This window comes from Paraburkholderia sp. J7 (assembly GCF_905220155.1).
Classification (GTDB): Bacteria; Pseudomonadota; Gammaproteobacteria; order Burkholderiales; family Burkholderiaceae; genus Paraburkholderia.
Genome location: NZ_CAJMYZ010000012.1, coordinates 170,540 through 225,731, shown reverse-complemented (window position 1 = coordinate 225,731; position 55,192 = coordinate 170,540). Strand labels below are relative to the sequence as shown.

55 protein-coding genes and 1 pseudogene (2 of these 56 cut by a window edge) are annotated in these 55,192 nt (G+C 63.4%); 24 read left to right on the top strand and 32 right to left on the bottom strand.

Annotation, left to right across the window (positions count from 1 at the left end; translation table 11 throughout):
* The 6 genes from glyA to U5A58_RS21005 form a co-directional block, all read right to left on the bottom strand.
* Positions 1 to 73 carry the start of a serine hydroxymethyltransferase gene (glyA, locus tag U5A58_RS21030; RefSeq protein WP_321962880.1) on the bottom strand. 1,223 nt of this gene lie to the left of the window's left edge, so only the first 73 of its 1,296 coding nucleotides appear in the window; it begins with the start codon at positions 71 to 73; the stop codon falls past the left edge of the window.
* A 100-nt stretch (positions 74 to 173) separates the two neighbouring features.
* Positions 174 to 1,055: a glycine betaine ABC transporter substrate-binding protein gene (locus U5A58_RS21025; protein ID WP_321913494.1), complete on the bottom strand. Its 882-nt coding sequence runs from the start codon at positions 1,053 to 1,055 to the stop codon at positions 174 to 176.
* A gap of 81 nt (positions 1,056 to 1,136) precedes the next feature.
* Positions 1,137 to 2,018 carry a proline/glycine betaine ABC transporter permease gene (locus tag U5A58_RS21020; protein WP_321937923.1) on the bottom strand — a complete coding sequence of 294 codons (882 nt, stop codon included), beginning with the start codon at positions 2,016 to 2,018 and terminating at the stop codon, positions 1,137 to 1,139.
* Entirely contained in the window at positions 2,015 to 3,304 is a 1,290-nt protein-coding gene (locus U5A58_RS21015; protein ID WP_321913496.1) for a glycine betaine/L-proline ABC transporter ATP-binding protein, read from the bottom strand. The genes U5A58_RS21020 and U5A58_RS21015 overlap by 4 nt, the downstream gene beginning before the upstream one ends.
* A 550-nt stretch (positions 3,305 to 3,854) precedes the next feature.
* The gene (locus U5A58_RS21010) at positions 3,855 to 4,934 is read right to left on the bottom strand and encodes a hybrid-cluster NAD(P)-dependent oxidoreductase (RefSeq protein WP_321962879.1); all 1,080 of its coding nucleotides are present in this window, start codon (positions 4,932 to 4,934) and stop codon (positions 3,855 to 3,857) included.
* A gap of 52 nt (positions 4,935 to 4,986) precedes the next feature.
* The gene (locus tag U5A58_RS21005; RefSeq protein WP_321962878.1) at positions 4,987 to 6,246 is read right to left on the bottom strand and encodes an aromatic ring-hydroxylating dioxygenase subunit alpha; all 1,260 of its coding nucleotides are present in this window, start codon (positions 6,244 to 6,246) and stop codon (positions 4,987 to 4,989) included.
* Positions 6,247 to 6,466: 220 nt separating this feature from the next.
* On the opposite strand from U5A58_RS21005, the gene U5A58_RS21000 reads away from it, so the two are divergent.
* A complete protein-coding gene (locus U5A58_RS21000; protein WP_321913499.1) occupies positions 6,467 to 7,393 on the top strand; it encodes a LysR substrate-binding domain-containing protein in 927 nt (308 codons plus the stop codon).
* 36 nt (positions 7,394 to 7,429) lie between these two features.
* Positions 7,430 to 8,020 carry a dimethylsulfonioproprionate lyase family protein gene (locus tag U5A58_RS20995; RefSeq protein WP_321962877.1) on the top strand — a complete coding sequence of 197 codons (591 nt, stop codon included), beginning with the start codon at positions 7,430 to 7,432 and terminating at the stop codon, positions 8,018 to 8,020.
* A gap of 35 nt (positions 8,021 to 8,055) precedes the next feature.
* Here U5A58_RS20995 and arcD read toward each other — a convergent pair whose 3' ends face one another.
* The gene (gene arcD / locus U5A58_RS20990) at positions 8,056 to 9,519 is read right to left on the bottom strand and encodes an arginine-ornithine antiporter (RefSeq protein ID WP_321962876.1); all 1,464 of its coding nucleotides are present in this window, start codon (positions 9,517 to 9,519) and stop codon (positions 8,056 to 8,058) included.
* A gap of 186 nt (positions 9,520 to 9,705) precedes the next feature.
* Between arcD and U5A58_RS20985 the strand changes: the two genes are divergently transcribed.
* From U5A58_RS20985 to U5A58_RS20955, 7 genes are all read left to right on the top strand, one after another.
* Complete coding sequence (locus U5A58_RS20985) at positions 9,706 to 10,173, top strand: YaiI/YqxD family protein (RefSeq protein ID WP_321937930.1); 468 nt, start codon at positions 9,706 to 9,708, stop codon at positions 10,171 to 10,173.
* Between the two features lie 498 nt (positions 10,174 to 10,671).
* A complete protein-coding gene (locus U5A58_RS20980) occupies positions 10,672 to 12,027 on the top strand; it encodes a lysine N(6)-hydroxylase/L-ornithine N(5)-oxygenase family protein (protein ID WP_321962875.1) in 1,356 nt (451 codons plus the stop codon).
* Positions 12,024 to 13,247 (top strand): MFS transporter, encoded by a 1,224-nt coding sequence (locus tag U5A58_RS20975; RefSeq protein WP_321962874.1) that lies wholly within the window; start codon positions 12,024 to 12,026, stop codon positions 13,245 to 13,247. Before U5A58_RS20980 ends, U5A58_RS20975 begins: the two co-directional genes overlap by 4 nt.
* Positions 13,237 to 13,836 (top strand): GNAT family N-acetyltransferase, encoded by a 600-nt coding sequence (locus U5A58_RS20970; RefSeq protein ID WP_321962873.1) that lies wholly within the window; start codon positions 13,237 to 13,239, stop codon positions 13,834 to 13,836. Before U5A58_RS20975 ends, U5A58_RS20970 begins: the two co-directional genes overlap by 11 nt.
* A 21-nt stretch (positions 13,837 to 13,857) precedes the next feature.
* Positions 13,858 to 15,750 carry an IucA/IucC family protein gene (locus U5A58_RS20965; protein WP_415774265.1) on the top strand — a complete coding sequence of 631 codons (1,893 nt, stop codon included), beginning with the start codon at positions 13,858 to 13,860 and terminating at the stop codon, positions 15,748 to 15,750.
* 2 nt (positions 15,751 to 15,752) lie between these two features.
* Positions 15,753 to 16,526 (top strand): siderophore ferric iron reductase, encoded by a 774-nt coding sequence (locus tag U5A58_RS20960; protein ID WP_321962872.1) that lies wholly within the window; start codon positions 15,753 to 15,755, stop codon positions 16,524 to 16,526.
* Positions 16,527 to 16,535: 9 nt separating this feature from the next.
* Positions 16,536 to 17,699 carry an aromatic ring-hydroxylating dioxygenase subunit alpha gene (locus U5A58_RS20955; RefSeq protein WP_321962871.1) on the top strand — a complete coding sequence of 388 codons (1,164 nt, stop codon included), beginning with the start codon at positions 16,536 to 16,538 and terminating at the stop codon, positions 17,697 to 17,699.
* Positions 17,700 to 17,778: 79 nt separating this feature from the next.
* On the opposite strand, the gene U5A58_RS20950 is transcribed toward U5A58_RS20955, so the two are convergent.
* Complete coding sequence (locus U5A58_RS20950) at positions 17,779 to 18,852, bottom strand: alkene reductase (RefSeq protein ID WP_321962870.1); 1,074 nt, start codon at positions 18,850 to 18,852, stop codon at positions 17,779 to 17,781.
* A gap of 104 nt (positions 18,853 to 18,956) precedes the next feature.
* On the opposite strand from U5A58_RS20950, the gene U5A58_RS20945 reads away from it, so the two are divergent.
* Positions 18,957 to 19,829 (top strand): LysR family transcriptional regulator, encoded by an 873-nt coding sequence (locus U5A58_RS20945; RefSeq protein WP_321913612.1) that lies wholly within the window; start codon positions 18,957 to 18,959, stop codon positions 19,827 to 19,829.
* A gap of 85 nt (positions 19,830 to 19,914) precedes the next feature.
* Here the strand turns inward: U5A58_RS20945 and U5A58_RS20940 are convergent, their stop codons facing one another.
* Genes U5A58_RS20940 through U5A58_RS20930 form a run of 3 tightly spaced genes read right to left on the bottom strand, consistent with a single transcriptional unit; the run spans position 19,915 to position 22,198 of the window.
* On the bottom strand, positions 19,915 to 21,171 hold the full coding sequence (locus U5A58_RS20940; protein ID WP_321962869.1) for a DUF3443 family protein: 1,257 nt from the start codon (positions 21,169 to 21,171) through the stop codon (positions 19,915 to 19,917).
* Between the two features lie 26 nt (positions 21,172 to 21,197).
* Positions 21,198 to 21,812, bottom strand: a complete 615-nt coding sequence (locus U5A58_RS20935; RefSeq protein WP_321962868.1) for a DUF2844 domain-containing protein — start codon at positions 21,810 to 21,812, stop codon at positions 21,198 to 21,200.
* Positions 21,809 to 22,198: a hypothetical protein gene (locus U5A58_RS20930; RefSeq protein WP_321962867.1), complete on the bottom strand. Its 390-nt coding sequence runs from the start codon at positions 22,196 to 22,198 to the stop codon at positions 21,809 to 21,811. Before U5A58_RS20930 ends, U5A58_RS20935 begins: the two co-directional genes overlap by 4 nt.
* 593 nt (positions 22,199 to 22,791) lie before the next feature.
* On the opposite strand from U5A58_RS20930, the gene U5A58_RS20925 reads away from it, so the two are divergent.
* Positions 22,792 to 23,628 (top strand): hypothetical protein, encoded by an 837-nt coding sequence (locus U5A58_RS20925; RefSeq protein ID WP_321962866.1) that lies wholly within the window; start codon positions 22,792 to 22,794, stop codon positions 23,626 to 23,628.
* Positions 23,629 to 23,635: 7 nt separating this feature from the next.
* On the opposite strand, the gene U5A58_RS20920 is transcribed toward U5A58_RS20925, so the two are convergent.
* Complete coding sequence (locus tag U5A58_RS20920) at positions 23,636 to 24,535, bottom strand: DMT family transporter (RefSeq protein WP_321962865.1); 900 nt, start codon at positions 24,533 to 24,535, stop codon at positions 23,636 to 23,638.
* 194 nt (positions 24,536 to 24,729) lie between these two features.
* Here U5A58_RS20920 and U5A58_RS20915 point away from each other — a divergent pair, with 194 nt between their 5' ends.
* The 4 genes from U5A58_RS20915 (at position 24,730) to U5A58_RS20900 (ending at position 29,211) form a co-directional block, all read left to right on the top strand.
* Positions 24,730 to 25,647 carry an AraC family transcriptional regulator gene (locus U5A58_RS20915; protein ID WP_321962918.1) on the top strand — a complete coding sequence of 306 codons (918 nt, stop codon included), beginning with the start codon at positions 24,730 to 24,732 and terminating at the stop codon, positions 25,645 to 25,647.
* 79 nt (positions 25,648 to 25,726) lie between these two features.
* A complete protein-coding gene (locus U5A58_RS20910; RefSeq protein WP_321913616.1) occupies positions 25,727 to 26,203 on the top strand; it encodes a VOC family protein in 477 nt (158 codons plus the stop codon).
* A 225-nt stretch (positions 26,204 to 26,428) separates the two neighbouring features.
* A complete protein-coding gene (locus U5A58_RS20905; RefSeq protein WP_321962864.1) occupies positions 26,429 to 27,544 on the top strand; it encodes an OpgC domain-containing protein in 1,116 nt (371 codons plus the stop codon).
* Positions 27,541 to 29,211, top strand: a complete 1,671-nt coding sequence (locus U5A58_RS20900) for a tannase/feruloyl esterase family alpha/beta hydrolase (RefSeq protein ID WP_321962863.1) — start codon at positions 27,541 to 27,543, stop codon at positions 29,209 to 29,211. Before U5A58_RS20905 ends, U5A58_RS20900 begins: the two co-directional genes overlap by 4 nt.
* A gap of 16 nt (positions 29,212 to 29,227) precedes the next feature.
* Here U5A58_RS20900 and U5A58_RS20895 read toward each other — a convergent pair whose 3' ends face one another.
* Positions 29,228 to 30,016: a hypothetical protein gene (locus U5A58_RS20895; protein ID WP_321962862.1), complete on the bottom strand. Its 789-nt coding sequence runs from the start codon at positions 30,014 to 30,016 to the stop codon at positions 29,228 to 29,230.
* Between the two features lie 274 nt (positions 30,017 to 30,290).
* Here U5A58_RS20895 and U5A58_RS20890 point away from each other — a divergent pair, with 274 nt between their 5' ends.
* On the top strand, positions 30,291 to 30,554 hold the full coding sequence (locus U5A58_RS20890; protein ID WP_321962861.1) for a hypothetical protein: 264 nt from the start codon (positions 30,291 to 30,293) through the stop codon (positions 30,552 to 30,554).
* 50 nt (positions 30,555 to 30,604) lie between these two features.
* Here the strand turns inward: U5A58_RS20890 and U5A58_RS20885 are convergent, their stop codons facing one another.
* On the bottom strand, positions 30,605 to 30,865 hold the full coding sequence (locus U5A58_RS20885; RefSeq protein WP_321962860.1) for a DUF2934 domain-containing protein: 261 nt from the start codon (positions 30,863 to 30,865) through the stop codon (positions 30,605 to 30,607).
* Positions 30,866 to 30,967: 102 nt separating this feature from the next.
* Between U5A58_RS20885 and U5A58_RS20880 the strand changes: the two genes are divergently transcribed.
* Entirely contained in the window at positions 30,968 to 31,159 is a 192-nt protein-coding gene (locus tag U5A58_RS20880; RefSeq protein WP_321962859.1) for a hypothetical protein, read from the top strand.
* Between the two features lie 43 nt (positions 31,160 to 31,202).
* Here the strand turns inward: U5A58_RS20880 and U5A58_RS20875 are convergent, their stop codons facing one another.
* Positions 31,203 to 32,573, bottom strand: a complete 1,371-nt coding sequence (locus U5A58_RS20875; protein ID WP_321962858.1) for a phospholipase A — start codon at positions 32,571 to 32,573, stop codon at positions 31,203 to 31,205.
* 195 nt (positions 32,574 to 32,768) lie between these two features.
* On the opposite strand from U5A58_RS20875, the gene U5A58_RS20870 reads away from it, so the two are divergent.
* Entirely contained in the window at positions 32,769 to 33,218 is a 450-nt protein-coding gene (locus U5A58_RS20870; RefSeq protein ID WP_321962857.1) for a Spy/CpxP family protein refolding chaperone, read from the top strand.
* A 103-nt stretch (positions 33,219 to 33,321) separates the two neighbouring features.
* Complete coding sequence (locus U5A58_RS20865; RefSeq protein ID WP_321962856.1) at positions 33,322 to 33,555, top strand: hypothetical protein; 234 nt, start codon at positions 33,322 to 33,324, stop codon at positions 33,553 to 33,555.
* 82 nt (positions 33,556 to 33,637) lie between these two features.
* Here the strand turns inward: U5A58_RS20865 and U5A58_RS20860 are convergent, their stop codons facing one another.
* The 3 genes from U5A58_RS20860 to U5A58_RS20850 all read right to left on the bottom strand — a co-directional run bounded on the left by U5A58_RS20860 (position 33,638) and on the right by U5A58_RS20850 (position 36,877).
* The gene (locus U5A58_RS20860) at positions 33,638 to 35,767 is read right to left on the bottom strand and encodes a phosphocholine-specific phospholipase C (protein WP_321962855.1); all 2,130 of its coding nucleotides are present in this window, start codon (positions 35,765 to 35,767) and stop codon (positions 33,638 to 33,640) included.
* Positions 35,768 to 35,856: 89 nt separating this feature from the next.
* Positions 35,857 to 36,300 carry a hypothetical protein gene (locus U5A58_RS20855; protein ID WP_321962854.1) on the bottom strand — a complete coding sequence of 148 codons (444 nt, stop codon included), beginning with the start codon at positions 36,298 to 36,300 and terminating at the stop codon, positions 35,857 to 35,859.
* A 175-nt stretch (positions 36,301 to 36,475) separates the two neighbouring features.
* A complete protein-coding gene (locus U5A58_RS20850) occupies positions 36,476 to 36,877 on the bottom strand; it encodes a PPC domain-containing DNA-binding protein (RefSeq protein WP_321962853.1) in 402 nt (133 codons plus the stop codon).
* Positions 36,878 to 37,211: 334 nt separating this feature from the next.
* Here U5A58_RS20850 and U5A58_RS20845 point away from each other — a divergent pair, with 334 nt between their 5' ends.
* Positions 37,212 to 37,928, top strand: coding sequence for a M35 family metallo-endopeptidase (locus tag U5A58_RS20845; RefSeq protein WP_321962852.1), 717 nt, complete (start codon positions 37,212 to 37,214; stop codon positions 37,926 to 37,928).
* Positions 37,929 to 37,940: 12 nt separating this feature from the next.
* On the top strand, positions 37,941 to 38,390 hold the full coding sequence (locus U5A58_RS20840) for a hypothetical protein (protein WP_321962851.1): 450 nt from the start codon (positions 37,941 to 37,943) through the stop codon (positions 38,388 to 38,390).
* A 211-nt stretch (positions 38,391 to 38,601) separates the two neighbouring features.
* On the opposite strand, the gene U5A58_RS20835 is transcribed toward U5A58_RS20840, so the two are convergent.
* The 3 genes from U5A58_RS20835 to U5A58_RS20825 form a co-directional block, all read right to left on the bottom strand.
* Positions 38,602 to 38,922 (bottom strand): DUF4148 domain-containing protein, encoded by a 321-nt coding sequence (locus U5A58_RS20835; RefSeq protein ID WP_321949004.1) that lies wholly within the window; start codon positions 38,920 to 38,922, stop codon positions 38,602 to 38,604.
* A 220-nt stretch (positions 38,923 to 39,142) separates the two neighbouring features.
* Entirely contained in the window at positions 39,143 to 40,645 is a 1,503-nt protein-coding gene (locus U5A58_RS20830) for a M81 family metallopeptidase (protein ID WP_321962850.1), read from the bottom strand.
* 52 nt (positions 40,646 to 40,697) lie between these two features.
* Complete coding sequence (locus U5A58_RS20825; protein WP_321962849.1) at positions 40,698 to 41,987, bottom strand: MFS transporter; 1,290 nt, start codon at positions 41,985 to 41,987, stop codon at positions 40,698 to 40,700.
* A gap of 139 nt (positions 41,988 to 42,126) precedes the next feature.
* Here U5A58_RS20825 and U5A58_RS20820 point away from each other — a divergent pair, with 139 nt between their 5' ends.
* A complete protein-coding gene (locus tag U5A58_RS20820) occupies positions 42,127 to 43,044 on the top strand; it encodes a LysR family transcriptional regulator (RefSeq protein ID WP_321913631.1) in 918 nt (305 codons plus the stop codon).
* 43 nt (positions 43,045 to 43,087) lie between these two features.
* Here the strand turns inward: U5A58_RS20820 and U5A58_RS20815 are convergent, their stop codons facing one another.
* The 3 genes from U5A58_RS20815 to U5A58_RS20805 all read right to left on the bottom strand — a co-directional run bounded on the left by U5A58_RS20815 (position 43,088) and on the right by U5A58_RS20805 (position 45,448).
* The gene (locus U5A58_RS20815; RefSeq protein WP_321962848.1) at positions 43,088 to 44,206 is read right to left on the bottom strand and encodes an exo-alpha-sialidase; all 1,119 of its coding nucleotides are present in this window, start codon (positions 44,204 to 44,206) and stop codon (positions 43,088 to 43,090) included.
* Between the two features lie 16 nt (positions 44,207 to 44,222).
* Entirely contained in the window at positions 44,223 to 44,492 is a 270-nt protein-coding gene (locus U5A58_RS20810) for a MoaD/ThiS family protein (RefSeq protein WP_321962847.1), read from the bottom strand.
* Between the two features lie 152 nt (positions 44,493 to 44,644).
* A complete protein-coding gene (locus tag U5A58_RS20805; RefSeq protein WP_321962846.1) occupies positions 44,645 to 45,448 on the bottom strand; it encodes a hypothetical protein in 804 nt (267 codons plus the stop codon).
* Positions 45,449 to 45,626: 178 nt separating this feature from the next.
* Here U5A58_RS20805 and gcvA point away from each other — a divergent pair, with 178 nt between their 5' ends.
* Positions 45,627 to 46,535 (top strand): transcriptional regulator GcvA, encoded by a 909-nt coding sequence (gene gcvA / locus U5A58_RS20800; RefSeq protein WP_321962845.1) that lies wholly within the window; start codon positions 45,627 to 45,629, stop codon positions 46,533 to 46,535.
* 18 nt (positions 46,536 to 46,553) lie between these two features.
* Here gcvA and U5A58_RS20795 read toward each other — a convergent pair whose 3' ends face one another.
* The 3 genes and pseudogenes from U5A58_RS20795 to U5A58_RS20785 form a co-directional block, all read right to left on the bottom strand.
* Entirely contained in the window at positions 46,554 to 47,360 is an 807-nt protein-coding gene (locus tag U5A58_RS20795; protein WP_321948988.1) for a sulfite exporter TauE/SafE family protein, read from the bottom strand.
* 40 nt (positions 47,361 to 47,400) lie between these two features.
* Positions 47,401 to 48,573: pseudogene (locus U5A58_RS20790) on the bottom strand (cysteine desulfurase family protein); the annotation flags it as partial.
* 176 nt (positions 48,574 to 48,749) lie between these two features.
* Positions 48,750 to 49,013: a DUF6723 family protein gene (locus tag U5A58_RS20785; protein WP_201698866.1), complete on the bottom strand. Its 264-nt coding sequence runs from the start codon at positions 49,011 to 49,013 to the stop codon at positions 48,750 to 48,752.
* A gap of 252 nt (positions 49,014 to 49,265) precedes the next feature.
* Here U5A58_RS20785 and U5A58_RS20780 point away from each other — a divergent pair, with 252 nt between their 5' ends.
* The gene (locus U5A58_RS20780; protein ID WP_321913638.1) at positions 49,266 to 50,534 is read left to right on the top strand and encodes a multidrug effflux MFS transporter; all 1,269 of its coding nucleotides are present in this window, start codon (positions 49,266 to 49,268) and stop codon (positions 50,532 to 50,534) included.
* A gap of 16 nt (positions 50,535 to 50,550) precedes the next feature.
* Here the strand turns inward: U5A58_RS20780 and U5A58_RS20775 are convergent, their stop codons facing one another.
* The 5 genes in view from U5A58_RS20775 to U5A58_RS20755 are tightly spaced (at most 60 nt apart) and all read right to left on the bottom strand, a layout consistent with a single transcriptional unit that may run on beyond the window.
* Positions 50,551 to 52,179, bottom strand: coding sequence for an FGGY-family carbohydrate kinase (locus U5A58_RS20775; protein ID WP_321962844.1), 1,629 nt, complete (start codon positions 52,177 to 52,179; stop codon positions 50,551 to 50,553).
* An 18-nt stretch (positions 52,180 to 52,197) separates the two neighbouring features.
* Positions 52,198 to 52,926: an SDR family oxidoreductase gene (locus U5A58_RS20770; protein ID WP_321962843.1), complete on the bottom strand. Its 729-nt coding sequence runs from the start codon at positions 52,924 to 52,926 to the stop codon at positions 52,198 to 52,200.
* Positions 52,927 to 52,972: 46 nt separating this feature from the next.
* Entirely contained in the window at positions 52,973 to 54,256 is a 1,284-nt protein-coding gene (locus tag U5A58_RS20765) for an ABC transporter permease subunit (protein WP_321962842.1), read from the bottom strand.
* 11 nt (positions 54,257 to 54,267) lie between these two features.
* Positions 54,268 to 55,098 carry an ATP-binding cassette domain-containing protein gene (locus tag U5A58_RS20760; RefSeq protein WP_321913642.1) on the bottom strand — a complete coding sequence of 277 codons (831 nt, stop codon included), beginning with the start codon at positions 55,096 to 55,098 and terminating at the stop codon, positions 54,268 to 54,270.
* A gap of 60 nt (positions 55,099 to 55,158) precedes the next feature.
* A protein-coding gene (locus U5A58_RS20755) for a sugar ABC transporter substrate-binding protein (protein WP_321962841.1) crosses the window boundary here: on the bottom strand, positions 55,159 to 55,192 show its 3' portion. Its footprint extends 1,025 nt past the window's final position; 34 of the gene's 1,059 nt are visible here — the last part of the coding sequence; its start codon lies beyond the right edge, outside the window — the gene reads right to left on this strand; its stop codon occupies positions 55,159 to 55,161.

Here is a 55,192-nt window from a genome sequence, read left to right as displayed (position 1 = left end):
GCGCGATCTCGGATGCTATGACCGGGTCACGGCTTTGGAGCGTTTCAGAAAAGAAGCACGAGTTTTCGCTCACGGGTCACTCCAGGAAGTAATCGTGTCTTGCAGGCCCTGCTGGAACTTGAAAATCGCTGGGGCAGCGGGCCCTTCCTGCCCCTTGAATACGGATCGCCGGCTTACTGCTGCAGCCAGGCTTTCAGCTTGTCCGGGTGGGCGTCGACGAACTTCTTCGCCGCGCTCGCGTAGTCGTTCGTGCTGTTGCCTTCGAGCTCGATCGCTTCGACATCAGCCAGCGTCAGCTTGAAATGCTTGAAGAACACATCGGCGCGGGGAAACTTCGTGGCGAACTGTTTGGACGCGAACGCGTGAATCTGCTCTTCACCGCCCAGCGTGCCCTTGGGGTCCTTCAAATAGCGCATCTGCCATTTCTGCCAAAGCCAGTGCGGGCTCCAGACCGTGGCCACGACCCATTGCTTCGTTTGATACGCACGCGACACGGCAGCGAGCATGCCGGCTTCGCTCGATGACTGCAGGTTGTAGCCGTTCAGGTTGTATGCCTCAACCGACTTCTGCGAGGCTTGCATCAGGCCCGCACCCGGACCAATGCCCTGAATCGTGCCGTCGAGCTTGCTCTTGACTTCCGGTTTGTTCAGATCGGAAATCGACGAAACCTGGGACTCCGGCACGTATGCAGGCACGGCCCAGCCGTTTCTACCGCCCGTGTAGATCACGCCGACATCGTCCAGATCGTTCTTGTACTTCGCGTAGTACACGGCGTGCGTCACCGGCAGCCAGCCGCCCACCATAATGTCCAGATCGCCGCGCGCCACGCCCTGAAACTGAATGCCGATATCGGCATTGACGAACTTGACCGGCTGGTTCAGTTTGGTCTCGAGCACGTATTTGGCGACATTGGCCGTGGCGAGTACATCCGCCCAGTCGGTGACCGCCATCTTGATCGGCTCCGCGGCCACGGCAGACCCGACGCCGACACTCATGGCAAGAACCGTCGATAGCGCAACCTTCGTCACGAGTGATTTGAAAACATCGCTAATCATGTTAGTACTCCGTATTGATGTGGAAACTACCCGTTCCTTCACGGTTACCTGCCTATGACTTGCAGGCAGGTAACCGGCTGGTCAGCTATGCGCGGCTTCGGTGGTGCTGCCCTTGCTCACTTTCGCGACAGATCTTCTCTTCTTCGCCTTCGCACCAAACGTCTCCGTCAGGCGGTCCAGCACGATGGCGAGCAGCACGACACCGAGCCCGCCTTCGAAGCCGATGCCGATGTCGAGGCGCTGAATGCCGCTCAACACATATTCACCCAGGCCGCCCGCGCCGATCATCGAGGCGATCACGACCATCGAAAGCGACATCATGATGGTCTGGTTCACGCCGGCCATGATGGACGGCAATGCATTCGGCAGCTGGATTTTCCAGAGCAGTTGCGCGTCCGTGCTGCCGAACGAGCGGCCCGCTTCCAGCAGTTCCTCGCGCACCTGGCGGATGCCGAGCGTCGTGAGTCGCACGACAGGCGGCATGGCGAACACGACCGTTGCGATCACGGCAGGCACGCGGCCCAACCCGAACAGGATCACGGCAGGGATCAGATAAACGAACGCCGGCATGGTCTGCATGAAATCGAGCAGTGAGCGCAGGATCATTTCCACGCGCTTGTTTCGCGCGCCCCAGATGCCGAGCGGCACGCCGACAATCAGACTGAACACCGTCGCGGCCACGACGAGCGCGAGCGTCGCAACGGTCTGCGGCCACAGTCCCATGTAGTGAATGAGCATCAGCGCGATGCCGACGAACACCGCGAACGCGATGCCACGGCGCCACAACGCAAACGCCACGAGAAACACCAGCATCGCGAGGAATGGGATAGCGCCCAGACCGTCCTCGAGCAGTTTGACGACAGCGCCGAGCGCCGCGGAAAACGCGTTGAACCCGCCCTGGAAGTGATTGAAGAGAAAATTGACGGCGTTCTCTGCGAACTTGCCGATGCCTGACGAATTCATGCTGCCCTCCGCTCCATAACCTGTTTGAGTATCGTTCGGCACGACACGACGCCCGCGAGCTTGCCCGCCGCGTCCGTGACCGGCACGTCGTGTTGCTGGCTCAATGCGATCGCGCTGAGTTCGTGCAGGTCGGTGTCCAGCGAGACCGTGCTCAGGTCCTTGAGCAGCGCTTCGCGCAGCGGTTGGGCGCCCGCCTTGTGCAGCGAAGCGGGCGTGACGCAGCCCTGGTAGCGGCCGGCTTGGTCGCACACATAGCCACACTCGGCGCCGCTGTCGATCAGTTGATTGAGGTAACGCTCGGCGGGCGCACCGACGTCGCCGGCAATGAGTCCGCGCTCGACACGGGTCATCAGGCGGTCGGCCTTGAGGAAGCGCGAAACGTCGACGTGACGGAAAAAGTCCCGCACGTAGTCGTCTGCCGGCGACTGAATGAGTTCAGCCGGCGTGCCGACCTGGATCAGGCAACCGTCTTTCATGATGCCGATACGGCCGCCGATCTTGATGGCCTCTTCGATATCGTGCGAAATGAAGACGATGGTTCGCTGCTCCTCCTTCTGAAGCCGCAGCAATTCGCTCTGCATTTCGAAGCGGATGAGCGGATCGAGTGCCGAGAAAGCTTCATCCATCAGCAGCACGGCAGGATTGACCGCGAGGGCGCGCGCAAGACCGACCCGTTGCTGCATGCCGCCCGAGAGTTCGCCAGGCAAAAGCTTTTCATACGAGCCAAGACCCACGCGCGTGAGCGCGGCGCGAGCGATTGCATAGCGCTCGGACTTCTTCATGCCCGCGACTTCGAGGCCATACGCAATGTTGTCGAGTACCGTGCGGTTCGGCAGCAGCGCAAACGACTGGAACACCATCGCCATCTTCTTGCGGCGCACTTCACGCAGCTCAGGCGTGGACATGGGCGCGATATCGCGGCCTTCGAGCACGACCTGGCCGGACGTCGGTTCAATGAGCCGGTTGAGCAGGCGCACGAGCGTCGATTTACCGGAACCCGAAAGACCCATGATGACGAAGATCTCGCCGGCCTTCACGTTGAGGCTGACGTTGTTGACCGCCACCATGTTGCCGGTGCGCTTGAAGACTTCATCTCGGCCCAGCCCCTGCTTGACCAGTTGCGCGGCAATCTCGGGCTTCGGACCGAAGATCTTCGACAGGTTCTTGACCGTGAGAATGTCCGTGCCTGATAGGGCAATGGGCCGGGCCACCGAAGGCGTACCCGCTGTGTTGATTGCGCCTGGCGGCATTGCGTCGCCCGGTGCGAACGTCAGATGAGGGGCCATTTGTCATCCCAACTGGCTGGTTCAGAAAATTGATGCTGGCGAACTCCGTTACGACCAGAAGTTCTAGCGCGGCGATTCAGCTCGCATTAACGTCTGCCTGGCGTCGAATCCAATCCTTTGTTGATTCCGGTTCCGGCGCAGTCGCTGATGCAGTGATTGCAGCGTAGCAATCCAAATTGCGCGCTCCAGCTACATTTTTTCGACCCTTTCCCATACCTTTGGTAATGCGTGCGAGGCACGCAGAAGGCGATGAAATGTTTAGCGAATACGCACGTAGCGCGCATTCGCCATATAGGCCGGGGCTTTGCAGGAAATTGAGTGCCGGAAACGGCGCCGTCCGGCCAGTCCTCGCCAGACGGGGCCCACCGTGTCGAACAAGGGAAAGCCCTGGCGGGATTCAGTCAGGGAAACTACCAGGAAAATGCGCGAAAACCGCGAGGAAGGGGCGAAAGTTCAGACGACAAAAAAGGAATTGCCCCATTACGGGGCACAGGATCATTTCAGGTCAGGCTAAGCAGCCGTCGAAACAGCTCAGACCGCGCTCCTTCTGCTACAAATCGAGAACCAGGTTTGAAGTCGGGCGGCTGCAGCACATTAACCGCATACCCTTCTCGATTTCGCGCGGGCGAATGCCGCCATTGTGTTTCATGTCTACGGCACCTTCGAGCACTTTCGTCTTGCAGGTCCCGCATATGCCCTGACTGCATGACGACGGCAAGGGCACACCGGCCTTGCGCGCCGCGGCGAGCACGGTTTGCGAGGCGTCCATGGTGAACGAGCGGCCCGAGCGCGCCAGTTGCACCGTAAAGCCGGATTGAGCGGCCGGCTCTTGAGTGCACTCCACCGTCTGCGCGAAGTTGAAGCTTTCCTGGTGGTAGCGCGAGGGGTCGTGGCCACCCTCCGCGAGCATCTTTCTGGAAGCTTCCATATAGCCGCCGGGGCCGCAGACAAACACCTCGCGGTCACGGTAGTCCGGCACATGGTCCATCAGCAGATCGAGACTGAGACGCCCCACAGGACCCGACCAGGCCGGCTCGCCCCCGTGCGCCTCGCACACGTGGACGACCCGCAGCTTGTCCGAGAGCGCGCACAAATGCGCAAGCTCGTGGCGGAAGATAATGTCCTCCGGCGTTCGCGCGCTATGAATGAACACGATGTCGCGGTTCAGTCCCAGGTCGAGCGCTGCTCGCGTCATCGACATCAACGGCGTGACGCCCGATCCCGCAGAAAGATAAAGACTCCTGGCAGCCGGCCCCGAAGCAGGCGTGAATACGCCCGACGGCCCGAACGCCTTCAATTCGACGCCTTCTCTCATGTTCTCGTGCAGCCAGTTCGACATAACGCCGCCCGGTACCCGCTTGACCGTGATGGAAACCGTATAGGGCCGTGTAGGCGGCGAAGCGATCGTGTAGCAACGGCTGACCTCCTTGCCGTCGATCTCAGCGGACACAGTGATGAATTGCCCCGGCTCGAAGCTAAAAAGCTGGCCATCCCGCGTGCTGAACACGAATGTCCGCACGTCGTGAGTCTCGGCGGACACACGCGTGCACGTGAGCGTACGTTGCTCGTGGCTCGGCCACTGCGAGTCTGCGCGCTCCCACGTGCTCGCACTACAAAAGCGATCGGGCATTTCCCCACCCCGCGCGATGAAACATGTATCTGCGGCTAGGTTCATGGCGACCTCAAATTCCGTGAGCCTTCAGCTTCGCGTCGTACCAGCGCGAAAACTGGTCCAGCGCTGCCTCGGTAAAGTTCGAGAAAGGTCCCGGAATATAGGCAGGATCCTGCGTTCCCGCATGGGTGTTCCCAACGAGCTCCGCGTCCTGGGTCGTCGTCGCGACCCACACTTCCGTGAGTCTCTTCAGGTCGTAATCCACGCCTTCAACCGCGTCGGCGTGGACTAACCAGACCGTGCGCACGAGCGTCTTGTCGGGCGCAAGCGGCAAGCCATAGGCAATCACGGCATGGTCGCTCATCACGTGCGTCCACGAATGATGACCCCACATGTGCACGTCGCCGAGATCGCGCCGTTGCACGTCACCAAGCAGCTTCGTGCAGGCCACTTTCGTGTCGAGCGTCTGCGATTCGTTTGCGCCCGAGATTACGAGGCGCTGAGTCCGGAAATTGGTATCCACGCTTTCGTCGAGCGCTTCGACCGTGCCGCACACATAGCCGGCCTTTTCCCAGTTCTCCTGGCATGCCGAATTGCGCTTCAGGTAAGCGTCATAGGCCTGCAGCGATTCGTCGCTCTGGCCATCCGGGCAAAAGCCGAAGTCTTCCGCAAGAAACGAGTTCGTCAACTCCGGATGCGTGCCCGCGCAGTGGTAGCACTCGCGGTTGTTTTCCATGACGAGCTTCCAGTTGCCGATTTCCACGATCTCCATTTCATGGGCGATCTTCGTGCGCGTGAGGTCGTACGGCGCGAAGCGCGGCGTCATGACGGTTTCGAGCTTTTCGAAGTCGGCGGGTGGCGCGTCGGCGAGGCAAACGAAAACATGCGCGCCGACCGTCTTCACATGGACCGGAATCAGGCTGTGACAACCTGTGTCGAAGCCCTTGCCCATGTGCGTCGAATGCTTGAGGCTCCCATCGAGATCGTACGTCCACTGATGGTACGGGCATACGAGCATCCCCACGCTCGCCTTGCCGGCCTTCTTCATGATGCGCGAGCCGCGATGGCGGCACACGTTGCGATAAGCACGCACGTTCTCGTCGTCGTCGCGCACGATGATGATCGACGCCCGGCCGATATCCACCGTGTGAACATCGCCCGGCTCCGGCACGTCAGCCGTCACGCCAACCAGAATCCACAGCTTGTGAAAGAACACCTCGACGTCCGTTTCGAAGACGTCCTGGCGCCCGAACAATTCACCGGGCATGCCGTGCCCTTTCTCGCGGCTATTGAGTAGTTCACGGTGCGTTTGAATTTGAACCTCTGACATGGTGAGCCTCATGATGAACGCGCTTCCTAGCGCGTGGGACGCTGGTATGGCGTGAAGTATTGGACCGCCGAATTCCACCGTCAACGCGCTTTATAAGCTGCTTCACATTCATTTAAATCATGCGAAAATGCGCCCGGAACGAGGTGCCCGCAATGCGCCTCGCGGGCCGTTTGGCACGAATTGTCAGACCAGGATTACCCGTCGACAGATGTGAGCGCGGATGAAAACCACCAAAGCAACGAAAGGCTATCGTCGCATCGTTCCCTCGCTGACCGCCCTTGTCGAATTCGAAGCCGTAGCGCGGCTCGGGAGCTTCACCTATGCGGCAAGCGAACTGGGCGTCACGCAGTCCGCCGTGAGCAGACAGGTCAAGTTCCTCGAAGCAACACTGGGCGTGCCGCTCTTTCACCGGCTGCACCGTTCGATCGATCTGACGAGCGAAGGCGAAGCGCTCTACCGGGTCGTCGCGGAGTCCATGCAAAAGATCGCAGGCGTGTTCGATCGGCTGGTGAGCGGAACCGAGCAAAGAGAACTGGTGCTGGCATCGACCGCCGCATTTTCGCAATTGCGGCTCTTGCCTCGGCTCGCAAAGCTGAAGAAGCTCGATCCCCCGTTGCAACTGCGGTTATCGACCGAGATGTTTACGGCCGACCTTCGGCATGTCGAGGTCGACGTCGCCGTGCGCTATGGCGACGGCAACTGGCCGGACGGGACCTCGACCTTGCTGTTCGATGCAGAAGTCTTTCCGGTTTGCTCGCCGCAGTTTCTTCAGGAGTACGGCATGCCCCGCTCGCTCGACGAGCTGGCGAAGATGGCGCTCGTGGAGTCGGATGCGACGTCCGAAGGATGGATGGTGTGGAGCGAATGGTTTCGCGCCGTCGGGTATCGGCCCACGCGTTTGAATACGGTGCTGCGGTGCAGCCTCTACACGGACGCGATTCAGGCAGTGCGCTATGGACAGGGCATTACACTGGGCTGGAACCGCCTCGTCGACGATCTGCTTCGTTCCGGAGAGCTGGTCCGCATCGACGTCGCAACATTGCGCCCCAGCGATGCCTGGTTCGTCGTGGTGCCTCACGGCCGGACCATCACGCCGGTCATCATGCAGCTCATTGAGTGGCTGCGAGGCGACCCGGCACCGCGCTGACCTTGTAAGCACTATCGAAAGATTACAGGAGCCCCCGTGTATCAGCGACATGAGAACCTCGAGCAATTCATTCGCATTGCCCGAACGCTGTTTCAGTCAGCAGCGTTGCCGGAAGCGGGCCGCCAGTTGGCCGTGAAAGTATTCGAGCGCCTTGAACAGCCGTCCGACGACGGCAGGTGCAACAGCACACGCTATCCCGCGTGTGCCCTCCTCGACTCCGCGCTCGCACCGCTGCTTGACGACACCACTGGACTCGGCGACGCGGCTCGCGCGATCAAGCTGCTCGAACCCGCTATGGGTTGGCAGCGGCGCACTTCCGGATCGAACGGCAGCGAAGACTATGTCGAGAAACACGTGCACGGCATGATTTGCGGCCCAGGTGGCATGGAAAGCCGTTACGACATCCAGCTAGGCTTTTCGCTGCTCGCGCCTCACACGCGATACCCCGATCATCGGCATCCCCCTGAAGAAGCCTATGTGCTGCTCAGCGCGGGGGAATTCCGCCAACGTGAAGAAGACTGGTTCGATCCGGGCATCGGCGGCGGCCTGCACAACACCCCCAACAGCCTGCACGCCATGCGCTCGGGGGCCACCCCGCTCTTTGCGCTGTGGTGTCTCCTGGTGTAAGCGGCATAAGCGCGTATCGGCTATCGGCCAGGCAATCAAAGACTCAGCAGCCCGCGATACAAACCGTAGCCGGCCACGGCGGCGGCAACGAGCACGGCTGCAAAGACGACTTTCTCCAGATGAGTAAACACTGGCTGCCCGGCTTCGCGCCTCGCCTTGGCGAACAAGATGACGCTCGGCGCATAAAGCAGCGACGAAAGCAGAAGGTATTTCACGCCGCCTGCATACAGCAGCCAGGCCGCGTAGAGCACGGAAACCGCGGCAATCAACAAATCCCTGCGGCGGTCCTTGTTTGACAGCTCGTAGGTCTCGCCACGAATGGCGAGCAGTAACGCATAGATCGCCGACCAGAAGTAAGGCACGAGAATCATCGAGGTCGCGAGATAGATCAGCGAGAGGTACGTGCCTTTCGACACCAGCGTGATGAGCAAAAACACCTGCACCATGCCGTTGGTGAGCCATAACGCGTTTGCCGGCACCTGGCTCGCGTTTTCCTTGCGCAGGAACGCAGGCATCGTGCGATCCCGCGCGGCCGAGAACAGAATCTCCGCGCACAGCATGACCCACGACAGCAACGCGCCGGCCAGCGAAATGGCCAGCCCCACGCTCACCAGCACCACGCCCCAATGTCCGATAACGTGTTCGAGCACGCCTGCCATCGACGGATTCTTCAGCCCGGCGAGTTGACGCTGGTTCATGATACCGAGCGCCAGCACGTTGACGAGCACCAGCACAAGAAGAACGATGAAGAAGCCGATGACGGTCGCCTTGCCAACGCTCTTGCGGTCCGCTGCGCGCGCCGAGAAAACGGTCGCCCCTTCTATGCCGACGAACACCCACACCGTGACGAGCATCATGTTGCGGACCTGATCCAGCACGCTGCCCAGCGACGGATTCGTGCTCGCCCAGATATCTGCCGAAAAGATATCCAGCCTGAACGCAAGCAGGCAAATGAGAATGAACAGAACGAGCGGAACGATCTTCGCAATCGTCGTGATCTGATTGATGAAACTCGCTTCCTTGATGCCGCGCAGCACCAGAAAATGCACGCTCCAGAGCAGCACTGAAGAGCAGGCGATAGCGGGCAGCGTATTGCCCTCGCCGAATACGGGGAAAAAATACCCGAGCGTACTGAAGAGCAGCACGTAGTAGCCAACGTTGCCAAGCCACGCGCTGATCCAGTAGCCCCAGGCCGAGGCGAAGCCCATGTAATTGCCGAATCCGGCCTTGGCATAAGCGTAGACGCCGCCGTCGAGATTCGGCTTGCGGTTGGCGAGTGTCTGGAACACCAGCGCGAGCGCCAGCATGCCGAAGGCGGTAATGACCCAGCCAATCAGAACGGCGCCCACGCCTGCGGAAGCGGCCATATTCTGCGGCAACGAAAATATGCCGCCGCCGATCATCGACCCCACGACGAGGGCAACAAGCGCGCCCAGCCGCAGCCCGTTTGAGTCCCTGTGTTCCCCAGCGGCATCGAATCCGTGGGCAGCGTCGCTCATATCCGCTCCGTCTTCGCAGTATCAGGTCGGGGCATGCGGCTCCATTGCGAACTCATTGTTGGCACGAACGCAGGCAATTGCAAGGAAAACGCAGTGCCGCACGAAGCTACCGGACACGTCGCGCAATGCGCGGCGCATCTCCCGCAGTGCGATATGATCGCGCTTTACTGTGCCGGGAATCCCTCTATGCAAGTGCTGGTCGACGCTGACGCCTGCCCCGCCGTCATCAAGGACATGCTGTTTCGGGCCGCGCGGCGTGCCGAAGTCCAGGTAACGCTGGTTGCAAACCAATATCTGCGCACACCGCCGTCGCCCTTCATCAAGTCGGTTCAGGTGCCGGCGGGATTCGATGCGGCCGATGCCCGCATTGTCGAACTGGTCGAGCCGGGCGACCTCGTGATCACGGCGGACATACCGCTTGCCGCCGCCGTGCTCGACAAAAGCGCACAGGCACTCGATCCGCGCGGCAACTGGTTCACACGCGAAAACATTCAGGAACGGCTGACGATGCGCGACGTGATGGATCAACTGCGCAATGCAGGCATTGAAACGGGCGGTCCGGCGCCGTTCAGCGCGCGTGATAGCAAGACGTTCGCCGGGCAACTCGATCGATTTCTCGCACGGCACAGCCCGCCGCCGCGCAAACCTGCGTGAACACGTAGCGCACGTGGACGTTTGAGATCATCGCATCACGATTTCCCAAAGCTCGTGGCCTCGCACAGGCGAATCGCGCGCGATTAGAGCCGAAATATTCCCCGCGCGCATGTAACCCCTGCAACGCACAGGGTCTTTCGTAGGATGATTTGACGCCAAAAATGGGGCGCCGGAGCGGCGAAGCCTACGCTTTCCTTACCGCAGCCAATTCGGCGCGCGCCTCGGTGCAGCCTGACTTTGCCGCCGATCGCACAGGACAGCCGCGATGCGTATTGGGCAAACACGATAGTTTGGAATCCTGACCGGATACGTTTCGCGCTTGCCATTGGGCGGCGACTTTCCTATGATCCTCAAACGCGAATCAATCTCATTCGCACCGGAACACCACCCGCCCGCGCAAACGGTTGCGCGGTTGCGTCTCGTGAGCTTTCTCGCCGTATTCGTCCTTCGATGAGGTAACTCGACATGGTCCTTTCCGCACCAGGTGAAAGTTCAATCATGAGTACAACTAATATCCAGCCGGGTCCGTCCTCGCGCGTGCTCGACTTCGTGGCGATCGGCCTCGGGCCGTTCAACCTGAGCCTCGCCTGCCTGGCCGACCCGATCCGCGATCTGCGCGGCCTGTTCCTCGAACGCAACGAGGATTTCGACTGGCATCCGGGCATGCTGATCGACGACACCACGCTGCAAAACCCGTTTCTCGCCGACCTCGTGAGTCTCGCCGACCCCAAAAGCAAGTTCAGTTTTCTCAACTACTGCAAGCAGGAAGGCAAGCTCTATGCGTATTACATTCGCGAGCGCTTTTATCTGAGCCGCGCCGAATATAACCGTTACTGCAAATGGGCCATCAGCCAGCTTTCGAGCATCGCGTTCGGCTCGAGTGTGGAGCACGTTGAATACGATGCCCAGCACGGCTACTACGTAGTGAGCGGGCGGCACACGCGCACCGGGCAGCCGTTCACGCATCGCGCGTTGCGTCTCGTGATCGGCGTGGGCTCGGTGCCGCAATTGCCGCCGTGCTGCGGCGAGCTGCACGAGCGCTGCATCCACAGCGCACATTACGTCGCGCGCAAAACCGAGTTGCAGCAAAAGCGTTCGATCGCCGTGATCGGCAGCGGCCAGAGCGCCGCCGAGATCTTCTACGACCTGCTCAAGGAGAGCGACGAGCACGACTACTCGCTCACGTGGATCACACGCTCGCCACGCTTCTTCCAGATGGAGAACACCAAGCTTACGCTGGAAATGATCTCGCCCGACTACATCGACTACTTCTACAACCTGCCGGACGGTGTGCGCGAAAACATCATCGCCAAGCAGGACAGTCTCTACAAAGGCGTCAACGCCTCGCTCATCAACCAGATCTACGACCTGCTCGACGACCGGCGCAGCCGCGGCAGCAACAGCGCGCGCCTCATCACCAATTCCGAACTGAGCGCGTGCCACTACGACCGCGTAGACGACCGCTTTCACCTGCGCTTCGTCCAGCGCGACGAGGGCGTGCAATACACGCATGTCACCGACGGTGCGATCTTCGCGACCGGCTATGGGCAAAATGTGCCCGGCTTCATCGACGGCATTCGCACCCGCATTCGCTGGGACGACAAAGGACGCTACCGCCTCTCGCGCAACTATGCGATCGACGTGAGCGGGCGCGAGATCTTTGTGCAAAACGCGGGGCTCTACAGCCACGGGCTGACCAACCCCGACCTTGGCATGAGCTGCTATCGCAACTCCTGCATTCTGCGCGAGCTGACCGGTGTCGAACACTACAAGATCGAGCGGCGCATCGCGCTGCAGGACTTCTCGGTGCCCGACACGGAAGCGTTCGTGAAAGTGCCGCTGGAGGCGCAATGAAGCTGCGCAGCACGATCATTCTGATGACGACCTTTGCCGTTATCAGCGACGCAATCCTGATTCCGTTCTACCCGCAATTCTTCGCGGCGCGCTATGGCGTGACGAGCCCGGTGCACGCGGGCGCTTACGTGGCGTTCATCTCGATCGTCGTGATGCTCACGCTGCCGCTCTGGGCGCGCATTGCGAAGCGGCTCGACGCCATGCATCTGCTCGTCTACACGCAATGCGCCGCGGGCGTGCTTTCAGTGGCCAGCTATTTCGCGCCCACGGTGGCGCTCTTCTGGGTGCTCTCGCTTGCCATGTTCATGTGCAAAAGCAGCTATCTGCTGATGTACCCGTACATGATGCGGCTCGAAGCGAAAGAATCGCATGCGCATACCATCGGCGTGCTTTCCGTGGTCGTACATTTCGGCGCGATTGCGGGCGCAGTGGCGGGCGGCTTCGTCATGCAGGTCTGGGACGCGCATCACTGCATCTTCGCGATGGCCGCAGGCGACTTCGTGCAGATGGCGATCTGCCTTGCGCTGATCCGCACGCATGGCATTGCGCGGCGCTGCCGGTTTGCCGGCGAATCCGCTGATGCCCAGTCCAAGCCTGGCCTGCGTGCGCGCATGCCGATCCTGCGCCTCGCCCTGCTCATGCTCGCCTTCGACTTCTGTGTCTATCTCATCCGCCCATTCATGGCGTCGTACTGGCAGGCGGTCACCCATGCACCCGGCGAGCTGGTTCCGGGGCTCGTGTTCGCCATTCCCGGCATGGTTGCGCTCGTCGCGCTGCGCCTGAACAAGCGGCTCGCCGCGCAAGGCAAACGCGTGCCCGACCACATGCTCGCGAACCTGCTGCTCTGCACCGCCGGCATGCTGCTGCAAGGCGTGGAAGCGCCGCTGTGGATCGTCGCGGGTCGCGTGATGTTCGGCTGGGCACTGTTCCAGATTGTCGTGAAGCTCGACGTGACGATGTTCGCACTGAGCACGCCCGCCTCCTATGCCGCCGACTACAGCGTCATCAACTTCTTCCAGAACCTTGGTGTGCTGCTGGCCTCGTTCGCAGCCGGCGCCATTGTCGATGAAGCCGGCTTGCGCGCACCGTTCTTCGTGGCCTCGGCAGGCCTCGTTGTCACGGCGCTCGCGAGCGTCTGGCTGCTCGCCCTGCCACGCGCCCAAGGCGCCGCCCTCTCCAACCCGATTGCCGAAACAGGAGTCACCGCTCGTGCGAACTGAAATCGCTGCCGACGAAGTCGCGTTGCGTCATGTCGCGGCTGCACGCATCGCCAGGCCAGAGGCCTTTCATATCCGGGCGCTCGACGCGCAACGCGACGCGCCCACGCTGCACCGCTGGTTCGTCGAAGAACGCGCGGCATTCTGGAACATGCGCGAGAAGAGCGTGGCGGACGTGGCCGCGTTCTATCAGGCTATCGAGGACTCGGGGCACGCACGCGCCTGGCTCGGACTGCACGATGGCGCGCCCGCCTTCCTGTTTGAAAGCTACGACCCGGCGCACGAAGAGATTGGCGATCACTACGACGTGCGTACGGGCGACCTCGGCATGCACCTGTTCGTCGGGCCCGCTGCCATACGAAGGTCCGGCTATACGCGCCACGTGTTCGAAACGCTCATGGCGTTCCTGTTCGAGCGCCTTGGCGCCCAACGCGTCGTTGTCGAGCCCGATGCGCGCAACGCGCGCATCCACGCCCTGAATCGTGCGATGGGCTTCGTATACACGAAGGACGTCGCGTTCCGCGAAAAGATCGCCTCGCTCGCGTTTTGCACGCGCGCTGATTTTTACGCAGCCATTACGCAGGATCACTAAATTCAATAAGGACATCGCATCATGAATCACGTCGCAGCTCAGGCTTCCATGCAACACATTCTCCTCGCGCCCCACGAGGCCGCCGCCCACCTCACCCCCGAAGTCTGGCAGCGCGCAAACCGCATGCTGGTACGCAAGGCCATTGCCGAGTACGCGCACGAGTTGATTGTCGAGCCGCAGCGCGTGGGCGACGCCCCCGGCGAGCACTACGCTCGCTATGCGCTCGAATCCGACGACGGCACGCGCGTCTACACGTTCGACGCGCGCCTGCTCGCGCTGCGCCACTGGAGCATTCGCGCCGAAACGATCGTGTGTTCGCAGGATGGTTCGCCTCAACCGCTCGACGCGCTCGCCTTCATTCTCGACGTGAAAGCGCGGCTTGGCATCAAGGAGGAAATGCTGCCCATCTACCTCGATGAAATCAGCAGCACGCTGTATGGCGCCGCCTACAAAGCCGTGAAGGACGGCCCGAACACGCCCGAACTCCTGAATGCCGACTTCCAGGCGATTGAAACCGCCATGAGCGAAGGCCATCCGGGCTTCGTCGCCAACAACGGACGGCTCGGCTTCGACGCAGGCGACTATCGCGCATTCGCTCCCGAGGCAGGCTCGCCGGTCCAGGTCGTCTGGCTCGCCGTGCACAAAGAGAACGCCGCGTTCCACAGCGCCGCCGACCTCGATTACGAACAGCTGATGGAGGAAGAACTGGGCACGGAAACCATCGCGCGCTTTCGCTCGACGGTCGAAGCGCGCGGCGTGGACTTCGCCGACTATCGGCTGATGCCGGCGCACCCGTGGCAGTGGTTCAACAAGCTTTCGATCGCGTTCGCAAGCTATGTCGCGACCCATCGCATCATTTGCCTCGGCTACGGCGACGACCGCTATTCGGCCCAGCAGTCGATCCGCACGTTTTTCAATCTCTCGGATCGTTCGAAGCGCTATGTGAAAACGTCACTCTCGATTCTCAACATGGGCTTCATGCGCGGCCTCTCGCCGTACTACATGTCGGGCACGCCCGCCATCAACGACTACATCAAGGGCCTGGTGGCGAGCGACCCGTATCTGCAGGACCAAGGGTTCACTATCCTGCGTGAAGTCGCGTCCATCGGCTTTCGAAATCGTTATTACGAAGCGGCCGTGCAGGCGGATAGCCCCTACAAGAAGATGTTCTCGGCGCTCTGGCGCGAGAATCCGCTGAACCTCGCCGGAGAAGGCCAGCGGCTCATGACCATGGCCGCGCTGCTGCATACGGACCGCCACGGCGCGGCGCTGCTGCCCGCGCTGATCGAGGCTTCGGGGCTCTCGGCGCAGGCGTGGCTCGAGCGATATATGGAGGCGTATCTCGCGCCGCTCGTTCACTGCTTCTACGCGCACGATCTCGTGTTCATGCCGCACGGCGAAAATCTCATCCTCGTGCTCGAAAACCATGTGCCCGTGCGCGCGATCATGAAGGACATCGCCGAAGAGTCGGCCATCCTCAACAAGGACGCGCAGCTGCCGGAAAACGTCAAGCGCCTCGCCGTGGACGTGCCCGAACGCGTCAAGCTGCTCGCGATCTTCATCGACGTGTTCGACGGCTTTTTCCGCTATATGAACCAGGTACTCGTCGAGCACGGTTGCTGCACGGAAGACGTGTTCTGGGACACGGTGGCGCGCTGCGTCGCGCGCTATCAGGAAGCGCACCCGCAACTGGCAGGAAAATACGCCGAATACGATCTCTTCGCGCCCGAGTTCCTCCACTCGTGCCTGAACCGTCTGCAACTGGGCAACAACCTGCAGATGGTCAATCTCGCCGATCCCGCGGGCAACCTGAAGATGGCGGGCAATCTGCGCAATCCGCTCGCGGGCAGGCGTGGCGCGCTGCACAGCGCCGCACAGGTCAACGGCATGAGCGCCGAAGCGGTCGCGGCGTAAGCATGGTGGCGAACCGCGCGCTCGACGACATGCTGTGTTTCGCCGCGCGGCTCGTGCCGGGGTTGCAGGGCGTGGTGGCAACGCGCCCTGCCGCGGCTATCGTGCATACGCGCCCGGCGTCGGGCGGCATCGAGTCCAATCGCACCGCCCTCGAAGCGATGCTTGACTTCTGGTCGCGCACCTACCCCGAGGCGGGCCGCCCTTACTGGTCGTCGCGCTGCTGGGGCATTCTGATCTGGCAGCCGCTCTATTTGAGCGTGATCGGCGTGCATGCTTCGGGCGTGTCGCTGTCACTGCGAGACATTGCGCAGCCCATTGCCGACGGCTGGACCGGTGCGGTCCACATCCGCGATCACGATCCGGCGCAAGGCGACACGCATGCGCTGATCGCTCACGCCGCGCGCGAAATCGTCGCGTGCTGCGAGCAGATGCACGACGAACTGATGCCGGTGATCCGTCTGAACCCGGCATCGGTGCGCGGCACGCAAGCCGATGTGGTACTCGCCGCGCTCCTTGCGGCACGCAAGGCACGGCCCGAATGGAGCGACGCGCAAGTCGAGGGGCATGGGCGGCAGTGGCTCGCGGCGCTCGGTCTGGAGGGTCACTCAGGCTATTTCCCGTTCTCGCGCACGAACGGCGCGCGTGCACTCGCGCTCGAGCGCCGCACCTGCTGCTACCACTACCGCCGCCGCGACGGCGAACTCTGCAGCACCTGTCCGCGGCTGGACAAGCATGAACGCATCGTGCGCCTGAATGCGCAACACGAAACAGGATGAAACCGACCGATGAACGATATCAGTGACCTCGCGCATCTCGCGCTGCCGCCCGACACGGAGGAGGCGCACGACCAGTTGCCCGCGAGCGCCTATTTCGACGAGGGGCTGTTCGAGCGCGAGATGGCGCGTATCTTCGCGCATTCGGCGCTATACGTGGGCCACGAACAGTCGGTGCCCGAGCGCGGCGACTGGCGGCACCTGCTGCAGGACGAAGGCGGCCGCGTGCTGGTGCGCGGTGAGCACGGCGTGCAATTGCTTTCGAACGTGTGCCGCCATCGGCAGGCGCTCATGCTGGGCGGGATGGCCGGCAACGTCAGCACCCCCGCTCAAGGCAATCTGGCCGCGAGCGGCGGCAACATCGTGTGTCCCTTGCATCGCTGGACCTACGCCCCTGGCGGCGAGCTGATCGGCGCACCCGAATTCGAGCGCAAACCGTGCCGCAATCTCGAACGCTTCGAACTCCGAAATTGTCATGGGCTGCTCTACGAGGGTCCACGCGAGCCCGCGCGCGACATGGCGCGCGTTTTTGCGCGCCCGGAGTTCGACTTCTCCGGCTACGTGCTCGATCATGTCGAAACCCATACCTGCCGGTACAACTGGAAGACCTTTATCGAAGTGTATCTGGAGGATTATCACGTCGCGCCGTTCCACCCTGGGCTCGGGCGCTTCGTGACCTGCGACACGCTCGACTGGGAATTCGCCGATACGTACAGCATGCAGCGCGTGGGCGTGCACGCCGCGCTTGCGCAGCCGGGTTCCGAGATCTATCGCGCGTGGCACGACAGGCTGCTCGAGTATCGCGGCGGCGCGGCGCCCGAGTTCGGCGCCATCTGGCTCGCGTATTTCCCCACTCAGATGATCGAGCTTTACCCGCACGTGCTCGTGGTCTCGACGCTCTATCCGAAGGGCCCGCAGGAAACGCTCAACGTGGTGGAGTTTTACTACCCCGAGGAGATCGCGGCCTTCGAGCGCGAATTCATCGAGGCGCAGCGCGCCGCGTATCTGGAAACGATGATCGAGGACGACGAGATCGCCGAGCGCATGGACGCAGGACGTCTGCGGCTGAATCGGCGCGGCATCAGCGACGCCGGGCCGTATCAGTCGCCGCTTGAGGACGGCATGCGGCATTTCCATGCGTGGTACCGGCGCGCCCTCGCGGGACCGCTCGCGTGAGCCATTCGATACCGCACAAGGGAGGCGGTTGCGCGCCGGCACGGCCAATGACTCGCTGGCCCCCGCCTTGCTCGCCGCGTCAGGCGTCAGCCGTTTCGCTCAAGCTCGGATAATCCGTATAGCCTTGCGCTGCGCCCCCGAAGAAGCCGTTGCGATCCGCCGCGTTCATCGCCGCGTTGCGCTGCAGGCGGGTCACGAAATCCGGATTCGCCAGCACCATCTGGCCGTAGGACTCCAGATCCGCGAGCCCACTGGCTACATCGGCGCCGATCTGCTCGCGCGGGCGGCCAGCCCGGTTCACGATCAACGTGCCCTTCCACAGCTTGCGAATGTCCGCCAGCAACGCTTCGTCGCCCTGATGCGCGATGTGCAGATAAGCGAGACCCAGCTTGTCGAGTTCGGCGACCAGATAGCGGTTGAGATCGGGGCCCTGCGGGCCTTCGTCGACGCCCCACAGGGTCGTGCCAGGCGAGAGCCGGATAGCCGTGCGGTCCGCGCCGATTTCCGCGGCAATGGCGGCCACGACCTCGAGCGCAAAACGGGCCCGGTTTTCAATCGAGCCGCCGTATTCGTCGGTGCGCGTATTGGCGCTCGGCGCGAAGAACTGCTGAACCAGATAAGCGTTCGCACCGTGGATTTCGACGCCGTCGGCGCCGGCGTCGACCGCGCGGCGGGCCGCAGCGCGGAAGTCCTGCACCGTCTGGCGGATTTCCGCGGTACTCAGGGCACGCGGTACGGGAATGTCCTGCATGCCGCTCGCCGTGAACATGGCCGTGCCCGGCGCGATTGCCGAAGGCGCGACGCCCACGCGATGATGCCGCGTATTGTCGGGATGCGACATGCGGCCGGCGTGCATCAACTGAATGAAGAGATGGCCGCCTCGCGCATGGACAGCCGAGGTGACCTTTTTCCACCCGGCCGTATGGGCGTCGTGATAAATGCCAGGGGTGGTGAGGTAGCCCTGCCCGTCTTCCGAAGGCTGTGTGCCCTCGCTCACGATCAATCCAACGCTCGCGCGCTGTGCGTAATACTCGGCAGCCAGTTCACCGGGCGTGCCGTCGGCCTGCGCGCGCGAACGCGTCATGGGCGCCATGACCAGACGGTTTGACAGCGTGTAGCGCCCAACGCGCACGGAATCGAAAAGCTTGCTCATGATGATCACCTCGACTGGTTTGGATGCGAGCATCATCGCCTGCTTCACGATTGGGATAAATATGGTAATTTGGATTACATTGATCCACAAATGGAGCACTCAGGGTGGAGCTACTGAACGACATGGCCTTGTTCGTGGAGGTCGTCAAAGCCAAGGGGTTTCGCAGTGCCGCCGAGGCGACGGGCATGCCGAACTCCACGCTCTCGCGCCGCATCAGCGGCCTGGAAAAAGCCATCGGCCTGCGCCTCTTGCACCGCACGACGCGCAAGATCGAATTGACCGAAGCGGGCCAGGTCTACTTCGAGCGCTGCAAGCGCATTGTCGATGAAGCGCGCCTCGCGCACGAGCACCTGGGCGACATGGTCGCGCAACCCAGCGGCGTGCTGCGGGCCTCGTTTCCGGTCGATTTCGCCGTCACCTACCTCGCGCCCTTGATCGCCGAATTCGCCGCTCTGTACCCCGCCATCACGTTCGATTTCGAACTGAACCCGCGACGCGTCGATCTGGTGAGCGACCCGTTCGACGTGGCAATCCGCATGGGGGAGTCCGAAAGCTCGCAACTCGTTGCGCGTCTGCTGGCGTCGCTCACGCCTTACCTGTATGCCTCGCCGGGCTATCTCGAACGCGCGGGCGAACCAGTCAAACCGCTTGATCTGGAGCAGCACGAATGCCTGGGAATCCTGAAGACAGGCACGTGGACCTTGCATGACGCAAAGCGCACGGCCACGGTTGCAGTGGGTGGACGGTTCACACTCAACAGCGTCGGGATGATCCGCCGTCTTGCCACCCTCGATATGGGCATCGTGCTGTTGCCGGAGGAAATCGTCGCAGACGAAGTGGCCAGTGGGACGTTGCGGCGGATTTTGCCGCAGTGGCATGGCGCGCCCACGCCGGTCTACGCGATGACGGAAACGCGTCTGCTGCCCGCGAAGACGCAGCGCTTCATCGAGTTTCTTCGGGAGCGGCTGGCGCGTTAGCGCGCCCAAAAAACAAAGAGCGACCACGCACGAGCTGCGTGATCGCTCTTTTGCCGCGTGAGGACTGCACGCGGTCAATCAACCATTAGAACGCGACGTAAGGCGAGGTCCCGCCAGGCGCCGTCCTGCCTGCAATCGAGAAGTAGACATTGCGGCCGAAGAAGAACGGCAATCCCCAATCGAACGTGCCGCTCGTTCCGCTGGCCGCGAGATTGTTGAAAGCTGAGGCGCGCGTGCTCGCAAGCGTATTCTCGTTGGCGACCATGAACGACATGCTCACGGGCGTCGTGTTTCCTGCGTTGCCAAAGGCTGTCGCATTCAGCGCCAGGGTGGCCGTCGGGCAGTACCATCCGCTCCCGCCAGCGCACTGGGTAATCGAGCTGTCCGTGAAAAACAGGCCGTTCGATCCGCTGTCGACGTATGACTCGGGCAGGACCTGCGAGTTGTACGTGGTCGAGATGTACTGGTTCGCGTCATAGCCCAATACCGACGTCGCATTGAACGTATTGTTCGATTGTGTTCCTATCCCAAACACCAGTGAACCATCGACGGACGCCTGTCCCGCGGCCGAAATGGCGGGCAACTCGACAATCACGCCATTGTTGTCCTGCTGGAAAAGCGCCACCGGGTTCTGAATCTGGGCCGCTGCGCTCACTGCTGTCGACGTGCAGGTTCCGGTCGTCGTATTACACGAATAGTAGATGTCGTTCGACGCATTGCTCGCGCAACCCGGGCAATCCTCCACGAGATTCGCTACACCCAGAATCCCGTTGGCGCCAATAGACGAAGGCGTGTCAGCGAGGGTGATGCCGCAGGCACTCGGCGCTGCAGGAAATCCGCTCGGCGTGCCGTCGATCATCATCGGCACGTTGGTCGCGACCTCCCCGGCCAGCTTGATGTCGGCGGTAGCTACCGGCCCCCAGAAATACCGTCCATCTGCGAACGGATAGCACTCGCCGAGTGCATTGCCGCTGCCGTCTTTCTGCACGGGTAGCACGCTTGCCAATGCGCCGAGCGCCGAAGACGTAAGACGCAGCCCGACCGAGCCGGTATCCACCAGAACGTCAGTCACGATCGCACATTGCGTGGTGCCGTGGACGCACACCGTCACCGTTGCCACCGGAAGATTGGGCGCATAGCCGGCACCGGCGGGCGTCAATGACGTATCTACGCGAATCGGCAGAACGTTACCCGTGCCCAGCGAAGGGTCGCTTGTGGTCGCGCCGTTGCTCGTGCCCGACGATCCCGGTGTGCTCGACTGCGCGGTCTGGCCGCTGTTACCGCTGTTACCGCTGCTCCCGCCACCGCCGCCGCAAGCAGCCAGCACGAGACAGACGCTCATAGCCCAAAATGCATTGCGAATCGCGCTCATTTCAGTTCCTCCGGCGTGACACCCGAGGGAACCGCGGAGGGCAACCAGGCCGTGCCTTGCATATGGTTCATGCGGCCACCTCCCACATATTTCATCTGTGCCGACTCGACCGCGACGTGTCGGTGCAGGTCACTGTGAGCAGGTGTCTGCAGTGTGGCCTTATATTCGGAGAAGTAAGTGCCGAACAATTGCGACAGGTCCGGCGGGCGCGGCCCGCTCCAGGACACAGCGAAAATCTGCCCGGAGGCATTGGCGTATTCGCGTACCGTCGTGCCGGTGGGCAGCGTGATCACCTGGGTGGTGTAGGTGGAAGTCGATTGAGTCGATTTCAACCGACCTCTGAGCGCGGAGGCTTCGATTTCCCCCGAGCCGAGCCTCTCGCCCAAGGCAGCCTGCGCAGAGGACTCGCAAATTGCAAATGAAGCAACACCTGCCATTACTGCGACCAGCAAGGTGCGTTTTCCCCGGAATTGATAAGGACGTACTCTCATGTTTTTCTCTTCTTTACTCTCTTTATTATCGAGACCGCCCGCGCGCAGGAGCTGGATGCGGCCTCGTGTTGGCACAGCGTTGATTCGTCTTGTTTCCAGGTCGCTCTCAGTGACCTTCAATCATTGAGCTTTTGCTTGGCGAGGCGATTCGCACCGCGATGGTCCTGACCGTTCTCTTCGATCTGATACACGCGCGTACGCACTGCGGGAAGCTCGGGGGGCTGCTGCGTGATTCCCCATGCGCTCAACAAGCCGTCGAACGATGCACCGGCCGGAGACGTCCGGGGCTCCGGCAGAGGCACGCCGGTTGACCGGTAGCGCGCGGTTCCGCGCGCACTCGCACCGGTATTGATGCGCTCAGCGGCGCCATTGCGCATGGCGTAGCGAACGACATCGGAGGCTTCTCGCGAACTCATCAAGCCCGACGCCGTCATTTCGCTGACCGATGCACTTTCGCGTTGCGCCAACCAATGCAGCAGCGTGAGCGCACTAGCGTGAACCTTCATTACTGGCCTCTCCCGTCTTTGTCGTGTCCTTGTTCCCGGCGCAGATCGCGCGACGCACTGGACGGATTTCGCAGTGTCCGCCATGCCCAGGCCTTATCCACCCGCTGGAGTCGTGGCCGTGCCATCGAGCTTGAATGCGGCGGCGTAACTGTGCAGCGCCGTGGGGACGCGCTCGCCAGGAGGGTGAACGGCGCGCGCAGGCGTGTGCTGCACGCGTAGACAGGCCATCGGCTTTGCATTCGTTTCGATCCCCGCAGGCGCGGGCTTACGCGGTAACCCAGGAGCGGCTCTCACGCCGCGTGTTTGCAATCATATTTATCTGCTCATCCGAGGGTATCGGCAACCCTCATACGAATCTTTAGTGCAATCGATGAATTTATGCCGGCCGCCTCTTTCGTAATAAAAATGAAGGCATTCGATATTCAACTGATCAAGCCGCGTGAAGGCTCGGTGTGTGATCCCACATACGGGTTCAGCGCAGATCGTCACAATCGACTCGGCCGCCCGGGCTGGCGGCGAATGATGCACAGCACATAAACGGCCGGCTGGCGCGTCGAGGCGAGTGCGGCACTCAACGTGCGCAGGGGGTTCGAATGGAGTCGATCACTTTTGGTCAGTGCGTGAAGGGCGCATGGCGCGATGGCTGGCGATACCTCCGCTTCCGGCCTGCGTTGGCGATTTTTCTCCTGCTCTACGCGTGGCTGTCGTCGTTCGTCGTGAACGCGCTGCGCCCCGACAGCACACCGCCGTTCAGGCTACTCACCTACGCCCCGCTGGGCGTCTTCGCATTATTGGAGAGCGCAGTCTTTACGCTCCTCATCATGCACGCCATACGTTTCGTACTGCTTGAAACCGGTTCGACGAACGCACAACCGATCTCGGGCCCGAGCTATTGGCGATCCTTTGGCTGCACCTGGGGATTCGCCTTGCTGGCGCTGGTGCTCTGGTGCCTCGCCATGGCGCTGTACGTGGGGCTGATGATCTGGCTCACTCTCGTATCCAAAACCACGATTGCGCGGCTCCCCGTCGAAGCGCGCGTCCTGATACCGATCGTCGGGGCAGCTTTCGCGCTCATTGGCGGAGGCATCAGTTGTTTCGTGCTCACCCGGCTGAGTCTGCTCCATACGCACGTTGCCATTGGCGGCACGCTCAAGATACGCGACGTCTGGGCCGATACGCGCGGGCACTTCTGGAGCATCTGGTCCACGCAGTTTTGCGCCGGGCTGCCGGCGCTCGCTGGATGGATCATGGTCGCGGCCTACGAACTCGCCTCGCGGCGCCAGGGTCTCGCTTCGCTCAGCGCGCTCAACACCTTCGGTATGCCCGCAAACGCCCTCACCGTCTTCGGCTCGCTCTATCTTGGCGCGCCGTGTTCCGCCTGGCTGTATCGGCGCTACGCCAATGCCGTGAAGACCGGCCACGACCGCTGAAGCCCGCTCACGACGCCGCCACGCGCCGCGTGAACAGGCGCCGCGTCAGGTCGAACGCTACGAGGTTGCCCGAGACAACCAGCAAAAGGCCGACAACAGCAAGCAAGGACCAGCGGTACCCCTCGTAGACCGTCGAAACCGCCAGCGCCACGATCGGGAACAAGACCGTGCAATACGCCGCGCGCTCGGGCCCGATCCGGCCAACCAGCGTCAGGTAGGCCGTGAAACCGATCACAGAACCTGCCACGACGAGCCAGGCCAGCGCGCCGAGGTAGCGCGCATCCAGCTCGAGCTTGAACGGCAATCCCGCCACGGCGCTGCCGGCCACGAGCACCACGGTGCCGATCAGCATGGCCCAGCCATTCGTGACGAGCGGATTGAGCCCCATCGACTGCATGCGGCTCGAAAGCAAATTGCCCGTGGAAAAACACAGCGTACCGAGAAACGCTACAGCGAGGCCGAGCCATACCGTCTGATCGCCGATATGGCCGGCCATCTGCTGCAGAAAGAGGCACACGATCCCGATCAGGCCCAGTGCAGCCCCGCCCACGGCCGTGGGTTGCAGCGGCCGGCCCAGGAAGATGCGCCCGTTGATCGAATTCAGGAGCGGCGCGGTGGAGAACACCACGGCGACGAGCCCGCTCGGCACGACGCTCTCGGCATAATAAAAGCACAGGAAATTGAGGCAGAAAAGCGCCAGCCCCTGGGCGACGAGATAGCGCCATGCCGCGCGCGGCGGCCAAATCGGGCGGCGCATCGCGGCCAGCAGCGCGAACACGAGGAGCGCCGCGAGCCCGAAACGCCAGGCGATCGAAACGGGCGCGGGCACCACGCCAAGCTGCCACTTGATTGCGATCCAGGTGGTGCCCCAGATCAGGACGGTCAGCACGTAGAGTAGAAGATTCATAGCCGGAAAGAACATCGAGTCGATGCCCCGACTATGGCGCACACGCGCGGCGCGGACTTGTCCAGGATTGCGCATTTCTTGCCCGCGCCCTGCCGTGGCCGGTAGTCAGCGGGGCGCGCGAGTATACTTTGAAAGCCCATCTCGACAACCCGCTTCGACGCCCCATTACCGACTTGCAACCCGCCGCCCCGACCATGAACGCCCAGGTGTCGCTTCCCACGCCCTCGCCCAGTGAGACGCCCTTTGGCCTGCACTCGGTGTGCCGCACGCTGAGCGCGGCCAATGCGACGCTGGAGCGTTTTGCCTGGCTCGGCGACCAGTTTGCGGCGGCCGTCTGGACGCGCGAAACGCGCGAGGCCGAGACTGTCTACGACCGGCCGGGCCATCACACGCTGTCGTGCTATCTCGACGGCGGCTACCGCACGGAGCGGCAGAAACTGCCCGGCGTGTATGGCGCGCCAAGCCGGCTCTGCGCGCTTCCCGGCGACCATGAATCGCGCTGGTGGGTGCGCGGCCACATGCACTTCATGCATCTGTATTTCCTGCCCGAGCACTTCACACGGCGTGCGGTGCGCGAACTCGACCAGGAACCGCGCGAACTCACGCTGGCCGACCGCACGTATTTCGAAGACGAGCGGATCGCCGTACTCTGCCAGGCGCTCGCCAACGAGGACTGGGCCGATCCGGAGGGACTCCTGCGCAGCAACGAAACGGCGCACGACGTGCTGAGCCTGCTGCTGCGCAGTCAGGGCGTGCGGCGTCCGGGCGCGGCCCTCAAGGGCGGTCTCGCCGTGTCGACGAGGCGACGCCTGCGCGACTATATCGAAGCCCATTTAGGCGAGACACTCACGCTCGGCGCACTGGCCGATGTGGCGTGCCTCTCCGAATACCATCTCGCGCGCATGTTCCGCGCCTCGTTCGGGCAACCGCCGCATGCATGGATTGCGGCTCAGCGCCTCGAACGCGCCCGCCTGCTGTTGCGCACGACCGCGCTGCCGCTCGCCCAGATCGCAGCGCAGTGCGGGTACGCGAACGCGAGCCACTTCAGCCATCGCTTTCGCGACGCGTTCGGCGCCGCGCCGAACGTCTATCGTCAAGCATTCCTGAAGTAGTCACCCGCGCGTCGCCGGGGCTTTGTCACAATGATCGGTACGCGCCTGCAACGAGGCGCATTTCCCGAAGGAGAGCGTGATGGCGGAGCTTGTGACTTGCCTGTGGTTCGATGAAGGCAGAGCGCGCGAAGCGGCGCAATTCTACGCCGCGACGTTTCCGGACAGCCATGTCGAAGCGGCGCATGTTTCCCCCATACCGGGCATTGGCGCTGGGGCGGAATTGATAGTCGAATTCACGGTGCTCGGCCGGCGCTTCGTAGGGCTGAACGGCGGCCCCAACTTCCAGGCGAATCAAGCGGTGAGTTTCATGGTCGAGACCCATAGCCAGGAAGAAACCGACCGCTACTGGAACGCCATCGTCGGCAACGGCGGCGAGGAATCGGACTGCGGCTGGTGCAAGGACCGCTGGGGATTTTCGTGGCAGATCACACCGAAGCGCCTGCTCGAATGCGTCTTCGGCGCCGATCGCGAAGCCGGCAAGCGCGCCATGGAGGCGATGATGCAAATGCGCAAGATCGACATCGCCGCGATCGAGCGCGCCGCTGCCGCGAAGTAAGCGGCACGTCAGGCACCGCGGTTGCCACGCGGATATCACGCGGCTGACACTTAGATGGCCGCAACATGGCGCGCGCGTCAGCCACGACGCGAGCAGGGAACGATACCTGCGTGAAGCTCTCGTATGCACATGGGCGGCGGCGCAGTTCGCGACTCGCCGCCCTGCCATTCATCGAGCGGTTGGCGCCAGCGTGAGCGCGCCTTTCGCGATGCTTGCGAGGGCACCATGGAGTCTCGCCAGGGGCGTTCGATCGAAGTCGATTTTTTCCGCGGCGTCGTGCTGATCGTGATCGTGCTCGATCACATTCCGGGCAGCGCCTTGTCGCATGTGATGTTGCACGCGTACGCGCTGTGCGACTCCGCCGAGGTGTTCGTGTTTCTCGGCGGCTACGCGTCGGCTGCGGCCTATATGGCCGTGCGCGCTCACCGTGGCGTGAGCGCGGCGCAAGGGCGCTTCCTGCGGCGCAGTTGGGAAATCTACCGGGCCTATCTGCTGACCGCCGTGCTCACGCTCGTCTCGGGCGCGCTACTCGCGCTCTTGCACCTGAACCCTGCCGCCGCCGATTTGAGCGGCTGGGCGTCGTTCGCCACACACCCCGTGCGCGAGACTTTGCACGTCGTGTTGCTCGCTCGCCAGCCCTGGCTGTCGAGCGTGCTGCCGATGTATGTCATATTTGCGCTTTGCGTGCCCGCTGCGGTGCCTTTCGGCCGCCGCGCGCCGCTCTGCACGCTGGTCTGCAGTTTGCTCCTCTGGGCCTTCGCGCCGCTGCTCGCCGCGCTCATCGGCGCGAGCACGTTCGCCAACTGGCCGTTCGACCCGTTTGCGTGGCAGTTGATGTTCGTATTCGGCATGCTTTGCCGGCTGCACCCGGTTCCGCCCGGTTTCAAGACCTCGGAAACCGCACGCTGGCTGGTGCGATTCGCGTTCGCCGCCGTGGCGCTGTTCGCGGCGGTTAAATGGTTCGTTCTGGTTCAACCCATGCCAGGAGACATGAAACAGCATCTCGCCTTCGCGCGCGTCGTCAACTTCATCGGCATAGCCATGGTGGCGGCGTACTTCGTTCATCGCGGCACCGTCGCGCGGATCGCCGCGCGCTTGCCCGCGGTCGTGACCGTGGGCCGCACGGGACTCGTGTGCTTCGTCGGCGGCACGCTGATCTCGGTGATCGTCGACACCGCCACGCCTCACGCGCTGCACGGCGCGGCGGCACTCGGTGCGGCGCTGACCGGCGACATTGTCGCGATCGGCGCGATGCTCATGCTCGCCAAGGCTTGGTGCGGCACGCTCGGCCGCCAGAAGGAGAAGGTCCGCGCGAGGGTCAACGGAGCCCGCTGCGGATGATGCGACGGGGCAAGCGCGCACTCGAATCCCTCAAGGCGATCGCCGTCGCCACGCTCACGCTCATCGCCAGCGCTCACGCTTTCGCCCAGCACGCGCCTGCGCTGCCGATGCATTGCGTCGACCTTGCCGGCGCGCTGTTGCCGGCCGCGAGCATCGGCTTGCCCACCAACGGCGCGCTCGTGCAGAGCGCCACGATGGTCCCCGCGACCGCCACGGGCAACCTCAACGGCGACTTCTGCCGCTTGACCGGCGTGATACGCGCCCAGAGCGCCGGCACGCCGGACATCCGCTTCGAAGTGAACTTGCCGAGCCGCTGGAACGGCCGCGCGCTGCAGTTCGGCGGCGGTGGCTACAGCGGCGTCGTGGTGACGGGAACCGGCCCGATGCCCTTCTCGCCAGAGCGCGCGCCGCTCGCGCGCGGCTATGCGACCTTCGGCGACGACTCCGGCCACAACGGCACGTCGTCGGAAGCGAACTTCGGACTGCTTGAAGAAGCCGTGACCAACTTTGGTTACGCGCATTTGAAGAAGGCGCATGACGTTGCGCTCGCACTGATCACGCTCGGCTACGGGCGGCCGCCGGAACACATGTATTTCGCAGGCGGCTCGACAGGCGGCCGCGAAGGCTACACCGTGATCCAGCGCTATCCCGACGACTACGACGGCGTGATCGCAAATTCGCCCGCACTGAACTTTTCGGGCGTGCGCTTGACAGGCGTTGTGGTGGGTCAGCACGAATACCGCACGCCGGGCGGCTATCTTTCGCCGCAACTGCTGGAGCACGTGTACACGCGTGTGATGCAGGCGTGCGATGCGCTCGACGGCGCTGCGGACGGCCTCGTCAGCGACGTCGAGAGTTGCCGCGAGAAAGAGCCCGAGATCATCGACGCGCTGCGTTGCTCCTCGCAGGACCAGTCCGACCGCCAGCATGCCGCTGCAGACGACTGCCTCACGCCGCCACAGGTCGCGACGCTGGAGAGCCTGCGCGACGGCCTGCGCCTGCCCTATGCGCTGGCCTGGGGGGCGGACAGCTATCGCGGCTACAACGTCTTCCAGGGTACGCGCTTCACGAGCATGCTGGGCCTCGCGCATTCGCCGCAGCGGTTGCCTCAACCGGGGTTCGTCACCAATGGCTACCTGTACGCGCAGGGCGACGCGTACCTCAAGTATTTCATCACGCACGACCCGACGTTCGATGCGACGAATTTCGACGTGATGCATCCCGGCCGCTACCGGGAACAGCTTTTCACGCTGTCGGCCACGATCGGCGCGATGAATCCGGACGTCTCGCGCTACCTCGCGCGCGGCGGCAAACTCATCACCTTGCAAGGACTCGCCGACGAGGTGATCAGCCCGAACCAGACGATCGCGTATTACGAGGGGCTGATCGAGCGCTACGGCGAAGCGCGCGTGGACAGTTTCATGCGCCTTTACATGGTGCCGGGTTACCAGCACGGCAATGGCGCGTTCATTCCCTCTGTGGATCTGCTCGGCGCGCTCGACGACTGGGTCACGCACGGCAGCGCGCCGGAAACGCTGTTCGCGACCGACATTGCGCAAGCCACGAACGGCCGCACGCGGCCACTGTGCCGTTACCCGGCATTCCCGCGCTATTTAGGCAAGGGCAACGCGAATCTCGCGGCGAATTTCACGTGCGTGATGCCGTAGCCGGAAACGGCCCACACTATGCGTTCTGCTCCCGGCGCGCGGCACGTTGCGGCAGCACCACGATGCAGCCGACGATAAAGATCATCAGCAGCACGGATGCATAAAGCCGGCTGAACTGCAGGCCGCCATCGGCTACCGGCTTGTCGAGCAGGTCGCCCAGCGTCGCGCCGAGCGGACGCGTGAGCACGAACGCGAACCAGAAGAGCGCCGTGCGCGAAACGCGCGGCCACAACCACATCAGGCCCACGATCACGAGGCTCGCGCCAAAGATCGCGGCGCCGACTTCGTAGCCCACACCGAGGCCGCCACGGTCCTCGCCCGCCACCCAGTCGCCCAGCGCCGTGCCGAGCGTTTGCGAAAACAGGATCGTAATCCAGTAAAACCACTCGACGCGCGGCGTCGCGACGCTCTCGATCGACACGGAGCCTTCTACGCGATACCAGATCGCGAGGCTCGCCACGAGCAGCAGCAGAATGATCGACACGCCGCCGGGATAGCCCACGCCGAGCGAGCGGTCGCAGAAGTCGGCGAGCGTCGTGCCGAGCGTGGTCGTGGCGACGATGGTCGCCCAATATAGCCACGGATAGAAGCGCTGTGCGCGAATCTGCGCCGACACCAGCACGACGAAGCACGCGAAGAAAATCAGCGTTCCGGCCAGATAGCCCAGATTCAGCGACATCGTCACCCAGTCGCCGCCGGTTTCGCCGAGCGTGGTGCAAGCAATCTTGATGATCCAGAAGCCGAATGTCACGGCGGGAACCTTGCTGAGCGCTTCTTCGACGAAACTTCGAGTGACGGTAGACATGAATACTCCTTGCGCCGCATGAGGGGCGGAACGATATAGCCTCGGACTATATGCTGCCGTTGCTTAACTAAGCCTTAACTACGACTCAATATGCGCAAAGCGCGCACCATGGCTTGCGCATAAGCAAGTTCTAAGGTTCGCTGCGTAGTCTGCTGGCATGCGTCGTGATAATCGGACGGCGCAATGTTGAATGAGCGGTTGGACAAACGGGTTTTGAAAATTCCGTCCATTCTTCAGTAATCCCAATTTATTTTTACCGTCTGGAGTCAGCATCATGAAACTTGCCATTGCTTCCGCCATTCTCTCGCTCGGCGTTGTCCTGTCCCCCGTCGCCTTCGCACAGGGTGGCGACTATCCGATACAACGCACGCAGATCCAGCAACAGACGGCTCCGCAGCACGCCAACACGCAACGCACCGACGATTCCGGCTACGGCACGGAAAGTTCAGGCACCTCGAACGCCTCTCTCGCGCAAACCTCGCGCCATGCCGCACTCATGTCACACGAAGATCGCAACGATCTGTTCACGCATCATTGATGCGTGAACAGATCGCCACGATGACCTGAATTGCGGCGTATTCGCGTTTTTCACACTCCGCCGCGCCGCTTGTCCCGCGCCAGTTCGTTCGGCGGCAAGCTGTCGCTTTCCTGCAGGGGTTCACCGGCGAGCCGGCGCTTGCCGGCCTGATCGCTGGCGTTATTCGGCCTGTCTCCTTCAACATCGTATTCGGCGGCGATCTGTCTCTCTGCGCGGCTCCAGTATTCGTCCGCCCGCCCTTCGGGCGCGCCGTCGTCTTGCCAAAGTTGATAGGCGCGTTTGCGGATGCGCTCTTCCCGTTCGTCATTCATGGTCATTCCTCCGATGTGCGCGCGCGAGCGGCGTCGCGACCGGCTAGCCCTGGCTGCGGTTGGCGCGCTGCCTGTGCAACGAGCAAACACGGTGCCCGTTGCGTGCATCATACTCACGCCACCAAGGTCGAATCCCTGTTAAGGAAGATCGTTCATGACCGGCACGAACACGAAATCGCGCAGAAAGAGGCCATCGTCCTGCAGCCGCCGGTCGACCGACCGTACAGCATGCGCGAATGCACCGTGGCCACGCCGGATGGCCACCGGTTCGTCGTGGGTCAGTCCAATGACTGAGCCACGCGCGATAAAAGGCGTTTCATAACATCCGCACGTTCACTCAACGCGACAGCGCGAAACCCATGCGCGCAGCCCAGCGGTGCTGGTTGTAATCGAGAAGATCCTCGCCATAGCCGTTGAAATAGCCGATCCAGAAGTACCCGCCCCAGGCATTGCCGAACAGCTTGGCAAGCGGGTATGTGAATTGCGCATCGACGCTGCCGTACCACGATTTCGTGCCCTTTCTCAGCGTGGTGGCGAGTTGCCAGCCATCCGGGCTGCCGTACTTGATCAGCAAATCGACGTAGCCGCGATAGTCGGCGATATTGGAGTTCTCCCCTGCGATGTGCGTGTACCCATAGATCTTCGGTGCGATGGTCAGGTGGTTCGCATTGATATCGCCGAAGTCCCAGATCGGCTTCAGGTAGAAATAATCGAGGCCGCGCGACTCCGGTCCGTCTTCGCCGTTCGAATCGTGCTCGTAGCCCACTTCGATCCCCATGCGGGTGAACCATTTCGACCGCCACCCGGTATCTTCGAGGTAATAGAACAGCGCTGGCATGTAGCTCGTATCGCGGAACGGCGCGGAATACTCGTTGATGTCCCAGAGAGAAGTTTGCGTATACGCGAAATAAAGGTTGTCGACGAAACCTCGCGAGCGCGGGTCGTCCGGCAGTACAAAGCGGAATTTGAAGCTGACCTGGAATTTCGCGAGATCCGAGTCGTTGGAGGCAAAGCCGTCCGCGAAATAGTTCGGCTGGTAAAACGAGAAGCGGCCCAAGATCATGGTGGTCAGATCGGGCACGAGCGAATTCGAAGGCTTCACTGTGGAAGGCGGCATTTGCGCGGCCAGCGACGCGTTGCCCGCCATCGGCCCTTCGGCTGGCACGATGGCGAGCGGGGTCGATGCGGGCGCAACCGCTGCCGCCGCCGGCGCCGCCGGTGCCGATGCCGGTGCGGTCGCATTCGCCGTGGCCTCGCGCGGCTTGCGCGTGAGAATAACGACCGAAGGCGACACGTCCACGCCTGGCACGTCCACTCGCACGGCGCCGCGCGCCCACTCGGGCCACGGCGCGCTATAGCTCACCGCCTTCATTTCGCCGGCTGCGAGCCGCACGTGCTCGGGCGCGCCAGCATCGCGCGTGAGCAGCACCGCTCGCGGCAATTGCTCGCCATTGGTGAGCGCAATGCTCAACGTGCGCGGCACGTCGACCGAGGTACCAGAGGGCGCATCGCCGGTATAGACGATCGTCACCACGAGCGGCTCGTCGGACCTGGCTTCGCGCGGCGGCCGCGTGATGGACACAGCGGCGTGGCTCGCCGGCACATAGCCCGCGAGCGTGGCCGCGGCCAGCGCGAGGCACCCCAGCCTTCCCCATGGCTGCCGGACACGCTGTACGGAACGGAAAGCGGATTCCCTGCAAATTGCCATTCGATTCGCCACGTTGCCTCCTTGTATCGGCAGAACGATTCGCCGCGCAGCGAATCCAGTCGATGCTGTTCTACGAGTGAAGCGTGGTGCTTACGGGAATCGTGCCCTATTCCCTTGTGTTACAGACAGGCCGCCAAAATTGAATTGTTTGCTTGCGCTGCTATGATCAAAACGGTTCGTTCCGGGTCGCCGGCAATGACCAGCGAACGCTTTTTGCGAGGACTGACAATGAAACCTGTCCTGCTTGCACTAGCCCTGCTCGGCGCTTCCACATGCTGGGCGCAGGCCAGCGCTCCGGCTGCATCGTCGCATCAGCATCACGCTGAAACCGTCGACGACCGCGTGAAAGAATTGCATGCCGAACTGAAGATTACTCCCGCCGAAGAGGACAAGTGGGCGAAAGTGGCCGACGTCATGCGTAATAACGCCAAAACGGTCGACGATCTGATCCAGCAGCGGCACGATAACGCGCAGCAGCAAACCGCGGTGGAGAACCTTCAATCGTGGAATGAGATCGCCCAGGCGAATGCCGATGGCAGTAAAGCGATGCTCGATGCGTTCTCGGCGCTCTACGCGGACATGCCCGATGCGCAGAAGAAGCTTGCGGACGCCGCTTTCCGGCCCGAGCAAGCGCACACGAAATAACCAGCCGCGAGCGCCGGCAATGCGCGCTCGCGACGGAGGATCGACGATGAAACTCCGTGTGTTGAAGTTTGCATTCCTTTGTATCGCGCCGGCATTGTGCGCGATGCAAACCGCACAGGCGCGCGTGAACGTCAATGTGGGCGTGGGCATCGGTATTCCGGGGGCGTTCTACGCGCCGCCGCCGCCCGTTCTCTTCATGCATCCCGCGCCCATGTGGCCGCCGCCGGTCGTGTATTCGCGCCACGGCTTTTCTCCGTGGCACCATCCCCCGCATTTCAGGGGTCCGAGACACGTCCGGCATCCGGGCTGGGGACCGCCGCCGCCGCGCTGGCGCTAGAGGCGGACGTGCAGTAATTTTCGGTAAACAAAAAAACCACGGCTAGCGATAGCCGTGGTTCAACTTACGTCTCAAGCCTGCATCAGGCGCCGAGCGCGGGATCGCTATAGCTCGGGCGCCCCGTTTCGACGTGGCCCGCAATCCGGCGCACGAAGGTCGCATCGCTATCGACCGTAATCGTCAGGTCGTACCAGCCGTACGCGTTGCGCAGGTCGAGATAGAGCGGCTCGGTGTCGCCGCCGGGCACGGTGCGCTGGATCTTCGCACCCGGGTCATACGCGTTGACGATCGTGAACTGGCAACGCGCGCCGCCCTTGTTTTCCAGGCGCAGTTGCAGGTTGCCGTTCGCCACGTCGTAGCCCTCGGACACTTCGGGGCGCGCCGTTTCTTTGCCGCCCAGCCAGCCCAACCCGCCCGGCTTGACCTGCGTGCCCGCGAAGCGGCGCAGAAAGCCGTTCGGTCCATGCACGCTGAAGTCGTACGCGCCGCTCGCGCCAATCGCGAACTTGTCCTCCAGATGCTTGCCCGCTTCGACCGTATAGGTGCGCGGCGCGTCGGTGCTGCCCGCCGTATAGACGAAGACGAGAAATACCGCGCCGGCACGGCCCGAATTGACGAAGCGCGCCGCAACGTCGCCCGAGCCGGCGTTCGCATCGAAGCGCACGAACAACTCATACGGCAGCGCGCGCGCGTTGCGCACGCCCGCCTCCTGCTTCGGCACGCTGCCCACGACCGGTGGGACCGGCACGTAGTCGGGGTGACGCAGCTTGTCGGGCGGGGCATAGCCCGTCGTGGAAGGCAGCGCGGGAATCGCCGCGTTAGGCGTGGCGAAGTTGAATGCCGACGTGAGGTCGCCGCACACGGCGCGGCGCCACGGCGTGATATTCGGCTCGCGCAGATCGTGATGCAGACCGAAGCGCTTCTCGATGAAGCGGATCACAGAGGTATGGTCGAACGTTTCCGAGCACACCCAGCCGCCGCGCGACCACGGCGAGACCACGAGCATCGGCACGCGCGGCCCGAGGCCATACGGCCCCGCAGCGTACTTGCTGCTGCCCGGGAAAATTTCGTTAGTGGTGTCGACGGTCGAGAGGCCGTTCGCGCTCGAAGCCGGCGGAAACGGAGGCGCGAGGTGATCGAAGAAGCCGTCGTTCTCGTCGTAATTCACGAGCAGCACGGTCTTGCTCCACAGGTCCGGGTTCGACGTGAGAATCTGCAGCACCTGGTCGACGTACCACGCACCGTAGTTCGCGGGCCAGTTCGGATGCTCCGAATACGCTTCGGGCGCAACGATCCACGAGACCTGCGGCAGTGCGTTGTTCGCCACGTCCTGCTTCAGCACATCGAAATAGCCGCCGCCGGCGAGCACGTTCGTGCCCGTGCGAGCGCGGTCGTACAGCGGATTGCCGGGCTGCGCGTTCTGGTATTGATGGAAGTACAGCAGCGAGTTGTCGCCGTAATTGCCGATGTACGCGTTGTCGCCCGTCCAGCCCCATGAGCCCTTGGCGTCGAGGCCTTCGCCCACGTCCTGATAGATCTTCCACGTAATGCCCGCGCTTTGCAGCACTTCGGGATACGTGGACCAGCCATAGCCCGCTTCCGCGTTGTCGATCACCGGGCCGCCGCCGCTGCCGTCGTTGCCCACCCAGCCCGTCCACATGTAGTAGCGGTTCGGGTCGGTCGCGGTCATCGTCGAGCAGTGGTACGCGTCGCAAATCGTGAAAGCGTCGGCGAGCTGGTAGTGAAACGGGATGTCGTCGCGCGTGAGGTACGCCATCGTCGTCGTGCCCTTGGCGGGCACCCACTGGTCGTAGCGGCCGCCGTTCCAGGCCGCGTGCGTCGTGGTCCAGTCGTGCGGCAGATCCTGGATGAACTGCAGGCCGAGGTTGGCCGCCGTGGGGTGGAACGGCAGCACTTCGCCCACACCGGCCGCGAGCGGCTGGTTCCACACGGGCTTGCCGGTGGGCAGCGTGATCGTGCGCGTGTCGCCGAAGCCGCGCACGCCGCGCAGCGTGCCGAAGTAATGGTCGAACGAACGGTTCTCCTGCATGAGGATCACGATGTGCTCGACATCGCGGAGGCTCCCCGTGCGATTGTTCGCGGGAATCGCGAGCGCGTTGCGGATGCCCTGCGGCAGCATCGTCAGGGCGGTGGCCGAACCGGCGCTCATCGCGGCGGTGCGGAGAAAGTCACGGCGGCTTCTCGATGTCATCTTGTGGTTTCCATCTTCAGGTTGAGAAAGGCACGCACGGCACGCTGCCTTGACGGGCGGCAGGCGGCAAGGCCGCGCGGCCGGGTACGTCAATCGGCGGTGTGAATGACAGGTGTGACAAGCGGTTCGATTTGCGCAGACTGCGCGTCTTGCGCGCTCCCGCCAGCGGGTAGCTTTGCCGGCGAGCGCACGGCGTTCGCGGGCACCGCTACGCCAGCGTTTGCCGCATGGTTTGCACTATCTGGGAGATTCGCTGCAGGCGCGTCCGACGCCAGCGTGAATGCGTTGGCAAGCTGCGGGCTTTGCGAATGGCTGCCTGGCTGCGCTTGCGCGAGTTCGCGCGCGGCGTTCGCAGTGAGCGCGGCGCGCGTGTCGCTATCGCGTGCGCTGCATGCGCTTAACGTCGCGAGCGCGGCTGCGCATGCAAGCAGCATGGCGGGCGCGCGCATTGTGGTGAATGCAGCGGGCAGGCTCAAACGTTTGCGCGACGCGCCTGGCAATGGCAGGCGCGCCGGCGCGGATTCGACCGTCATCGAAGTCTCCGTCCAGATAGAGGCACAACAACGGCTCGAGGAGCGGCCCGAGCGGGGCCTCGCGCATCACTCACGCAACAGCGCAGGCAGCGGCAAGGCAACGCCGAAGCATAGCGAAGCCGCTTTTAAGTTTTGTGACGGTGCGTGAGGCCGCTCGAATGGCGGCGCTGGAGCATTAGTCTCGCGCGTTGCGGATCTGCAGTTCCGCGTATCCGGTCGACGAATCGAGTTCGCGCGAGAAGCGATGGCCAGGCAGCAGCACGAGCAGCAGTTCGGCCGTGGTGCGTACCGTGCAGCCAGGCGCGACGTGGCCGCCGAACACGCGGCCCTGCGCGTCGGATACGGACATGTGCAGATGCGCGCCATCGGGCGAGACGGAGCCCGCGAGCGTGAGGATTTCGAGGTCGCCGCGCAATTCGGTCGGTGTTTCGATGCCAGCGAATCGCAATTGCGCCACGCTCAAGCTGCCGATGCCCTGGATAACGAACGCCGCATGCGAGGCGTGCTGGCTAAGCAAGCCTTCGACCGCGACGCGCAGATCGTCGCCGGGAGACAGCCGTACGGGATGGATTTGCATGCTGGGCTCGGGGTCGTAGCTGCTTTGTCGCATTCGGCACAGGTTAGGCCGGGACAACGAATGAGGCAAGTGACAGCGCTCTCCCTCGGGCGGTCAGATGTTCGGCCAAGGTTCGAGCATCCAGATAGCTCGCCATATAAGACCGAATTTTCTGTATCCCAAATCAAGGCAAGGCGGCGCGGTGATGCGTAATGAATTATTGCGCTCTATTTACAGCGCGTTTTCGGATGAATCCCATATCTCACTCGCCCCCCATCCGGAACATCGCTTAGTCAGCGCGCTCACGACTGATGCGACAGAAAGCTAAAGCTCTACAGAACAGGAGTCGTCACGTATGAATAAGTTTCATAACGACAATAAATATAATTTCGAGGCTAGTGAAAATGAAGAATGGTTCGAAATACACTCTACCGCCATCACTAATACGACACCGGGCTCGATGGTCTACGTGACAATCGACACGACGCCGATTTGTCCAAATATGACGGATAGAGAGTTCCGCACGATGGCAAAGCATCTTCTGGGTTGGGCTCGTATTCTCGTGGAGCGAAGAATTGCAGATTTATATCGAAACGATAGCGCGACAAAAGAGCGAATGATGTATTGGTTTAATCGGTGCGATGAAGTAACACGACGATACTTGATTTCCGGATTCTCCCGACATTTAGCCGCTCTACATTCGCTAACCCCGGCTAGTCTTGTTCGAAGCGACCCAAGTCTAGACAGGATTCTTGGTTGCGTGCCGAACTTGAAGAATGTGGACCGAGAAGCTGCGCATGTATGCGGACCTAACACGGAACGACGGTTGGTAAGTATCGGCACGAAATTCTGTAGCGGCCTGCGCGATCAGAACATGTACGGCGATTCTCGCCTTTCAACGCTGATCCACGAAGTAACACATTTTGCGGATACATTCTCCAGTGGTGACCCAAGATATGGAATAGACCCCACAGCCGCAGAATGGGCTCGCAATAATCCCGATCAAGCATTACGAAATGCAGACACGCTAGCGGGCTACGTAGCATACGGAGAACCACTATTCGCCATCTAAAATACGATTACTATGACTAAAATCCTTTTTATCCAATACACGGCACTGGCGTTGGCATGTCTCTACGGCGCAAATACTAACGCGGCATGCGGTGGATCGGAGAACTTACCTTCAGAGCAGGTTCACATCGCATTTGAGGTGAACGGTGCGAAGATTTCACCATCCGAGCGCGAGCGTCTTCGCGTTTGGGTGACTCAAGCCAATTCAAAGTATGCAATTCAGAACTGGATAACGATTATTGGTAGCGCGGCTGAGAGTGAGCACGCGGCAAAGGCACTAGCTATGAGCCGCGCCGTGCTCGTTGCGAGAGAGGCGCTCCAAGACGGGTTGGTCAATGCGCCGTTACAGATCAAGACAGAAATCTATCCAGTTGGGAAATCGGAGCCGGCTAGCAGTGATTACCGCGAAGTCACAGTGCAGATTAGCCCAGGATGCCCAAATAACTGCTGTGATGGTCAGTAACGTTGGTCCCGCTTCGGCGGGACTGATCATTTGACGTTGAGCGCGTCTCTTCCCGCATCAAGTCGGAATGCTTGAACAGCATGCTCTGCCGACGCGCATCCTTGATGCGATCTTAAGTGCTTTCGAAACTCAAAAAGCCCAGTTTGATTCCCACAAGAAATGAGGCCCGCTCAAAGCGGGCCGCCTTTGCACTCGCACCTTCAATCACCGATCACTGATGCGCGTAGATCGGACCCAGGCCGGGAATGTCGTGAGGCGCCGAAGCCACAGCCGCACCCGCTGCCGACGAACCATTCGCCACGCCGCCGAACGCCGATGCCACCGCGCCGTTCTGCGCACTCACCTTCGCTTCGGCCGCCTCGATGTGCTGCGGATAGTCGTTGTAGTCGGCGGCCGGGTTGTAACCCGCCTTTTCGAGTTGCACCAGTTCGGCGCGGACCTGAGCGCGCGTGAGCGGCTCGGCCGACTGCGCGAAGGACACAACGGGAACAGCGACCACAGCGGCAACGATCAGCGACTTGATGAGGTTCATGGTATCCACCTGTAAGCATTGAGTTGGTTCGGACCACGTTTGCGTGGCTCGTGCATCCAGTCCTTTCGATGTCTGCCTTACGACGTCGCTGACTGGCATGGGTGTATTTGAACGCCCGCACGTATCCCGCTTGTTTCCGCGAACCCCTGCTTTTGCAAGCCTCCTTGTCCATTGCCGCGGTGGATACACAAGGATACGAAAACCCCGCCATTATGCCGCCCTATTCCCGCAGCTCGCTCAGCGACACACCGTTCGGGCGCAGACGCAAGCGCGTATCGATGCGCTGCCACGGCAAATCGGCAGGGTCGGCGGCCATGGGACCAGGCGCCTTCGCCACGAGATGCGCGGAGGCGATGGCGTCGAAATCCGCCCGATAGTGGACCGAACTCTTGTTGACGAGAATCTTCATACGCTCCGGTTCGATACCCGCCGCGCGGTACAGATTGCGGTCGAATATCTGCATCTTCACCGAGCTGACCGCGATCCTCACGCCGTCGATGCGCAGGCACGCCACCGGCCCGATCTCGGTCCACATGCCGTTCATCATCGGGCCGTCGAAGCGCACCCGCCCATCGGCGAGATGCTCCACGAGGAAGCGGCCGGCGAGCGGCGCGTCGCCGGGCACGCCCGTGCCCCCCGCGAGCGCCAGTTCGATCGTCGCGCCCACGCCCGCCTCGTGCGCCTTGGCCGCCGCCTGCGGGTCCCAGATCAGGCCCACGGCGGCGTCGCGCGCGCCCTGGCGCAGCAGCGCGCGCACGAGGCCCATGGTGTTCGAGTCGCCGCCCACGCCCGGGTTGTCCTGCGTATCGGCGATGACGACCGGCTGCGTGGCGTGCTCGGCCAGCCGCATGGCTTCGCGCACGGCGGCGTCGGGGTCGAGAAAACGCACCTCCCAGTCGCGCTCCTGCGCGACGATGGCCGAAGCCAGCGCGTTCACCGCCGTCACCACGGCGGCTTCGTCGAAGCCGTAGCCCCACACGGCCGCGCCGCATTCGGGGAAATCGGAGGCCGGAAAACCCGGCGCGAACGAAAGCGATACGACCGAATCGTCTTCCAGCTGCGCGAGATGCGCATACGTGCCACGCGCCGGCTCCGCGAGCGTGCACATGCCGTTCACCGGAATCAGGAACGGAATGCGGCGCACGTAGCGCTTGAGCCTGCGCTCGGGTTGCGCCACGAGGCGCATGAGGATCTGCGCGGCGCGTGCGCCGGTTTCGGCCATGTCGACGTGCGGATACGTGCGATACGCGACCATGGCGTCGGCGTGCGTGAACATCTGCTCGGTCACGTTGGCGTGCAAATCGAGCGAGACCACCAACGGCATATCGCTACCCACGATGGCCCGCACGCGCGCGAGCAGCGCGCCCTCGCCGTCGTCCAGATGCTCGGTGACCATCGCGCCGTGCAGGTCGAGATAGATCGCGTCGAAGCCGCCGCGCCGCACGGCATCGACAATTTCGCCGGCAATACGCTCGAACGCCTCTTCAGTCACGTGCGCAGAGGCGCTCGCCCCCGCCCAGATGACCGGCACGAGCGTATGGCCCGCGGCTTCGGCCGCCTGGATGAAACCACCAGCGGGCACGTTCACGTCGCGCAGCGAGAGCACGTCGGCGCCGCGCGTGAGCGGCGGAAAGCCCTCGCCCTGAACGAAGCTTTGATAGCTGGCTTTCGTCGGGGCGAACGTGTTGGTTTCGTGCTGGAAGCCCGCGATGAGAATCTTCATTTTTTCTTTACCTCAGTTGCATAGGATGACTTAGCAAACCGGCTACTCGCGTTCAGTGCTTCGCGCTCGCGAGCCGGACGGAAAAGATCAGCAGCGCGCCAACGAGCGACACGCCCGCCATGGCGAGCAGCGCTGGCTGCAAACTGCCCGCCGCCGTCTTGATCCAGCCGATCGCCGCAGGCCCCCAAAATCCGCCGGAAAGCCCGATAGTGTTGATGAGCGCAATACCTCCCGCAGCAGCCGGCCCCTTGATGTACTCGGGCGGAATCGCCCAGAAGACCGTGTAGGCCATCCACAGCGCCATCGTCACGAGCGTGAGCAGCGCAAGCGTGGGCGCCAGATGATTGCCCGTGGCCGCGCACAGCGCGAACAGCAGCGCTGCGGCCGCTGCGGGCACCGCGCAGTGAAAACGCCGCTCACCGAGCCGATCGGAACGGCGGCCCATATAGAGCATGCCCACCGCCGCCGCGACATACGGGATCGACGTGTACCAGCCCAGCGTGATCAGATTGCTCACGCCCTGCGCCTTGAGAATGGCGGGTAGCCAGAAGCTGATGGCGTAAATCGACGCAATGATGCAGAAGTACGCGAATGCCAACACATAGACCTTGCGATCGCGCAGCACGCTTCTAAACGAAGTCGCGTGCGCCTCGGGCGCGCCGACATCGGCTTCGATCTGGCGCTTTTCGTCGTCGCTCAGCCAGGCGGCGTCGGCCGGGCTGTCGGGCAAATAGAAGAACGTCGCAATGCCGAGCACGATGCACGGCAAGCCTTCCACGAGAAACATCCATTGCCAGCCTGCGAGCCCCGCCTTCCCCGCCAGCGTACTCATGATGGCCGCCGAAACGGGCCCGCCGACAATGCCGCCAATCGGACCGGCGAGGAACACCATCGCAATGGCGCGCGCCATGCGCGAGGGACCATACCAGCGCGAAAGATAGAAGATCATGCCCGGCGCGAAACCGGCCTCGAACACGCCTAGCAAAAAGCGCAGGGCGTAGAACGCGGGAACGCTGCGCACGAACAGCATGCACGCCGACGTGATCCCCCACAGAACGAGAATGCGCCCGAAGGTCTTGCGCGCGCCGATTTTCGGCAGCAACAGGTTGCTCGGCAATTCGAACAGCACATAGCCGATGAAGAAAATGCCCGCGCCCACGCCATAGGCGGCATCGGAGAAGCCGAGGTCGGTCTGCATCTGCAGCTTTGCGAACCCGACGTTCACGCGGTCGAGGTAAGCAAACAAATAGCAGATCAGCAAAAACGGCAGCAATCGCGCGTTGATCCTGCTGTAGAGCGCGGAAGCGTCAAGGCTTCTCGGGCGGGGAAGAATGGCGGCCATGTCCTGTCTCCTGGTGGTGGGCGTCGTGCGCAATACCATCCTGGCCAGGGCATAATTCGCCAGCAAGAGCAACAAAGTTCACACATCGTTCTTTTTCAGGCAACAGTCCCCTTACTTTACCTATGCGAACGAGGGCGCGATGCGCGAGATCAATCAGCAGCGGCTGCGTTATTTCCACGAGGTGCTCACGCACGGCACGATCCGCGGCGCCGCGGACAGCCTGAACACCTCGCCCTCGGTCATCACGCGGCAAATCAAGCTGCTGGAGGACGAACTGGGCGCGCAACTGTTCGAGCGCCAGGCGCGCGGCGTGAAGCCCACCGAGGCGGCGGCGCACCTGCTGGAGTTCTGGCGCGGCTATCGCGCGCAGCAAGAGAAGTTCGAGGACCAGTTGCACGCGTTGCGCGGGCTCCAGCAAGGCCGCGTGGATCTGGCCGTGAGCGAAGGCTACGTGGATGCGCTCGTTGCCGAGGTCATCACGCCGTTCTGCGCGCGCTATCCGAAGCTCGATGTGAGCCTCACGATGCTGCCCGTGGACGACGTGCTGGGCGAGGTTGCTGAAAGCCGTGCGCATATCGGGCTTGCCTTCAACCCGCCGCCGCATGAGCGCATCGAATATCGCGCGAGTTCGGCGCAGCCCGTCGTGTTGCTCGTGCGCCGCGACCATCCGCTCGCGCTGCGCGGCACACCCGTCACGATCGACGACCTGCTGGCGTGGCCGCTCGCATTGATGCCCAGCACGTTCGGCATCGGGCATCTCGCGAAAATGCTGGCATTCGCGGAGAACGTCGAGATACGCGCGACGCTCACCACGAATTCGCTTACCGCCCTCAAGCGTTTTGTCGCCGCCGAAAATTTCGCGACGCTGATTGGCGAGTTCGCCGCCTCGCGCGAGATCGAAGCGGGCGAGCTCGTGACCTTGCCGATCGATCATGCGCTCTTTCAAGGCACGAAAGCGCGCGTGCTCGTGAAGTCGGGGCGGCCGCTGGTAGCGGCCGCGCATGAGTTGCTTGAGTGGATCCTGCGACGGATGACGATGTTTCAGGCGGCGGCGTAGAGCGTGCCCATGCCGGCCGCGTAATGCGCGCGGCCCCACGCCCTCACCCAAACCGCACGCAATACACCGGCGGCAAATGCGCCGAAACGAGCCGCCAGTGTTCGCCGCCGTCGTCCGATGTCCATAGCGCGCCCGTGGTCGACCCCATCGCAAGCCGCTCGCCGGAGTCGTCGATATCGAGCCCATGCCGGTACACGATGTCGTACGCGGGCGCAGCCGGCAGCCCGCTCGAGAATTGTTCGAACGTGCGCCCGCCATCGCGCGTACGCGTCACGACGAACTGGCCATCCACGGGAACGCGATACTGGTCTTTTTGAGCCGGCACGAACCACGCCGTGTCGGGCTCGCGCGGATGCACCACGACCGCAAAGCCGAAGCTGGATGGCTGCGCCTCGATACGCCGCCAGTGCGCCGCGCCATCGGTCGAGCGGAAGATCGCGCAGTGATGCTGAGTCCACAGCACGTCCGGATTCGCCGCGCATTGCACCACGCGGTGCGGGTCCTGCGCGTTGGACTCGCCGCGGCGTTCGGGCGGCATGTAGTCGGCTTCCATGCCCTCGGCGGTGAGGCGCCAGGTCGCGCCGCCATCGCCCGTTTGCCAGACGCCGCCACACGACACGCCCACCGTTACGTGCTGGCTGTCGCGCGGATCGACCATGACCGAATGGATGCCCGGCGCGTCGTAGCCGCCGCCCGCCCATTCGCGCCGCTCCGGGCGGTCCCATAACGGGCGGTTCAGTTCCCAGGTGTCGCCGCCATCGGCGGAACGGAACAGGCCGCCCGGTATCGTGCCCGCCCACAGCACGCCAGGCTCGTCCGCGCCGCCAGGCTCGAGCGACCAGATTTGTTGAAGCGACCACGGCGCGGGCAAACGCCCCAATGCGTCCGGTTCGTTGACCTGAATGTCCCCGGCAGGCTGGGGCGGATAGACGGGCACCGCGCACTCCTCCCAGTCCGGCATGCCCGCGCGCCTGCGATGCAGTTTCACGCCGAAGTGGCCGAGATTGAGCGCGGCATAGAGCGAGCCATCGCGCGCGTCGCGCATCACCATGCTCACCGGCTCGCCGAAGAACTCGGGTTCGCCGATTGTCCAGCCGCCCTCTCCGTCGGCTTGCATTACGAACAGCCCCTTGCGGGTTGCGACTAGCAATCGATCGCTCATCTCGCGTGCCCTCTGGTCATCCGCCCGACAGCGCCTGCACGACATACACCCGACTCGCATCGCCAAGCACATCGCTCAGATGCTCGCGATCGCGTAGCCGCACGCCGTCCACGAACACCGCCAGATGCTTTCGCAGCGCGCCCTGATCGTCGAGGATATAGCCGCGCAAACGCGGCTGCTCGGCAAACACGGCATCGAAAGCTTCGCGCAGCGTGCGCGCGTCGATCTCGCGCTCGGGCATCGCGACGTGCCGCTGAATGGAAGCTGCGAAGAAGAGGTGCGCCATGGCGGGCCGGCGGCGCGGAAGTGGCCGCGTCCGCTGGTTCTGTAGTGTAGGTCATCCGCCAGGAGCTTCGAGGCGTTGCCGTAGCCCGAAGCCCCTTTCCTACGATGCAACGCGGCACGCGCGCCCGAGCCCGCCGGATGCAATACCCGTCGTTACGGCGCGCTGCCTTCCGGTTTGGATTTGCCGTGCAGGCAAGGCGCCGGCAAGCGCATGCGATACAGGGAAATCGCCTGGATCGTGAGCACGCAGAGAATCGCGGTGCCGTAGGCGGCCAGCAGGTTCCAGTGCGTGAGCGTGAGGCTCAGCACGAAGAAGAACGAGGCGAAGCCCAGCAGTCCCGTGGTCATGCCGCGCATGAGTTGCTGCGCCGCTTCATGGCCGATCATGCGGTGCGCGAACACGGCGAGGATGATCGCCATGAACGGGAGCGACGCGAGCACGCCGCTCGCCTCCGGGCCGACGTAAGGCGCGATCAGCGTCACGCTCACCACGAGACCGGCAATGAGCATCATGCGCGAAGGCAAATCCCACCACGGCGGCGTGAGCCGCGCGGTTCTTGCCGGCTTGTTGGGGATCAGGTTCAGCGCAAGAGCAATGGCGAGAATGGCGAAGAGATAAAGACCGTGGGCCGGCAGTTCGCTCCATTGCAGCACGAGGACCACGAGGGCAAACGTCGCGCCGCCCGCCGCGAGGGCCACCTTCCACCCGCGCGCGGCAACCTTGCAATAGGCAACGCAGAACGCCGCCTGAGCAGCCGTTGCGACGAGCGAGCCCGACGTCGCTTGCGCCGCAAACGCTGGCCCGTGCTCCAGCGCGAGAAAAACCGAAACCGGCCCCGAGGTGAGCGGCAGCCCCACGAGCAACCCGCCAACCGCTTCGCCCCAGCGGCGAGCGGCAAGACTGGCGGCCAACAGCAACAACGGCGTAACGACGAGCTTGAAAAGCAGAAGATCCATGATGAGCGACGCAAAGCGGAGAATGCCAACCTTCAGGAATGCGCGGCCGGGGTAGCACGAGTTCGCTTACGTCCGGCGGCTTTGCGCCCATATTGAAGGGCACCAACGTGGCTGACAAACCATTTGTCGTCATATAATGCGTGAGCAAAACTCACACATACCGCACGCATCCCGCTCCATGTTCGACCGCCTTCCCCCGCTGCAAACCCTGCGCGCCTTCGAAGCCACCGGGCGACTGCTCAGCATGACGCTGGCGGCGCAGGAACTGCACGTCACGCATGGCGCCGTGAGCCGCCACATCAAGACACTCGAAAGCCATCTGGGCGTGGCGCTGTTCCAGCGCCTCACGCGCCGTATCGTCCTGACCGAGGCGGGCGCCGAATTCCTGCTGGCCGTGAACCGCGCGCTCGCTGAATTGACCAAGGAGTCCGAGCGCCTGCGCACGCACGACAGCGTCACGCGCCTGAAGATCAACGCCAGCGTGTCCTTCGCGAACCGTTGGCTCGCGCCGCGCCTCCATCGCCTCAAGGCCCGCCATCCGGAACTGGACGTGCACCTCGACGTGACCGACAAATACGTCGATCTCAACGACTCAGATGTCGATGTCGCGATTCGCTACGGCAGCGGGCGCTACCCGCGCGTGCTGGCCGAGCGCATTCTCGACGAGACCGTGACGCCAGTTTGCAGTGCTGACTATCGGGCGAAGATCGGCGGCATGACGTCGGTTGAAAGCCTCGCGCGCTGCACCTTGCTGCACGAAGGCGGCATGCTCGCGAACTGGGAGCAATGGCTGGCGCTGGCAGGCTTGAGCGGCGTGCGCAGTGATCGCGGCACGGCCTACAGCCACGGGAGTCTCGCCATCGAAGCGGCGATACGCGGCGAAGGCGTGGCGCTGGGGCGCAGCGTGATCGTGGCGGACGACATCGCGGCGGGTCGCCTGGTCGCGCCGTTTCCGCAGTTGCGTCTCGAGTCCGAGCGCGGCCATGACCTCGTCTATCGCATTGGCAGCCGCGACGATCCCAAAGTGCGCGCCGTGCGCGACTGGCTCGCCGACGAAATCTCGATCTTCCTGGCTGAGGCCGGTTAAAGCCAAACAGCGCTCCGGTCAGTAACCGAGCGCCACCTTGGCGAGCATGCCGCACGCCACGCACACGAGGATGGCGGCGAAACCCATCTGCGTATGGCGCGCCGAGACGCGATGCGAAACGTGACGGCCCAGCATCATGCCCGCGACGGTCGCGACGCTGAACCAGAGCGTGAGGTCGAGCCGCAGCGGCACGCCGTGCAGCACCGTCGCCACCACGCCGCCCGAGCCCACGAGCGCGATGACCATCAGCGACGTCGCAACGATGCCGTGCATGGAAATGTTGGTGAGCTTGCGCAGCATGGGCACGATGATGAAGCCGCCGCCCACGCCGAGCAGCCCCGTCATCAGGCCCGTCAACGCGCCGGTCGAGGCGAGCGCAAGCGCTGTGGTTCTCGACCAGACGAGGCGGCCCGTGTCGGGATTGATACGACCCACGCATAGCGGCGAAGCTTCCTGCAGCGCGCGCTTTTTCCCGATGGTTTGGCGCAGCAGCCGCACGGCCACGAACAGCATCACGCCGGCGAAGAGCGCGAGCAGCAGGCGTTGCGGCATGGCTTGCGCGAGGCGCACGCCGAGCCACGTGGTCGGCACGCCCGCCAGCGCCATGCAGAACGCCGCGCGATAGCGCACGAGGCGCTTTCTAAACGCTTCGAGCGCGCCGATTCCCGCGCTGCTCGCCACGGCGATCAAGGCGACCGGGGTGGCCTGCTGCATGGGCCAGCCCATGCCCACCACGATGGCCGGCACGGCGAGAATGCCGCCGCCGGCGCCCGTGAGTCCCAGCAGCGCGCCGATCATGGCGCCGAGAACGAGTGAAACGATCATCGGGGGTCGATGGTCAGCGTGACGTTGAACGGCAAGGTCAAGCAGTCACTTCGGTCACCGCGGCCGGAAGGCACGGCGCCACCGCGCGGCGAATGCAGTCCACCGCGAAATCGACGTCTTCCGGCTTCGTAAAGCGCCCGAAGCTCAAACGCACCGTGCGGTTCGCCGCTTCCTCGCCCACCCCGATGGCCGTGAGCACATGCGAAGGCGTGCCCGCAGCCGAGTTGCAGGCCGAGGTCGAGGAGATCGCGAGGTCGCCGGTCAGCAGGAACGGGAAGAAGCCTGGCAGATCGATCGTGAGGCTCAGCGTGTGCGGAATGCGCTTCGCGCGCGCCGCATTGAGCGTAACGCCCGGCAAAGCGAGCACTTCGGCCAAAAGACGCTCGCCGAGCCCGGCAATGCGCTCGCTGTCCGCTTGCAGCGCCTCGCGCGCAATCACGCACGCCACGCCCATGCCGACGATCTGGTGCGTGGCCAGCGTGCCCGAGCGCAAGCCGCGCTCGTGACCGCCGCCGTGCATTTGCGGCGCGATGCGCTCGAACGCCTCGCGGCTCACGTAGATGGCGCCAATGCCCTTCGGCCCGTACACCTTGTGCGCCGACATCGAGAGCAGGTCGATGCCCATCGCTTTCACGTCGATGGGCGTCTTGCCGAGCGCCTGCGCCGCATCGACGTGCAGCAGCGCGCCCGCGCCATGCACCACGCGCGCAATTGCCGCGATGTCGGTGAGCGTGCCCAGTTCGTTGTTGACCAGCATGAGCGAGACGAGCCCGGTGTCGGGCGTCAGCGCAGCGGCCACGGCTTCGGCCGTGATCTCGCCGTGCGCGTTCGGCGCGAGGCGCGTGACGGCCATGCCGCGCGCTTCTAGGCTCGTCATCGTATCGAGAATGGCCTTGTGCTCGAGCTGGCTCGTGATGAGGTGGCGCTTTTGCGTCGCGCGATCCGCATAGCCCTTGAGCGCGAGATTGTTCGACTCGGTCGCGCCGGAAGTCCAGACGATCTCTTCGGCATCGGCGCCGATCAGCGCCGCCACGTCCTTGCGCGCCTGCTCGACGAGCCGCCGCGCCCGCTGGCCCGCGCCATGCGAGCTGGACGCCGGATTGCCGAAATCGCCTTCCATGCCCAGACAGCCGAACATCGCCTCGATCACCCGCGGGTCCGCCGGGGTGGTCGCGGCATAGTCAAAGTAATGCAAATCGCCCTTCTCACTCATTTTCGTTTCTCGCACAACGGAATTTCGAAAATGCTACGCGTCGGGCACTAAAAAATGATTCCAAAATTAAGCGGATTCTCCAAAGCGAGGAGTATTCATTTCTACGCCATGAGTCTTTCGCGAAATGAAATTCTCGGTACGCCCCGGCCAGGCGGCTTTGAGAGCGTAAGGCCGCGTCACCCTTCGGGTGTCGCGATGTCGGCGCGAATCAGCTCGTCCGCCAGCGTGAGGGCCTGTTGCCGTGCCAGCGGACCCGTTGCGCAGGGCCCCGGACGCGGGCAGCCGTCGAACGGATAGATCAGCCGCCCATCGGTCTTGCGGCGAATCCGCAGCAATCCGTAGTAGCGGCCCGCGCCGTCGATCTGCTCGCCGCAGAAGACTTCGTAGTCTTCCGCGGTGGTCGGGCGGCGCATGGCCGGTTTCGGCCTTTTCTCTGGCATGTCGGCACTCCGCGAATATTCCGTGCGAGATAGGCGGAGATCCAGCAAACGCCGCGCCTGGCATGCCACTGCCGCCCGGTGCCTGCCGCGCGCTCTCGATGCGGCGTTGCACGGAAATCGGCGATAACGGGCACAATACGCGCCTACGCCGCCGCGCCGGACGCTGTGTTCGTGATTCGAACGCGCTGTTGGAACATGCTTTGCTCGAACGCCCCGCGCCGCCGCACCGCAATCCGCCCTTTTCACGCTGTCATGACTCACGATCTGCCCGAACGTCCAGCCATCGCCGCACGCCCGGCGAACTCGCCGCGCTTCCTGCTGTTCCTGATCTGCCTGTTCGCCTCCGCGGGACAGCTTGCCATCGACATTTATGTGCCCGCGCTGCCGGCCATGGCGCGCTACTTCGCGACCTCGCCGCAAGCGATCCAGTCGAGCGTGTCGGTCTATATGGCGGCGTACGCGCTCGGCCAACTCATCTTCGGGCCGATCTCCGACGCCCTCGGACGCAAACCCGTGCTGGGCTTCGGCCTCGTCGTCTACACGATCGGCTGCCTGCTTTCGCTCGCCGCGCCGAACCTGGAAACGTTCGTGCTCGCACGCTGCCTGCAGGGCTTCGGCATTGCCGCCACCAACCTGCTCGCCAAGGCGATCATCACCGACACGTTCGTGGGCACCGCGCTCATGCACGCGTTCACCTATATGTCGATCACATGGGGGCTCGCACCGATCGTCGCGCCCGTGATCGGCGCGCACTTGCAGGAATTGTTCGGCTGGAAGTCGTGCCTCGTGTTCCTGCTCGTCTATTCGCTGGTGATGTGGGCGCTCTTGTGGCGCTTTCGCGAGACCTTGCGGCAGCCGGTGCATCTGGAGCCGCGCACGCTCATCGCGAACGCGGGCAAGGTGCTCGCGAGCCCCGTGTTCCAGAGCTGCTTTCTCGCCCAGGGCCTGTGCTACAGCATCTTGCTGGTGTTCAACATCGTCGGGCCGTTCATGGTGCAGAACACGCTGCACAAGCCGCCTACGTTCTTCGGCTACCTCGCGCTCGGCATTGGCTTGATGTATTTCCTCGGCGGCCTCTCGAACCGGGTGCACGGCCCGCGCCTGCCCACTCCGGAACAACGGCTGCGCATCGGCGCGCGCGTGATGGCCGGGGCATCGATCGTCATGCTCGTGCTCGCGCTCACGGTGGGCCTGCGCGTGTGGACGCTCGCCATTCCTGTGCTCGTGATGGGTCTGTGCGCGGGGGCGATGTACCCCACGCTGATGGCGAAGGGCAATTCGCTGTTCCCGCACATTGCGGGTTTGACGAGCGCGATTCTGGGCTGCGCGCTGCTGCTCGTTTCCTCGGCGATGATGGGGCTGGCCGGCTTTGTGTCGGTGCACGTGCTCACGCCGCTCGCGGTGTTCTTCGTGGTGCTCGCGTTCACCGTTGTATTGATGGTGACGAAGCTGCTGCGCCACCTCGCACAGAGTCAGGCGGCCGCTGCCGCGCTCGCGCAGCGCAGCGGCGAGGCGGCTTGAGGCACTACCGCTGCGACTACCTGATCGCGCGCGCCACGTCCTGCAACTGCGTGAAGGCGCGGTAACGCGCCTCGTGCAGCGCTGCGATCTCGCCCGTGGCCGGTGCGTAGACCTTGGTGATCTGCGACATCGCGGCCATCGCCTCGCGCGCGTTTTCGTATAAGCCGCCTGCCACGGCGCCCAGCATGGCCGCGCCCAGCAATACGGGCTCGTCCGCGTGGGTGGCGAGCACCGGCTTACCCGTTGCGTCCGCAAGCAATTGGCGTACGAGGTCAAGCCTCCCCGCGCCGCCGCTGATCACGACCTGCTCGATCGGCGCGCCCGCCTGGGCCTGCACCTCGATAATCTGCCGCAGCCCATAGCCGATGCTGCAAATGCCCGCGACATAGAGCGCGACCAGGCTCTCCATGTCCGTCTCCATGCCGAGTCCCGCGATGACCGCCCGCGCGTGCGGATCGGCAAACGGCGCGCGGTTGCCGAGAAATTCCGGCACCACGTGCAGCCCCTGATCGTGCGCGAGGCGCACCGCACCGGAGAGGCCGTCCGAATCCTGGGCCGCCAGCCCGGCGAGCATCGTCGGCAGCGACTGGCCCTCGCTCGCCGCGCGGCTCGCGGCTTCCGTGCCAAGCGGATGCAGCGTGAGGAGGCGCTCGATCGCCGCGCCCGCCACCGACTGCCCGCCCTCGTTGAGCCAGGCCTCGGGCACCATCGCGGAGTAGTACGGGCCCCACACACCCGGCACGAACACGGGGTCGCGCGTGGTCGTCATCGTGCATGACGAGGTACCGAACACGTATGCGAGGCACGCCTCGGGCTGCCCTTGTGCGCCCACCGTGCCGATGCCGCCCGCGTGCGCGTCGATCACACCGGTCGCCACCGGCGTGCCCGTGCGCAGGCCGAGCTGCGCGGCGGCCTGCGGCGTGAGCCCATTGCCAAGCGGCGTGCCCGGCTCGACGATCGTCTGACCGATGCGCGCGAAACCTTCGTCGGCGAGCACGCCCAGGCCCACGGTGCGGAAGTAGCTCTCGTCCCAGCGCTGCTCGTGGGCGAGATAGGTCCACTTGCAGGTCACCGTGCAGGTGGAGCGCGCCAGGTCGCCCGTGGCGCGCCACGTGAGAAAGTCGGTCAGGTCGAAGAACTGCCAGGCGGCGGCGAACACCTTCGGCCGGTTTTCGAGCAGCCACAGCAGCTTGGGCGTTTCCATCTCGGGCGAGATCTTGCCGCCCACGAAGCGCAGCACGTCGTGGCCCGTGGCGTTGATGCGCTCGGCCTGCTCCACGGCGCGATGATCCATCCATACGATGATGTCGCGCTCCGCCATTTCAGACGGCCCAACGGGCAGCGGCTCGCCGCCCTCGCCCAGCACGACGAGCGAACAGGTCGCGTCGAAGCCGATGCCGGCGATGCTCTCCGGCGAGATCGCGGCCTGCGCCAGCGCTTCCTTCACGGCATGGCACACGGCGTTCCAGATCTGCGTGCTCGATTGCTCGACAATCGCGCCGCTCTCATGAAACACGGTGATGTCGTGTTTTGCCGACGCCACCATGCGTCCGGCGGAATCGAAAATACCGGCGCGGGCGCTGCCCGTGCCCACATCGACGCCGACGGTATAGCGCGCGCCGTCAGCCTGCTGATTTGAAGTCATGGCTCGTTGACTGTGGATTTACAGATCGACACTGTTAGGCAGGATCACGAGGTCGCGAATGGTGACATTGCGCGGCCGCGTGAGCATGAATACCACGGAATCGGCCACTTCCTTCGGCTGCATGAGGCTGCCCTGGGCCAGCGCTTCGTCCATCTTCGCCTTGGGCCAGTCGTCCAGCAACGCCGTGACCACGGGGCCCGGCAGCACCGCACCCACGCGCACGCCGTGCTTCGCGACCTGGCGGCGCACGGTGTGCGCGAAGGCCTGCACCGCGAACTTCGAAGCCGTATAAATAGGCTCCCACACCACCGGCACGACGCCCGCCACCGAACTCGTGAAAATGATATCGCCCGACTTCTGCGCGATCATGTGCGGCAGCACCGCATGCACGGAGCGAAACGCGGCGTTGATGTTCAGGTTGAGCATGCGGTCCCATTCGTCGGGATTGCCGTTCGCCACCTCGCCGCCAATATAGGCGCCCGCGTTGGCGTGAAAAATGTCGAGCCCTCCCGCGAGATCGAGAATTCTGGGCAGCATGCCCGCGTAGTCCGCGGGGTTGAGCAGATCCATCGCGAGCGGCAGCGCACTGGGGCCCAGCTCCGCGCAACATTTCGCGAGCCGGTCCTGCGCACGGTCGATCAGCACGACTTTCGCGCCTTCCTCCACGAACGCGCGCGCGCACGCGAAGCCGATGCCGGACGCCGCGCCCGTAATGGCGGCGACCTTTCCCTTGATCGATTCAGACATGGGTGACTTTCTCCTTGAGTCGGGTTCCAGCGCTCTAAGTGTGGCCTTAAGCGCGGCCATGCGAAACGCGCGACTGGCGGGCGAGCGAATCGACGATCACCGCAATGGCCAGCACGGCGCCGGTAATCATGAAGCGCAGCGACGACGACAGGTTCAGCAGCGTGAGGCCGCTCGCAATCGACTGGATCACGATAATGCCAAGCACTGCCGACCATGCGCTGCCGCGCCCGCCGAACAGGCTCGTGCCGCCGATCACGGCTGCCGCGATGGCGTTGAGGTTCACGTCGCCTGTGCCGGCCTGCTGGCTCGCCGAGGCGAGGCGCGCCGCGGTCAGCACGCCGCCAATGGCGGCGAGGCTCGCGCACAGCACGAAAGCGCTCGTATAGATCGCGCCGACCTTGATACCCGCGCGCCTGGCGGCCTCATGATTGCCGCCCACAGCATGCATCGAGCGGCCCCAGCGCGTGCGCGTGAGCGCGTATTGCATGACGACCGCGAGCCCGAGAAAGAGGCCGAACATCAGCGGCACGCCGCGCCCGCGGTTCAGATAGGCCACGACGATTTCGAGGAACACGGTCAGCGCCACCGCGCGTACGAGCAGGCTTGCCATCGACGGCGCGGAGAGCCTGGCCGCATGGCGGCGCGTACGCGTGCGCATGCCGAGCAGCAGGAGCACGATACCCGGCAGCAACGCGATCCCATGCGAGACGATTGGCGGAATGACCATCAGCTGTCCGAAATTCACCATCGTCGAGCCGTAGGGCAGATTGATCGAACCCGTCGACCCCAGCACGTAGAGCTGCATGCCGAGAATGGCGAGCAGGCCCGCGAGCGTGGAAACGAAACTGGGCATGCCGATCCAGTTCAGCAGCAGCGCATACAGCGCGCCGATCACCGCGCCCACCGCAATGGCGGCGACGATGGCGAGCAGCACCGGCCAGCCGTCGTTGACCCACAGCGTGCCGACGAGCGCCGAAGCGAAGCCGCTCATCGAACCGACCGAGAGATCGATCTGCCCGAGCATCAACACGCAGACGATGCCCAGCGAAATCACGCCGACCGTCGAACAGTCGAACAGCATGTTCACGAGGTTGTCGGCGGAGAGAAACACCGGGTTCAGGCTCGTGAACACCGTCCAGATGATGACGAGCCCCGCGATGACCGGCAGCGACCCCAGGTCGCCCGAACGCACGCGATCGACGAAGGCCGAAACGCTTTCGCCGATGCCGCTCGCATGCTTCACGCGCACGTCGCTGCGGTCGAGCAAGGTGGCAGGCTTGGAGGCGTCATTGCTTTCAGACTGCGGAGCGCCATGGATAGTCTTGCTCATGATCGTTCCTTTCATTGGACGTCCTGTTGCGCCTGGCGGCGGCCGGCGCGGCGCGACACCGCGTTTTCCGTTGCGCCGGTGATCGCCGCCACGAGTTCGGCATTCGATGAGTCGGGATAGAAGATCCCGTTGTTGCGGCCCAGACGCAGCACGACAATGCGGTCCGCCACCGCGCGCACGTCTTCCATGTTGTGGCTGATCATGATGACGGCATGCCCGCGGTCGCGCACGCGCTCGATCAGGTTCAGCACCTCGGCCGTCTGGGCCACGCCGAGTGCGGCGGTGGGCTCGTCGAGCATGATGAGCTTCGGGTCGAGCAGCAGCGAGCGCGCGATCGCAACCGTCTGGCGCTGGCCGCCCGAGAGCGAGGCGACCACGTCGCGCACGCTCGGAATGCGCGCCGAAAGCTCGTTGAGCAGCGTCCAGGCCTTCACTTCCATCGTGACCTCGTCGAGCCGGTACGGGCTCAACTCGCGGCCAAGGAAGATGTTCGCCACGACGTCGAGGTTCTCGCACAGCGCGAGGTCCTGGAACACCGTCGCGATGCCCAGATCGAGCGCCGTGCCCGGATCGGACAGGTTCACCGGCTGGCCGCGGAACGTGATCGTCCCGGCGCTTGGCTGGTGCACGCCCGCAAGAATCTTCACGAGCGTCGATTTGCCCGCGCCGTTGTCGCCAACGAGCGCGACCACCTCGCCCGCATGCACGTCGAGCTCGATATCCGTGAGCGCCGACACCGCGCCGAAGTGCTTCGAGATGCCGCGCAGGCTCAGCACCAGCTCGCCGGGCGCGCTGCGTGTCGTCGCGTGGTCCGTAGCGCGGTTCGTCAATTCGTCAGTCATGAAATGGGTACCTCTTCGTTACGCTCGGGGCCCGGCGCGTGCCGGGCCCGACCACCGGTATCAGCCGCCAATGCCGAGCTTCTTGCAGCCGTCG

What these genes read in the sequence shown, in the direction of transcription:
- U5A58_RS20940 (WP_321962869.1), bottom strand. Translation starts at nt 21,171, where the DNA reads ATGAGCGTCTGTCTCGTGCTGGCTGCTTGCGGCGGCGGTGGCGGGAGC.
- U5A58_RS20885 (WP_321962860.1), bottom strand. Translation starts at nt 30,865, where the DNA reads ATGAATGACGAACGGGAAGAGCGCATCCGCAAACGCGCCTATCAACTT.
- U5A58_RS21020 (WP_321937923.1), bottom strand. Translation starts at nt 2,018, where the DNA reads ATGAATTCGTCAGGCATCGGCAAGTTCGCAGAGAACGCCGTCAATTTT.
- U5A58_RS20850 (WP_321962853.1), bottom strand. Translation starts at nt 36,877, where the DNA reads ATGCAAATCCATCCCGTACGGCTGTCTCCCGGCGACGATCTGCGCGTC.
- U5A58_RS21000 (WP_321913499.1), top strand. Translation starts at nt 6,467, where the DNA reads ATGAAAACCACCAAAGCAACGAAAGGCTATCGTCGCATCGTTCCCTCG.
- U5A58_RS20805 (WP_321962846.1), bottom strand. Translation starts at nt 45,448, where the DNA reads ATGGATCTTCTGCTTTTCAAGCTCGTCGTTACGCCGTTGTTGCTGTTG.
- U5A58_RS20765 (WP_321962842.1), bottom strand. Translation starts at nt 54,256, where the DNA reads ATGAGCAAGACTATCCATGGCGCTCCGCAGTCTGAAAGCAATGACGCC.
- U5A58_RS20965 (WP_415774265.1), top strand. Translation starts at nt 13,858, where the DNA reads ATGAATCACGTCGCAGCTCAGGCTTCCATGCAACACATTCTCCTCGCG.
- U5A58_RS20910 (WP_321913616.1), top strand. Translation starts at nt 25,727, where the DNA reads ATGGCGGAGCTTGTGACTTGCCTGTGGTTCGATGAAGGCAGAGCGCGC.
- U5A58_RS20775 (WP_321962844.1), bottom strand. Translation starts at nt 52,179, where the DNA reads ATGACTTCAAATCAGCAGGCTGACGGCGCGCGCTATACCGTCGGCGTC.
- U5A58_RS20830 (WP_321962850.1), bottom strand. Translation starts at nt 40,645, where the DNA reads ATGAAGATTCTCATCGCGGGCTTCCAGCACGAAACCAACACGTTCGCC.
- U5A58_RS20925 (WP_321962866.1), top strand. Translation starts at nt 22,792, where the DNA reads ATGGAGTCGATCACTTTTGGTCAGTGCGTGAAGGGCGCATGGCGCGAT.
- U5A58_RS20870 (WP_321962857.1), top strand. Translation starts at nt 32,769, where the DNA reads ATGACCAGCGAACGCTTTTTGCGAGGACTGACAATGAAACCTGTCCTG.
- U5A58_RS21005 (WP_321962878.1), bottom strand. Translation starts at nt 6,246, where the DNA reads ATGTCAGAGGTTCAAATTCAAACGCACCGTGAACTACTCAATAGCCGC.
- U5A58_RS20955 (WP_321962871.1), top strand. Translation starts at nt 16,536, where the DNA reads ATGAACGATATCAGTGACCTCGCGCATCTCGCGCTGCCGCCCGACACG.
- U5A58_RS20835 (WP_321949004.1), bottom strand. Translation starts at nt 38,922, where the DNA reads ATGAACCTCATCAAGTCGCTGATCGTTGCCGCTGTGGTCGCTGTTCCC.
- U5A58_RS20780 (WP_321913638.1), top strand. Translation starts at nt 49,266, where the DNA reads ATGACTCACGATCTGCCCGAACGTCCAGCCATCGCCGCACGCCCGGCG.
- U5A58_RS20865 (WP_321962856.1), top strand. Translation starts at nt 33,322, where the DNA reads ATGCAAACCGCACAGGCGCGCGTGAACGTCAATGTGGGCGTGGGCATC.
- U5A58_RS20770 (WP_321962843.1), bottom strand. Translation starts at nt 52,926, where the DNA reads ATGTCTGAATCGATCAAGGGAAAGGTCGCCGCCATTACGGGCGCGGCG.
- U5A58_RS20890 (WP_321962861.1), top strand. Translation starts at nt 30,291, where the DNA reads ATGAAACTTGCCATTGCTTCCGCCATTCTCTCGCTCGGCGTTGTCCTG.
- U5A58_RS20860 (WP_321962855.1), bottom strand. Translation starts at nt 35,767, where the DNA reads ATGACATCGAGAAGCCGCCGTGACTTTCTCCGCACCGCCGCGATGAGC.
- U5A58_RS20900 (WP_321962863.1), top strand. Translation starts at nt 27,541, where the DNA reads ATGATGCGACGGGGCAAGCGCGCACTCGAATCCCTCAAGGCGATCGCC.
- U5A58_RS20960 (WP_321962872.1), top strand. Translation starts at nt 15,753, where the DNA reads ATGGTGGCGAACCGCGCGCTCGACGACATGCTGTGTTTCGCCGCGCGG.
- U5A58_RS20810 (WP_321962847.1), bottom strand. Translation starts at nt 44,492, where the DNA reads ATGGCGCACCTCTTCTTCGCAGCTTCCATTCAGCGGCACGTCGCGATG.
- U5A58_RS20845 (WP_321962852.1), top strand. Translation starts at nt 37,212, where the DNA reads ATGAATAAGTTTCATAACGACAATAAATATAATTTCGAGGCTAGTGAA.
- U5A58_RS21025 (WP_321913494.1), bottom strand. Translation starts at nt 1,055, where the DNA reads ATGATTAGCGATGTTTTCAAATCACTCGTGACGAAGGTTGCGCTATCG.
- U5A58_RS20895 (WP_321962862.1), bottom strand. Translation starts at nt 30,016, where the DNA reads ATGTCTACCGTCACTCGAAGTTTCGTCGAAGAAGCGCTCAGCAAGGTT.
- U5A58_RS20875 (WP_321962858.1), bottom strand. Translation starts at nt 32,573, where the DNA reads ATGGCAATTTGCAGGGAATCCGCTTTCCGTTCCGTACAGCGTGTCCGG.
- U5A58_RS20795 (WP_321948988.1), bottom strand. Translation starts at nt 47,360, where the DNA reads ATGATCGTTTCACTCGTTCTCGGCGCCATGATCGGCGCGCTGCTGGGA.
- U5A58_RS20920 (WP_321962865.1), bottom strand. Translation starts at nt 24,535, where the DNA reads ATGAATCTTCTACTCTACGTGCTGACCGTCCTGATCTGGGGCACCACC.
- U5A58_RS20915 (WP_321962918.1), top strand. Translation starts at nt 24,730, where the DNA reads ATGAACGCCCAGGTGTCGCTTCCCACGCCCTCGCCCAGTGAGACGCCC.
- U5A58_RS20825 (WP_321962849.1), bottom strand. Translation starts at nt 41,987, where the DNA reads ATGGCCGCCATTCTTCCCCGCCCGAGAAGCCTTGACGCTTCCGCGCTC.
- U5A58_RS20785 (WP_201698866.1), bottom strand. Translation starts at nt 49,013, where the DNA reads ATGCCAGAGAAAAGGCCGAAACCGGCCATGCGCCGCCCGACCACCGCG.
- U5A58_RS21015 (WP_321913496.1), bottom strand. Translation starts at nt 3,304, where the DNA reads ATGGCCCCTCATCTGACGTTCGCACCGGGCGACGCAATGCCGCCAGGC.
- U5A58_RS20980 (WP_321962875.1), top strand. Translation starts at nt 10,672, where the DNA reads ATGAGTACAACTAATATCCAGCCGGGTCCGTCCTCGCGCGTGCTCGAC.
- U5A58_RS20905 (WP_321962864.1), top strand. Translation starts at nt 26,429, where the DNA reads ATGGAGTCTCGCCAGGGGCGTTCGATCGAAGTCGATTTTTTCCGCGGC.
- U5A58_RS20855 (WP_321962854.1), bottom strand. Translation starts at nt 36,300, where the DNA reads ATGACGGTCGAATCCGCGCCGGCGCGCCTGCCATTGCCAGGCGCGTCG.
- U5A58_RS20930 (WP_321962867.1), bottom strand. Translation starts at nt 22,198, where the DNA reads ATGAAGGTTCACGCTAGTGCGCTCACGCTGCTGCATTGGTTGGCGCAA.
- U5A58_RS20820 (WP_321913631.1), top strand. Translation starts at nt 42,127, where the DNA reads ATGCGCGAGATCAATCAGCAGCGGCTGCGTTATTTCCACGAGGTGCTC.
- U5A58_RS21010 (WP_321962879.1), bottom strand. Translation starts at nt 4,934, where the DNA reads ATGCCCGATCGCTTTTGTAGTGCGAGCACGTGGGAGCGCGCAGACTCG.
- U5A58_RS20760 (WP_321913642.1), bottom strand. Translation starts at nt 55,098, where the DNA reads ATGACTGACGAATTGACGAACCGCGCTACGGACCACGCGACGACACGC.
- U5A58_RS20985 (WP_321937930.1), top strand. Translation starts at nt 9,706, where the DNA reads ATGCAAGTGCTGGTCGACGCTGACGCCTGCCCCGCCGTCATCAAGGAC.
- U5A58_RS20840 (WP_321962851.1), top strand. Translation starts at nt 37,941, where the DNA reads ATGACTAAAATCCTTTTTATCCAATACACGGCACTGGCGTTGGCATGT.
- U5A58_RS20975 (WP_321962874.1), top strand. Translation starts at nt 12,024, where the DNA reads ATGAAGCTGCGCAGCACGATCATTCTGATGACGACCTTTGCCGTTATC.
- gcvA (WP_321962845.1), top strand. Translation starts at nt 45,627, where the DNA reads ATGTTCGACCGCCTTCCCCCGCTGCAAACCCTGCGCGCCTTCGAAGCC.
- arcD (WP_321962876.1), bottom strand. Translation starts at nt 9,519, where the DNA reads ATGAGCGACGCTGCCCACGGATTCGATGCCGCTGGGGAACACAGGGAC.
- U5A58_RS20815 (WP_321962848.1), bottom strand. Translation starts at nt 44,206, where the DNA reads ATGAGCGATCGATTGCTAGTCGCAACCCGCAAGGGGCTGTTCGTAATG.
- U5A58_RS20950 (WP_321962870.1), bottom strand. Translation starts at nt 18,852, where the DNA reads ATGAGCAAGCTTTTCGATTCCGTGCGCGTTGGGCGCTACACGCTGTCA.